Below are 49054 nucleotides of genomic sequence, written 5' to 3'. Positions count from 1 at the left end.
ACATGAAGCAGGAGACATAGACGTTAAGATAGACAGTTCCAAGTTCAAAGGTGCCTTCAAAACCATGTCGGATGGAATCAACGATATGGTCTTCTCTCATATCGCAGTTAAGAAAAAAGCGATGGAGTGTTTCAAACAGTTCGGTGAAGGAAATATGGATGCAGATATCGAAAAACTTCCTGGTAAAAAAAGATTTATCAACGAAGCGATCGATCAAGTGCGAGCAAATATTAAAGGCCTAATTACTGATGCCAATGAATTGGCAGAAGCCGCAGTATTAGGAAAATTAGATACTAGAGCCGATGCGAGCAAACATAAAGGAGACTTTAAACGGATCATAGAGGGTGTAAATGCAACATTAGAGGCAATAGTCGGACCTATCAATGAGGTTATGGAGATCCAGTCCTCATTAGAACAAGGCGATTTAACCCAATTCGTAAAAGGAAACTATAAAGGTAAATTGGGTGAACTAAGAGATTCTGTGAATAGCACCATCGAGAAACTTTCCAGAAGTATTTCAGAAGTCGGAAAAGCTGCCTCTTCGTTTGCAAGTGCCTCGGAAGAAGTAAGTGCCACTTCTCAGACTATGAGCCAAGGTGCAACGGAACAATCGGCTAACGTAGAGGAAACAAGCGCTTCCTTGGAAGAAATGACGGCGACTATCGAACAGAACGCAGACAATTCCAGACAAACGGAAGTAATGGCCTCCAGTATGGTTAATCATGCGAATGAAGGTGGAGAAGCGGTTCGTCTTGCAGTTCAAGCTATGAAAGATATCGCCGAAAAGATCACCTCTGTGGAAGATATAGCTTATCAAACCAACCTTCTCGCATTGAATGCAGCCATCGAAGCCGCTCGTGCCGGTGAACATGGAATGGGATTCGCTGTGGTAGCTAACGAGGTAAGAAAACTCGCCGAAAGAAGCCAAAGTTATGCGGGAGAGATCAGCCACTTCGCCAAAAATTCGGTAAACGTGGCCGAAAGAGCGGGAAGCCTGATCGAAGAGATCATCCCGAATATCACCAAAATTTCTGATCTGATCCGCGAAGTTTCTGCAGCAAGCAGAGAACAAAAACAAGGTGTGGGACAGATCAATACTGCGATGAGCCAGTTGGATCGTGTAACCCAACAAAACGCTGCTGCTTCTGAAGAGTTGTCCAGTATGGCGGAAGAGTTGTCAGCTCAGGCCCAAGGTTTGCAAAAAGTGGTTCAACATTTCAAAATTAACGGAATGGACGAAGTTTACTCCGGTTCTTCCTTTGAACCTGCTTATTCTGGAAATTCCAAAGAACATAGGAATGGAAACCATAACTTAAATGAGTCGAAGTTCGGCAGGTTCTAGGAGATATTCCGATGAGAGCAATGCAAATTAACGCAAATCAGTATCTCACATTTCGATTGGGTCAGGATGAGTTTGGAGTGGAGATCCTCAAGGTAAGAGAAATTTTAGAATTTCGCGAACCTACGAGGGTCCCCAGAACATCCAAGTTTATCAGCGGAGTGATCAATCTTAGGGGGAACGTTGTCTCGGTAATGGATCTGGCTAAATTATTCCAGAATCGGGACATCGAATCGACAAAACGTACCTGCATTATCATTTTAGAAATTCCTAATGATGATAATAAAGTAATCGCAGGGATTTTAGTAGATTCGGTGAACGAAGTTGCCACCATTCCCCCGGAATGTGTGGATCCTGTTCCCGCTTTCGGGGCGAACATCAAGACAGATTTTATTCGAGGAATAGGTAAACTCGATAACAGAGTGATCATACTTCTCAATCCTGTAATGATGCTCGATTTTAACGAAGTAATCTCGCTGTATGAGAAAACCGAAGAAGAGATAGAAAACCTTACTCCGACAGGGCCATGACGGATGAACGCGAATTATACCCTTAGCCAATCGGAATTCCTTTCCTTTGCGGCCCTAATATTTAAATACACAGGGATCCGCATGGGAGAAAGGAAAAAGAACCTGATCGTCAGCCGTTTATCAAAACGTGTTCGGGCCCGAAATTGTAACTCCTACGGAGAATACCTGGATATAATTAAAAGCGATCTCAATAAAGAAGAAAGAAATATTTTCATCAGTCTAATTACAACTCATGTGACTCATTTCTTCCGGGAACCTGCACATTACAACTATCTTGAAAGTATATTAGAAAATCGAAATAATTCTCCAACAAAGATATGGAGTGCAGCCGCCTCTACTGGAGAAGAAGCTTATAGCGCAGGATTGATCCTGCAGGACAAATTAGGCTCGGACAATTGGTCGGTACTTGGAACCGATATCTGTAATGATAGTATCCAAAAAGCAAGAAACGGATTTTATCCTATACAGGGCTCCGAGCAGATACCTGAACATTATCTGAAACGTTATTGCCTGAAGGGGAAAGAAGAATTCACCGGATATTTTACTTTTAATAGTGAGATCCGATCCAGGATCCGTTTCGAAGTCGCAAACCTTACAACTCTAGACAAATTGCCCGGAAGTTTCAAACCGAACATAGTCTTTCTTAGGAACGTGATGATCTATTTCGAAACAAAGGAAAAACAAATGATCATAGATAAAATAGAATCCATTCTTTCTTCTGGAGCAATACTTATTATTGGCCATTCGGAATCCCTAACAGGTATTCGAAGTAATTTTAAATTAATACGAACTTCCGTTTATCAAAAAATATGAACGGACGTTATTCAGTCATGATAGTGGACGACTCTGCAGTCGTTCGACAGAACTTAAGCACGATCTTGACAAAAGATCCGAATGTTTCTGAAATTTTTACCGCATCTGATCCGATATTCGCTCTTCAAAAAATGCAAAACTATTGGCCAGATGTAATCGTCCTGGATATAGAAATGCCTAGAATGGATGGAATATCCTTTTTGAAAAAGATTATGGCAGAAAGACCAACACCAATAGTGATCTGCTCTTCTCTGACCATGGAAGGAGCTGCAGTCACAATGGAGGCATTCAGTTCCGGAGCTGTGGACATCATTTCTAAACCGAAATTAAACGTAGGCGGCTTTTTGGAAGAATCAGCAGAAACTTTTTTGAGGATCGTACAGGCAGCTTCTCAATCAAGAATTTCCAAATTAGCGATCCCTAATAATGAGAAGCCACAACTATCCAAGAGTCATATGGATCATAAATTATCTGCGGATACCACTTGGAAGTTAGTCGCCATAGGAACATCCACAGGAGGAACAAACGCTTTAGAGACTATCCTAACAGAGCTACCTCCACTTTCTCCTCCGATCGCAATCGTGCAGCATATGCCGGAAAAATTTACCGCACAATTCGCTAAACGTTTGAATTCGATATGTCAGGTAGGAGTAAAGGAAGCGGAACAAGGAGAGGAAATCCCACCCGGAAGAGCCGTGATCGCTCCGGGAAATAGACATATGACTATTCGAATGAGCGGAGCCAGATTTTACGTAGATCTCAAAGACGGCCCCCCTATCAATCGACATCGACCTTCTGTGGATGTACTTTTTCGTTCTGTTTCCCAACAAGTAGGAAAGAACTCAATGGGCATTATTATGACCGGGATGGGTGATGACGGAGCAAGAGGATTATTAGAAATGAAGAAGACTGGCGCGTATACCGTCGCCCAGGACGAATCCAGTTCTGTAGTATTCGGAATGCCAAAGGAAGCAATTGAATTAGGAGCTGCAGAATCGATATTACCTTTAAGAAGAATGGCTTCCGAAATTCTTTCAAAAGCAGGGCATGCTGGAAGCCGATTCTAAGATGAAATCATAGGGAACTGCAAAGAAGTGCAAACTTCGCGTTCTTCTTTTTCGTAGATATTGGATTTTGTGACTGTAAAATAAACTCTCGCATTCATATCTTCCGCCAACTTTCTAACAATTGGTAACCCTAGACCTATCCCGAATTCCTCTTTGGAATATCGTTCATCTACCGCCTTTTTCAATCTGAAAAAAGGTTGGAATAAGGCGATCTCTTCCGAATTTTTACAGTCCAAATTCTCTATCTCTTTATAATTCGGAGGATTGATAAACTTCATTATAAAATTGTTTTCTGTTCTAAGATAAAGAATGATGATCTCCGCTCCATCTGGAGAATATTTCATCGCGTTGATAAGGATCTCTCTAACGATCGTTTTTAAAGCTTCTTTGCTAATAGTGATTTTTTGGGATTCCAAGTTTTTCAAAACAGACATCACTACATTCTGCTTCTTGATCTGAAGCATATCCTGCATATAATCCACTTGTTCATTCACGATCTTCAAAACTTCCGCTAAAGATAATTCTTCCGTATTTAGATAATTTTCTTCAAAAATAATCTGGGCGTCGGCCATCGTTTTAATCAGTCTCTTAGTAACTTGAAAATTCTCTTCGAGTAAATCCATGAATGCGATAGGAACGATTGCGTTCTTATCGTCTTTCTGAGCTGTTTCAAACAAAGCTCCCAAGGAAGTGATCAAAGCTCCGATCCCAGAACCTTGCATTAGGGAAGTATTCAAGTTCGGAAGTGCCTGCTGCATCCAAATTCGATTTCCCCCCTTCCCTTCTATCTCCTGTCTCCAGTTAAATATAGAAATGATATCTCTATATAAAGATTGTTCCTGTTTCAGGAAAGAGATCTGCTTTTCTGTAAGATTCGAAATTCCTCCTACTATATTGCTTTCATTAGAGAATTCATTAAATGCGAGAAAGATCAGTTTCAAATCGTTATCCGGAAATTTAAGAAGAGAGATACGGATCCGAAGCATCTTATATCCGAAATTACTCTCAATTTCAAAAGAGGTTCCTTTTAAAACTTGTTCAAATCTATCATCTTCGATTGGTAAAAAATCAGGGCCAAATTCGGAGTATTTTTTTCCTAAGAAATCTTCCTTTTTCAAACCTTGATCAGAAGATGATAAACGAAAATATACACACCTCAGATCGGAATCGAAAACCGCAAACTCTTCTCTCGGAAAAGAGGAAGACCAGACGTCGAAGATAGGGATTAGCTTCGATCCAACAAAATTTTCTGAAGATACATGATCCGAATTGGAAGCACTATAAACCGACATTGATCGCCCTCACTAAGTTATAAGACGATTGGTTCGTTAAAAAAGCCTTTCTCATCTTGAAATATTGGTTAGATAGGCTACGCATTCTTGCTACAATTCTCAGATTCCTACAAACAATTTCCGAATAAATTTTGGATTGAAAGACAGCCAAAGTATTAGAAAAGTATTCATTCTCTAAAAGAAGTCCTCGACGACATATCTATTTTATAATAAATGTTCGAAACCACAGATCTGATCCATTATTTAAAAGCAGCTACGATAGCTCAGTTGGGCTTTCTGATCTTAAATTTTCTACTCCGAGTAAAACTAAGCACCCGGAGTCTCTTAGGAAGTTTATTTACTTCTTCTTTGATCGCCTATTTTATTTGTCCTTGGCTGGATCATTCCACAAATATATTTATCCTAATACTGGTCCATACAGGCTGCTTTTCGGTTTCTATCTTTTTTTATCTATTCGTTTCCAGCCTATTCGAAGATGGATTCGAACTGAAAGTTTGGCATGGAGTATTATTTTTCTCTCTGAATATATTCTGTTTTTATGTTTTTCTGGCCTCCGATATCCGAAGCCAAAGCACAATTTTAGCCAAAGTATTATTCAGTATGCCTCAGGTATTCTACCTTGGACTTATCTTATTCACTTTAGGAAAAGTTTTAAAAGACAAGAACGTAGACCTGTTAGAATCAAGAAGAGAATTCAGAGTAATTTTTTCTTGGGTGACGGGGCTTTATAGCATGTCCGTTGTATTAATGGAAGTGATCACCAAAGACGCTGGATATTCCGTACAATTGGATCTGATCAATTCCTCCTTCATTTTCGTATTGGTATTTTTCATTTCCTTCCGGATCTTTCAATTCAGAGAGAATGTATTCCCAACTGAAGAAATACAAAAGGAAGAAGTCACCGAAGAACCTTTAGACGAAAACCTATTACAAAAGCTGAATTCTCTCCTAAAAGACCAAAAGGTGTTTCTACAAGAGAACCTGACCATCTTGGCCTTAGCAAAACGGTTAAACGTTCCTGAGAAGAAGGTCCGTAGACTCATCAATCAAGGACTAGGATACAGGAACTTTAACGAATTCCTAAATCATTTCAGAATCAAAGAAGCAATGTTCATCCTTTCGGATCCCGACAAAAATGACTTCCAGGTGCTTAGGATTGCAATGGACCTGGGTTACGGTTCTCTTGCCCCATTCAACAGGGCCTTCAAAGAAATTGTAGGAATGACCCCGAGCGATTTCAGAAAACAAAACAGTTCTGCAAAATAAGCGATCGAATCCGGAATCGATCAGACTTTGTCCGAAATCTATCGGATTCAAACCTGAAAAAATGTTCTAATGATCCACGAAATCCTCCAAGGAGCAAAGGATCAAACATGTGCTTTCACCAACAATTATTTCAATACATGATGGATTTAGTTCCCAAAATCCCAATCATATTCCTAATAGATTTTTTGAGATACTTTCTATTCGCGGGTCTGGCGTTTTTGGTCTTCTATATTTGGAAACATCCGTTTCAATATAGAAAGATCCAAGAGAAGAACGCAAAACCGTCTCAATTCAAAAAGGAATTTTTATATTCCGTTTCTTCCGTAGTCGTTTATACCTCAGTAACTCTGACCGTATTGTTATTTAGAAAATACGGTTACTTCAAGTTCTACGAACGTATAGAAGATCACGGCTGGGGATATCTGATCTTAAGCACCGTACTTATCTTAGTTATCCAGGATTTTTACTTCTACTGGACGCACAGACTCATGCATACTCGTTGGTTTTATAAGAGAGTGCATAAAGTGCACCATGATTCAGTCACACCTTCTCCTTGGACTGCTTACTCTTTTCATCCTTGGGAGGCATTCATCCATTCTCTTATCATGCCGATCGTGGCTTCATTATTTCCGGTCCATCCTCTGGCTTTAATGATCTTTATGACCTTTCAAATCATTCGTAATGTTTTAGGTCATAGCGGTTATGAAATTTTCCCATACTGGATGGGTACAAATACGATCTTAAAATTGGTGAATTCGAATACCAATCATGATATGCATCACCAAAGTTTTCGTTACAATTATGGGCTTTATACAACCGCTTGGGATTATTTATTCGGGACAGTTCACCCGGAGTATGAAAGAACCTTTGCGGAGATCACTAGTAAGAAGCCGGAAGGTAGAAGAAGAGTTCCGGAAACTGCTTAGCATTGAGAATAATATCCGCATCTGAATCTGGATGCGGATCGTCAGTTAAAAACCTTTATACAATTCTCACTCATTAGAAACTTCAGTGATCAAAGTATCAGAGTATTTTTCGCCCTTGTATACAGAAACGATTTCAATGGCTAATATAGACTCGCGCATATATTGTTTATCAGCACCAGATCCGATCCCTATTGGATTAAGTTTGTATAACGGAATATTCAATTTTTGATATCCATTAACATCCAGGAGAGCAATTTCATGAACACCAAGAGATTTAAATTTTCCTAATACAAAATTCGATTCCCCTACGCCATAATAACCAGCCTCCAGAACATAGACCCGAATAACCTTCGGCCTATTGTTTGCCAAAAATAATTTCTGATTTTTTCCGAAGCCAGTCCAAATTTTGATAGGTTTCTGGACATCAACATAGGCTAAAACAACTTCTCCCAGTCCGTCGCCCTCGACTCCTTCTGACCAGGCAGTCGAGGTGTCTTTATCCATCAGCGAATAAGGAGAATAAAGACAAGATAAATTAACTCTTCGAACAAATTGGACCTCATTATCGAAATCCATTTCTTTCGGGACCTTTGGCAAAGGCGTATTCGGCATTAAGATTGAACTAGCCCAGTTCTTGGTATGATACAAATCATAACCGGGAAAATTATCATCTTTCACCCCCCGAGCAGAATAACCAATATAAAGATCCGGTATTTTATTACCTTTAATTTGCTGAAGCAGAGATGGATTAGAGGAGCGTTCACAAATGGACCCTCCATACGATTGCGAAAGAATTACGTTTACATGAATGAAAGAAAGAAATAGTAAGAATATGAAAAATAGGATCGTTTTACTAAAGCGGACGGACAAATTTTGAGCAAAAAGGTTCATTCGAAGACTATCTTCCTCTCTGAAAATATAAAATTGATAATATTCAACTTTTCCATTTATATATCATCACCATAAAGTTTTCAGCCACAAATCAAACGTATTTTTTGGATTTTTCTACCTCAAAACTTAATCAAAACTAACCTGCATATCTTTCCCGGTATTATTTAGAATCAGTACGCTTCCATTTTTGAGAAGTAATCTTCTTTCATCCTTCACTTCGTGATCGACGATCTCTTGGAAATGTTCAGGAAATAAACTAAATTTATAAAATTCATTTCCTCCCGTTGTAAAAGTAGTTAGATCATCAAAATCGGAACCTGTTCTTTTCTGTTTAAAGTCACCAAAGCCTATTACTTTCATACTGCCGAGATTCAAGACAACGAGCTTTTCCTCGAACTTTACATTGAGCTCACCTGATTCGCACCTGTAACAGGGTGCGAATTTAATCTAAACGATTTCAGGCAACGTGTACAAAGGAGAGAATCCTCCTCCCGGAGTCCTGAAATTTGTAGTCTGGCCTTGGTACAAGCGGCTTGCTAAAAGTAAGATCTCGTCGTTATAGATATAAGCCCTTATATCCATTTTTAATTCCTTTTCCTCTCCGGAAATGGATGTGATCCGAACGGAAGGAGGAACGAATTCCTGGCTTATATATTCCCCATGAATAATTTCCGAAAACTTATTTTTTGTAAGTTTTCCTCCATAATAGGCGGCCTTACCACCAAATCCTTCTTTTGGTTTAAAGAAGATACTCTTTCGTTTTTCCCAGAGTTCCTCTGCATTTCCTAAGGTTACGATTTTCGTATTCGGAATAGATGACATTAGGATTTCCGAATCCTTTCGATCAAGCCCTGCCTTCATTAGAAAATTATTATCCGAAAGAACGTTCAAATTCGTTTTCCGAGCATATAGGTCGTAATCAACGGGACTTGGAGTAAGGATTAGTTTTCCATGCTTCCAAGCTTCTCGAATTTTAGAATTCGTATCTTCAGATAAATGAAAATCGGTCAATCTGTTATAGATCAAATCGATCTTCTTTCCCTCGAAATAGAGTTCTTCTCCTATAAATTTAATCTGATCCGGATCTAATATCTCCGAGTGAATCCCTTTGGATCTAAATAGATCTCTAAATAATAGAAACTCAGGATATAAAAACTGACCGGAAGGATTTTGGTCCACAATAGCGATAAAATCCGGTCTTCCTGTTCGTCCGTTGGAGATCCATTCATCAATGAATATGGAATAGAATTTTTCCTCTAAATTCCGGAGAGTATCCGCATTCTGAATAGCAATATCGACGATCTTGCAACATCTGATCTGAGCTTCTAAAAGTTTTAGCTGTAAATAAGCTCCGCCTGCGTTCGTATTGATCTCGATCAGCTTAGGACCTTCCTTCGTCTGATGAAAATCCAAACTAAGAAAAACTCCTCCGGTAATTTCGCTGGCCCTTTCTTTGGGATCATAATCGGATAAAATACGATCTCTCACTTCCGGCAAACGTAAGGCGTTTCGAATGGAAAACAAAATTTGTAGGATTTTCTCCTTATCCGAAATATTAATGAAGGAAGGAGTTTCGGAATAGAAATGTTCGATCCCTTGGGTTCTTATTTCAGGAACAGGGAATTTATACGCCTCTTCGCTCAAGCGCTCCTTGTTCAAAGTAGAACAAGAACATTTCTCATTTAATATTTCCGCTAAGTTAGTTTCCATCCAAAGACCCTCTATACAACCTTAGACATGTTCCATTACAAAAAGAAGTTCTCTTGCGATCGTTTCACATGTTTCTATATATTTTTCGAAAGCTTGGGCAGTGCCGTCAAATTCCTTGGGATCCAAATATGGAAGACTTATCCTCTTCCACGCTCCCGGAACAAAAGGACAAGATTCATCCGCAGAGGAACAAACCATCACGGCTATAAATTTCCGTTTAGGATTTGAAGAGTCCGAATAAAGTTTAGAATAAGCCGAGACAGGCAGACTGTTTTCTTTATAAGAAATCCGGTATCTAGGATTATCTCCCGTCTCTTCTTCCTTCTCTATTTTGAAACCGATCTTTACGAGTGCCTGGACCGAGTTTGGGTGAAAAGAAGTCACCTCTGTTCCGCCCGAATAAGATCCAATCCCGGAAAGTCCGAGATATTCTGCGCAAACAAAAGCAAACATTTGTGCGATTTGGCTGCGGCGAGAATTATGAGTGCAAACAAATACAATTTCAAAATAATTCTGATTTAATTTTAATTCTCTAATCTCTCTTGCAAACTCGAGTAACGTTTCCTTTCTTTCTTCGGAAATCAAAGACGACTCGTTTTCTATTTTTCTTAAAAAAGTTTGGATGGGATCAAAAAGAACGCTCACTCAGTCTTACCTTTTAGATAAAATTTCTGTCTGAATATTTTCGCGATCTCCACTAAAAGAACGAGGACCGGAATTTCCACAAGAGGTCCTACAATCCCTACGAATGCCTGTCCGGATGCGATCCCAAAGGTGCCGATCGCAACGGCAATCGCTAATTCAAAATTGTTACCCGCAGCAGTAAAAGAAACAGCTACGTTCCTAGGATAATCCGCCTTCGTCAGAATTCCTAGTCCAAAACTGAGGAAGAACATGAAAATAAAATATATCAATAAAGGAGCGGATATTTTAAGAACATCCAAAGGGATATTTATAAGAGAATCCCCTTTCATACTAAAGATGAATATGATCGTCAAAAGTAAAAAGATCAGAGTTACGGGAGAAATGAACGGTAATAATTTCTTAGTAGTCCATTCTTCTCCTTTAAAACGAAAGCTTAATGTTCTAATTCCCCAACCTAATAAAAATGGAATTCCTAAATAAATTAAAACACTGTATGCAATATCCCAATAACGAACATGGATGGAAGAGTTCGTAAATCCGAATGTCCCCGGTAGAACACTCACAAAAAAATAAGCCAAGCCTCCGTAAAAAAGAAGCTGAAAGATACTGTTCAATGCGACAAGACCTGCGGCGACTTCCCGATCTCCATCCGCAAGATCGTTCCATACTAAGACCATTGCGATACAACGAGCGATACCGATCAGGATCAATCCGACCCGATATTCCGGATTTTCCGGAAAGAAAAGAAAGGCCAATCCGAACATCAACAAAGGCCCGATGACCCAATTTAAAAATAGAGAATACAGGATCAGGTCCATCCGTCCGAAGGCCTTAGGGATTCGGGCAAAATTGACTTTAGCCAAAGGAGGAACCATCATAAAAATGAGCCCGATTGCGATCGGGATATTTGTGCCCTCGAACTCAGAACTTCTGATCCAAGATACAAAACCGGGGAGCCAAATAGAAAGGCAGATCCCTATCCCCATAGCTATAAAGATCCAAACTGTAAGAAATTTATCTATAAACGATAATCTTTTTTCAGGAACGGTTTCTGAAGACATTAATCGTTAAATCGCAATATTACGATTAATGTCAAGCGGTTTTAGCAGGAATTTCCGCTTTCTGGGATCTGAGAAAGAAAAGGAGCAAAATAGCCACCGATCTCTTCCCAAGTTTTTTTATTGATACAATAACAGATAGAAGGGCCGTCAATGGTCCCTTGCAAAATACCCACATCCTTTAAGGCTTTTAGGTGCTGTGAGATCGTTGCCTGAGCTAATCCAAGCTCTTCGACCAAGTCTCCGCAAATGCAGGCTTTTCTTTTGAGAATAGATTCCAAGATCGCAATACGGGCAGGATGCCCTAAGGCTTTCGCATAAGAGGCGATCTTATTCTGCCGCTTATTAAATAACTCTGTCTTGGTAATTCCCATTATGGTCTATTCAAGATGGACCCCTGAATTGAGTTCAAGTGTAAATCAGACTACCATTACTTTTTAGCAATAAATCCATAATGATAAGGCGGGAGATCAATAGGTTTTTCAGACCCGATTTTAAACCCTGCTTCGATTGCCCATCTATGTATCTCTTCCGGCTTAGGGCGGATCTCCATCTTTGGCCCCCGAGGAGTATTGGGATCGTAATTCCAATGTACAAGTCCCGCTACCCGTCCCGGCTTTAAGATACGAATCGCTTCTTTTAAAATAGAAACAGGATCTTCATAGTGAAGTAAGTTGAAGATCATGACATAGTCTACGAAGTCTTCTGGAAAAGAAGTACCTTCTTCTATAATATCTTTTAGGATGGGATGAACATGATCCAAACCTAAAAGGAGAGAACTATTAGATCTTTTGGTCCAAGCAGAGAAGAATGTCGACATTCTATCAAAAGAGTTAGGAATGAGTATTGCCTCTACCTCACATCATTTACAGGTATTAAAAGAGGCACGACTAGTTCGGGACAGAAGAGAAGGCAGAAGTATTTTTTATCAAATTGAAGAAGCAGGTATCCAAATCTTCGATACTATCTCTTCCGCAGGCAAAGAATTTATAAAGCGAGTATTAACCAAGGATACTATACTGATCGACGTGAGGCCCGAAAAGGAGGGATCATTTCCCGGTCGGAACGATCGTAATCCACTCAATAAACTTTGTCTTCAAGAACTCATCGATCTGCCCTGTGAATTGATGATACACCAAAAAGAAGATCCAATACGCCAAGGTAGCCGCTACGAGAGTTCTCGCAGTCATATTTGCCAAAACCGGAGAAGCTGTATAATACATACGAATCACTGCAATCGGCCAGAGGAATAATAGGAAAAAGTAAATCGCTCTTGGGACCCCATAGAGCCAGCTTAAGATCTCGGAAGGATACGATTTGGATAATCTTTCATAAGCCTCTTTTAGCTCTGGAAAAAATTGGAAGAAGTAAAACACAAAAACGAAAAACGTAGCGATCTTCCAAATGATCTCTATATCGTTTCGGATCAGTACCAAAGTCAAACCCACGAACCAAATCAAAAAGATGGGAAATACGATCTGCTGCAATAAGGAACCTGACTGGGCGAGAAACATCAATAAGATCTCCTAAGATCATTCTCGGCAGAAACCGGCTTAGACACCCACTCTAAACATTGCAGAAAACTCTCCGGATCTGCTTTTCCGAGACCTGCGATATCAAAAGCAGTCCCATGGTCCGGAGAAACCCGGATAAAATCCAGTCCCAAAGTTACATTCACGCCGAATTTTCCCTCCCCCATCTTGAATGGGATGAGCCCCTGGTCATGATAACATGCCAAAAATAGAGAATATTTTGCTCTGGAAGTTTCGCTGAACGCACCGTCTGCGGAGATAGGATCTGTGACGTCTAACCCGGCCTTTCTCATTTTAGAAATGATCGGCATTAGGATCTTCTTCTCTTCGTCGCCGACCTTTCCACCTTCTCCTGCATGAGGGTTCAAACCTAAGAATGCAATTTTTCCTTTAGAGATAGGGGCAGAACGAACTGCAGAAATGAAACTGGACAGGTGGATCTTTTTCAAGTAAAAAGGCACCTTCTTCAAAGGAACATGAGTGGTTAAAGGAAGAACATTCAGTTCTTTTCCTGCCATGAGCATATAGGTTTTTTTCTTATAAGCTTCCGCCAGATATTCCGTATGACCTGTGAACTTTTTCACACCGGCCTTAATCACCCATTCTTTACTCAGAGGAAGAGTGATCAGGTTACCGCCGATTTTCTTTTGGATGCGGATAGCTTCTTCTAAACTTGCAAACGCAGCTTTTCCGGAAGATGGACCAGGTTTACCGATCACCAAAGATTTTTGTTCGGAAGAAGAAAGTGAATTGGTTCTCCAAAGATAAAGCCCGGGAGAAGAAAGTGAAAATGGATCTTTGATTTCCTGCCAACCAGGATAAGAAAGGAAAGAATTAGAACTGATGAGTAGGATCTGTCTTTGTCGGGAGAAAGTTTTTAACTTCTCCCCAGACATTTGAAGAATTTCAGGCCCGATTCCGCAGGGATCTCCTTCTGTGATGAGGATGGGAATCACGGCCTGTAAACGGGAAGATTAAGCTTCCTTAGCTGCGGTTTGTTTACCGAAAAGTCTTTCTAAGGTTAAGGAGTCCTTAGCGTATTCCAATTCGATATGATCTTTGTTGGAATGTTTCAGGTCGCTGGAAATAATACAACGTCCTTCTAATACCACTCCGTTTTGGATGATCAATTCCGGAGTGCGGATATCTCCCAAAATTCTGGAAGTAGGAAGAAGCATCACTCTGTTACGAGCGGTGATATTTCCGATTACGATACCTTCTATAATAACGCTGGCAGCAGTGATATTCGTGCGGACCTTACCGGATGCTCCGATATACAATTGCTCCGCTTGAAGAGATTTTCCTTCGAACTTTCCATCAATCTTTAAGGATCCATTGATGAAGAATTTTCCGTTAAAGTAGGAATTTTCGCCGATTGTGGAGTTTGTAACTTCGGAGGAGTTCTTAACAAGTGCCATGAATTCTGAATCCTATAGACTCGGATCGAATAGATCCGGTGTAAACACAAGCTAAACGGCCCCCTGGGCATAGGAAAAGGAATTTTTTAGTTTCGATACGGTTTTTACTCGGGTCTCGGACTATAGTAATTTGTAGGAACTTCGGTCCCAGAATCCTTCTGAAATCTCCCTGATCTCAGAAAAACTGCCTGAAAAGCCGTCGACCGGATCTTAATGTTTGATATTCGGAACGTTGATGCGATCCAAAACTTCCGCGGTGAATTCCCTGAATTCTTCCAAAGCTTCCGGAATGGATTTACCTTCCAACTCAGTCGCCTTCTCAAAACGAGAATTGAAAACGATCCGATCTTCAATGTTCATGATCACTCCCCCTCCCGCTTTGAACTCACCCAAAACCTTAGAAAGGAATTCATTAAACTTTTGGAACATTTCAAAAGCTTCCGCGATAAAAATACGGGTCTGTTTATTTTTCATCCGGCTCAGCTGCTCTCTGAAATCCTGTTTTTCAGCGGCCTGGTATTCTTCGATCGTCTCCGTCAAAACCTTGATGTTCCGGCGGATATTTTCCATATGTTTTACCACTCCGTCTTTCTCATTCCCATGAGAGAAGTCGAAACGAATATGAGTTTCGTTTAATATAGGAAGATATTCCCGATCCAATACATTGATCCAGGTGCCGATCTGATTCACCTCTGTATCGTTCGAATTGGGAGAAATTTTCATGATCGGAAACTTGGCCAAGATCCTTCCCGCGGCGTCCGGATTCTCACGGAACATGCGGATCTGCTCTGCAGCAGTTTCGAGGTTATCCGGAATTCCTTCCGGAGAAATTTCCCTCATCCGATTTCGATATTTTTCCAGATCCCTGGAAACTCTATACTTCTGTTCGTCATTTTTAGATAATCTTTGGATCTTCTCCAATTGTTGGATCATCTTCTGATGTCTTTGTAGTTCCAGGATCTGTTCTTGGGTGATGGCCATGGGGGTTCTTAGGGCAAATTTTAGAAGGAGTACAATTCTAAGGCAAGGAAATTCTATTTCGAATTTTTAACCTATTTGGAGGAAAATTTCGAATTTTAAAGAGGTATGTCCTCCTTTGAAAATGCTTTCACAAACTCTTACAAGTCGGATATCCGATAAAGATATATATCCCTTAAGCATATTACTTTTATGTTTCATGTTTTTCTATATCAAATTAGAGAAAGTAAGGTCTTTATCCATTTTTGGATACCAGAAACTCAACTTAGATCGTTCTGAATAAAAACGTTATTCTTCTTGCATAAAAATACTGTTCACCTGTCTCGATCCAAAAATCCTTGAATAAAAAGTATAACTATGAACATTTTTAAAATATTATTCTCTCTTTCTATAATACTAAGTCTTTTTATTTCTTGCGAGTCTTCGTCCTCATCAGCTGGGGTTACCTCGTTACTTCCATTTATTTCCGGTGGAACCGATTCAGGAGAAAATCCAGGAACAGGAGGAGGAGGCAGTAGTAATTGTTCTAATGGAACTATTGCAGATCTAATCGGAACAGATGATACAGACCCGGAAGCAATTTCCAAAGACTTTTCCGGAAATCTCTATCTTACAGGCGAATCGACTAATGACTTAGGTGGGAATTCGGTCAATTCTTACAAAAACCCATTCGTGATCAAATATAGATCGAATTATCTATGTAAAGAATGGACAATCGTTTTGGATGATCCAGCCGGAAACGGAGGAACCACTAGTAATGTTTTCGCAGATTCAAATGGGAATGTATATGTTTCCGGCTTAACCAATGGAAATTTAGAAGGAAAAACTTGTTCCGGATCCTGTACATTCATAGGCAAATTAGATTCGAACGGCGCCGTATTATGGATTAAAATTTTTCCGGAAGTTTTCAGTAAAACAAACATCGCTCTGGATCCTTCCGGCAATATTTATTGGGTAGGATCTACAGGAGCCGCAATCAATGGCCAAGCTGCAACAGGATTAAATGATGTTTTTATCCAAAAGATAGAACCAGATGGCGACCTAAGTACCACTGTCCGTTTGGGCAATGCGGGAACTTCTACCGTTCCTTATTCTGTTACAATCGACTCGAACGGAAATCTCTATTTGGCTGGATTGACAGGTTACACCCTAGAAGGAGAGACTTCTTCCGTCTCGACAAATCTATTCGTAACAAAATACAACTCAAACCTCGCTCTTCAATGGGTTAGATTATCATCTTATACAAATATGGTAGGACAAGTCGGATCACTATATCCGAGAGGGATCACGACAGACTCTTCAGGAAATATTTATTTAGTGGGTGACTCAAGTATTCAAGGAGATATTGACGGACAATCTGGACCGGGATTTGAAAATATTTTTACGATGAAATACAATTCTTCCGGAACTAAACAATGGACGAGAACATTAGGAGAACTTTCCGGCAGTGCAGGTGCGGCATCCGGGGGAATCACAGTCGGACCGTCCGGACAAATTTATATTTTAGGTAGAACTAGCACAGTTTCCTTTGATTCAGTTCCTAAAATCGGAAATGCAGATGCGTTTGTTACTATTTATCAGCCCAACGGTACGAAAATTTCTACTAACCGGTTTGGGACAAGCGGAACCACTTACTTTCCAATTGGCATCACTTACGGAGGAAGCGAAGGAGTGTATTTTGGAACTGTAATTTCAAATGTTACTTACGATTCTAAAGGAAAGATTATATCTTTATAAAAATTAACTTTTCCTCTTAAAACCCGGCATCGTCCGGGTTCAACTCTTCCCCTTATACCGATCCAAAACCAATCTTAAAAAATCGGACTGCGGAAATTTATGGACCAAGGATTCCATAAGTTGGACTCCCTCTTCCACCGGTCCGGTTTCCAAAAGAGAGATCGCTTTTAAATAAACCATTTCGGGAGAATATTGGAATCTTCCGGTTAATACTAACCTCTCTCTAAATGTTTCGAACTTTCTGTCCTTAAATTCTTGTACTGCGATCGCTCTTTGGGTCAGATAAGAACCCGGGGTTTGGGAGCGGACTGAGATCATTTCGGAATCTAATTCTCCTGCCAAGGTAGAATTCCAAAGTACCAAAAGTTCGAACGGCCTGAGAGTATAGGACATACCTTGTTCTTTCAGGATCTTATAACGTTCGAATAAAGAATCGTCGCTTCCTTCTTGGATGGAATCACGTAGAGTTTCTTTTAACTCTTCTCTTCCGTTTTTCTTTTTTTCTTCCGAGATCCATTCGAATACAAAGTCTCTTGGTTTGCATTTTTTAACTAAAAAGAATCTGTCAAGGATGGTATGTCTGAGAGAATATTGATCCAGGAAAAAGTCAGCTTCCGTTCTGGAAAATTCTTCTATTCTTCTCGCAATGCTTACGTCCAAAACTTTTATGTTTCGGATCCCTTCTTTCTTATCCTTGAAATAGAAATAGGCAAGTCCGGCCAGATCAGGTTCTTGGGAAGAAATTACCAGATCGAACAATTCATTCTGCTCTTCTTGGCTTAATCCTTGTAGTTTATGGTTATATGCGATTTTTTCTTTTCTTTCCAGACCTTCTTTCAGAAAACTTTCGGATTCCTGAATAGCGTCTATGAAGTATAATAATCTTCTTCCTTCTTTTGCTTCTTTCAGATCTTCTCCGAAAGAATATACCAATTCTTGGTAATCTCGGATCCTATCTTCACATAGTAAGAACGCGGAACATAAAAAGAATAATTCAGGGTCCCAAACTAAATTCCCTTTCAACTCATCCAACAACTCTTGGAAGAATAAGCGCAAAAGTTTCTCTTCTCTTTCCGTGATCCCGTCTTCTCTGATCCAGTCCAAACGAGGAGAATGGAATACGAATCTTCCGAATAGGTCCGATCTGAAACAATGAGAAGGTCTCAAATGTGTCAGGATACTTCCGCTATAATGATCTAAAATTTTAGTTTTGAGTCGAAGTACTTCCGTATCCGGTTTTCGATCCTGTTTTTTACCTTCGAAGTCCGGATGCCTTAAAGTTATTTCAGGCCATTCTGTATTTGATACCGATATATGCATAAAGACTCCTTTTTGGAGTTGAACCCTTTTTAAGGCGGATTAAGTGAGAAGAATCGCATGAAAAAAACGATTCTGGGGTTACTCCCGTTTATAGTTGTCGGCAGTCTTTTTGCGGACGACGACCTAAAATACTTGGTCAAATCCTATAGTTTAGAAAAAATACGCAGGATTTTCCGGGAAAGATCTCCTTCCAAAGAATCCGAGGTCTATGCACTTGTACGCTTTCATGAGACCCATCCGGATGGGGACGAGGGCAATAAGTTCAGATATCTGGTATCCCTTTTAAAGGGCAGGCTTGTGGTTGGAGTCACCAAGGACGAACTTCACAGCCTCATCAAAAATCCTCTGCCTCCTCTGAATGCAATTACCAAAATGAGTTTTTGGAAACTGTATGAGGAAATGGTAAAAAGAAAAAGTGTATCTTCTTCCGAGCTTATCTCCTACTTAAAAAAACTTCCTCCGGACTATGATCCTATTTATAAAAATGTAATTGGGGAAATTTTACGCATCCATTACGAAAACGGAGAATTCAAAGAGGCAAAAGATTACGCCGAAAGTTTTTCCGAAAAAGACAAAAAAGAATATTTCGGCGCAATGGCTTATTACAGATACGCAAAGGCCTTATATAAATTCGGCGAAGTCCAAAAAGGGGAAAATCTTTTATACGCTCTCGCAGAAGATGCAAATGTTCCTTCTTACGTTAAAAAAGATATTTATACAGATCTCAAAACCTGGAAAGGGGAATCTTTTTATAAACAAATTCCTTTGGAGAAGGCTGTATTATTCCTTCCTTTCTTAGACAGTGTAGACAAAAAAACTTTCATTTCTTCTCATCAATATTTCAGTTCTATCGTTTTTGAAAGACCGGAAAGCTGGAAGGCAGCCGCAAGAGGTTTAGTCCAATATTATCCGGAAAGACTTTCTTCTCTTTTTTCCAGACACAAACATTATGCGGAATATTTTCCAGAATTCACTGCAGCAATGTCCGTAGAACTTTCCAACCAGAACCTTGCAAAATCAGGTTTAGATCTATTAGAAAAAACTAATCTTTCTTCTTCCGAGTCTGTGGAATACGCCTATGCGAGGGCCTATAAACGTCTGGGAGAAAGGGATAAATACTTTAACGGACTACTTTCTTCTCTCGAAAAAAATCCTTATAATCTTATCCGGCAAGACGAGTTGATCGATCTTTTGATCGGGGACCATTCTCATTTTCTGGAAGAATCTTATTGGAAAGAAGCCCTAAAACGGATCCCGAATCTTCCGGTCAAAGGTAGATTAGTCTATTGGTATCTAAGAAGTTTAAAATCCAAGGGCAAACAAGACGAGCTTCTTTCTTGGTTAAAATCCTATTATAAGTTCATCCCTGGTTCTTATTATACCAGGGTGATCCGAGAAGAATTCGCGACCGAGATCTCTACTGTCCAAAAACCGGACAGCCCTCTTAGGAACAAGGATACATTATTCGAATATCTTTCGTTGACTTCAGGAGATCCAAAATACTCGGACAAGATCTTAGGAAGAGATCTGGAATTCGCCTATTTTCCGGATTCGTTCTCTTTGGATATCCGGATCGATTCCGCTCATAGCAGGATCAGAGGGAATCATCTATTACAAAATGCTAAAGAATATTTAGAGATCGGAGAAATGGCCCACGCAAGCTCTCTCGTGGACAAATATGTTCTGCAAACAGGAACATCGGAAGAAGAAAAAGACGAAATTTTTGCGGCATTGGGAGAAGTTACCGGAAACCAATATCTGACCGTCTTCCATACAAGAAATCTAATGAAAAGAAGAAGGATCCCTGACGATGTGATCCTTCTTCCTTCTAAACTCGCATCCAGGATATATCCCCGACCTCATAAGGATATAGTTTCCCATTATTCCCAATCCTTCGGGATCGAAGAAGACATTGTGTATGCAGTTATGCGACAGGAGTCTTTTTTTAAAGAGAATGCAGTCTCTTTTTCTAATGCGAGAGGCCTAATGCAGATTATGGGACCTACGGGAAAAGGGTTAGCTCAAGGCTTGGGCCTAGGTCCTTATTCTCTTTTTGATCCGGAAATTTCTATCCAAATGGGTGCAAAATTCCTGAAATATCTTCTCTCCTCCAATGAAAACGATTTGAAATGGGCCTCTATTGCTTATAACGGAGGTCCTGGAAATCTCAGAAAATGGAAACGAAATCATTATCACGGAGATTTTAATCATTTTTTAGAGGAACTTCCTTTAAAAGAGCCCCGTGATTATTGCAGGATCGTAACGTCGAACTATTATAATTACCAAAGTTTAAGGCAGTATAAAAACCGCTGAGCAGACAATACGGATTCTTTTTTTTAGATTGTCTAGAATTTCAGATCCATAGGATAGTTCTAAGGACCGGGCCGAGCTTTCAATTTCGCTTCTCTGTCCCAAGGTCTACCTTATGCCGGTTCGTCCGATATCATTCATCTAACAGGAGTAAAAAATGGCAAACACCGCAATCTTAAAAATCGACGGTAAAGAATATGAACTACCCATCATCACGGGAACAGAAAACGAAAAGGCCATAGACATCTCCAAACTTAGACAGCAAACAGGATACATTACGTTAGATAACGGTTATTTAAATACCGGTGCCTGTACTAGCGCAGTTACATTCCTGGACGGAGAGTTGGGAATTTTAAGATACCGCGGGATCCCGATAGAACAATTGGCCGAAAAATCAAGCTTCACCGAAGTAGCTTACCTTTTGATCTACGGTCACCTTCCTTCCGACAAGGAACTGCAAGATTGGGACAAAGAGCTTACAATGCACACTTTGATCCATGAAGACTTAAAACGTCTTTATAATGGATTCCCTAAAGACGGCCACCCAATGGCGATCATGTCCACTATGATCGGCTCACTTTCTACTTATTACCAAGATTCTTACGATCCAGAAAATGCGGATCATAGACATATCTCTATGGTTCGTCTTTTAGCGAAGTTCCCTACAATCGCAGCATTCGCTTACAAAAAGTCTTTGGGCCAACCTACAGTTCACCCGATGAACCACCTGGATTATTGTGGTAACTTCTTGAATATGATGTTCTCCGTCCCGAGCGAAGACTATTATATCGATCCTGAGATCGTAAAAGCCCTGAACCTTCTGTTGATACTTCACGCGGACCATGAACAAAACTGTTCTACTTCCACAGTTCGTTTGGTCGGTTCTTCACTCGCAAACTTGTATGGTGCGATCTCCGCAGGTATCTGTGCTCTTTGGGGACCTCGTCACGGAGGAGCCAACCAAGAAGTATTAGAAATGCTTTTAGAGATAAAAGCTTCCGGTCTTCCAGTGAAAAAGATCGTAGAAAAAGCAAAAGATAAGAATGACGCATTCCGTCTTTCCGGATTCGGACACAGGGTTTACAAAAACTTCGACCCACGCGCTAAGATCATCAAAAAAGCGTGTGATGCAGTTCTTTATAGACTAGGAGTAAAAGACCCTCTATTAGATATTGCTAAAGAATTAGAAGAAGCGGCGCTTAAAGATTCTTACTTCGTAGAAAGAAAACTTTATCCGAACGTGGACTTCTATAGCGGTATTATCTACCGTGCACTCGGAATTCCTGTGAACATGTTCACAGTAATGTTTGCGATGGGACGTCTTCCGGGTTGGATCGCTCAGTGGAAAGAAATGATCGAATCTCCTGATATGAAGATCGGAAGACCTCGTCAGATCTATACTGGAGCTACTGACACTTCTTACGACGACGCTAAGAAAAAGTAAGATTTTTCAAGGCCGATGTTTTCTAAAGGACAGAGTTCTGCTCTGTCCTTTTTTATGTACTCTGGAATGAATCGCTTTCGAAGATACCAATTAAACAAAACGACCGAATCGGTTTTGAAATCGGGGCATCCTTGGATCTTGAACGGAAAATTATCCACCGCGGTCTCCGCTTTCCAAGACGGGGATTGGATGAGACTTGTTTCCGGATCGAACGAAACATTAGGATTCGGGATCTATTCTTCTTCCGGTCCGATCGGCATACGGATCCTCCAAAGAGGAAACGAATTCTCGCTTCTCCAATTAAGACAAACGATAGAGAATGCATTAGAACTCAGAAAACCTCTCCGAACCAAAACAAACGCGTATAGACTTTTGCATGGAGAGAATGATCTAATCCCTGGAGTCACAGTGGATCGGTACGGATCTACATGGGTGGTCCAAACCTATTCCCAATCTTTGAGAAAATTTTCCAGATTAGTAGTTAGGATTCTCTACTCAATCGCACCAAAATTAGAAGAACCAATCCCAAAACAGATCGTATGGATCTCTCCCCAAAGAATAGGCTCCGAAAAATCTTTGCCTGTTCGCTTTCTAAGAGGCAAAAAAGAAATTCCATATGAGGAAAAAATTTTTGTAAACCAAGTCCAATGGAAAACCAGGATCCCTGGCCAGAAAGGTGGATTCTTTTTGGACGTTCGGAATTTACGCTCGTTTATATTAGAAAAATCGGAACTAGCCCGCGACAGAGATTGTTTACATTTATTCTCTCATACTGGACTCACATCGGTATGCTTAGAAGAAGCCGGGGCAAACTCTGTCTTCTCCGCCGATGGCGCAAAAGAAGCATTAGAAGAATTTTCGTCTCGTCTCTTGCCGGAAGAAGAGGTCCTAAATTTTGAAAAGAAGAATACGATCTTTACAAAAGGAAAACATCATATGGTCCGGGCGGATCTATTCCAAGACTGGGGATTTTTAGAAGACAAAAAATTTTCACTCATCGTTTTGGATCCGCCTAATCTAACTCCGAACCAAGCTTCTGTTCCCGCAGGCAAAAAAGCATATCGTAGTCTAATAGCTAAGGCACTCTTTCATTTGGAACCGGGAGGAGACCTGATCTTACTTTCTTGTTCCGGAAGAATCCTGGAGTCCGAATTCGAAAAGATTGGCCGAGAAACCTTGGCAATCAAAGGATGGAAGTACAAGGATCTTTATAAATTAAGACCGGAACCGGATCATCCTACACGTAAGGAATTTCCGGAGGGAAAATACTTCAAGGTGCATATCTATAAAAAATGCGAGCCCTTGGACCAATAACTTATGAGCACAAATAAAAATACGTACCAACTCATCGATTCCGGAAATTTCAAAAAGTTAGAACAAGTGGGCCCATATAAAGTGATTCGCCCTTCTCCGGTTGCCGCTTGGCCGCCTACCCAAGCTTCTCTTTGGAAAGACGCTGACGGTGAATATCATAGAAGCGACAAGGGTGGAGGAAATTGGAGCTGGAGAGGATCCAGCGCTTCCAGGCCTGATTCGGAAGATGAGTTTCTAATCCAAATTCCTCCTTTGACCGTTAAGATACGGTTTACTCCCTTCGGGCATCTTGGGATCTTTCCGGAACAATTGAGCAATTGGGATCGGATCCGAAATATTTCTTCTCAACTTGCGGGACAGGGAGAAGTCCTGAATTTATTCGCTTATTCTGGGCTTTCCACCTTGTCTGTGTTAGCCGGAGGATTGGACGCCTGCCATTTGGATTCTTCCAAAGGAATGGTAGAATGGGCCAGAGAAAATGCGCAAGTGTCCGGTCTCGCGGGAAAAAAAGTGAGATGGATCGTAGAAGATGTATTAAAATTCCTGAATAGAGAGATCAGAAGAGATAAAAAATATATAGGTTTTATCTTAGATCCGCCTACATTCGGAAGAGGAGCCAGCGGAGAAGTTTTCAAAATAGAAAAAGATCTGCCGGAGATGATGGACCTTCTTATGAAACTCTGCGATAATAAACCTGAGTTCGTGTTTTTGACCTGCCATTCTACAGGATTCAGTCCACTTGCACTTCGGAGGATTTTAGAAGGAAGGATCAAAACTCCTGGGAATTATCTCACGGAAGAACTTTCTATTTCAGAATCCACAGGAAGAATTCATCCGGCAGGCTCCAATTGTGTATTTTATTCGAATAGAGTGAAACTTTGAAAAAAGACATTTTGGAAATCAGCAGTTTTTCAAATGAAAAGCTGAAGTATATCTCAGGACTAAAAGAGAAAAAGAACCGGGAAAAATCCGGCACATTCTTCATTGAAGGTTTTAGAGAGCTCCAAAGAGCGAAAGTTTCAGGCAAAATCAAGTTCGAATACTTACTCACCTGCCCTTCTTGTTATCTAGGAGAAAATGAAGAAGGTCTTGTATCTTCTATAGATGCAAAAACGATCGTCGTTCCAAAACAAATTTTCGAAAAGATCTCTTATAGAGACAGACCGGATGGTTTGATTGCCACTGCAGAATTGCCGGACTTCTCCTTATCTCCCAAAACAAAACTTTCGGACGACCCTATACTCGTCATCGAAGGTGTCGAAAAACCGGGAAACTTAGGTACTATTTTAAGAACTGCAGAAGGCGCGGGATTTCATAAGGTATTCGTTGCAGATCCAAGACTGGACCTATTTAACCCAAACGTTATTCGTTCTTCTACTGGAACATTATTTACCTTGGATGTTTTCCAGTCTGATATCCAAGAACTCTATCCTATTCTCCAAAAAGCAGGATACAAAACATTCGCAGTGACTCCCGAAGCAAAATCCTTATACTGGGACGCAAACCTGAAAGGTAAAGTCGCGCTTGTTTTCGGGAGTGAGCAGTACGGCTTAAGCGAATATGCAAGATCCCAAAGCGATCAATATATTTCTCTTCCTATGAAGGGAGTGGCGGATAGTCTAAATCTGGCAATGTCCGCAGGAATTTTAATGTACGAAGTACTTCGACAGAATCGTTAATGAAAAAGGTCCATATCTCCGCGTACGTAAGCGGCCACGGCTTCGGTCATATCAGCCGCAGTTTAGAAGCTATTCTGCAAATTTTAATTCAAAATCCCGAATGGTCTGCGACTATCCATTCTCCCAGAGGAGAAGAATTCGCCTCCTCCTTAGATGTTTCCGGTATTTGGGGAAAAGTCAGATCCAGGATCCGATTCAGAAAAATGAAATCAGATGTTGGTATCGTACAAAAAGATTCTCTCGGAATGGATCTGGATTCTACAGAAGCCGAAATCTTAGAATTTAAGAAGAACAAAAACTCTCTTTTACAATTAGAAACTGAATATCTCAAAAAAGAAAGGCCGGATATCATTTGGTCCGATTCTTCATCTCTTCCTTTTCTGATATCTTCCGATCTAAAGATACCTTCTTTATTTTTAGGGAATTTTACTTGGGATTATATATATTCATATTACGAATCTTCTATATTCCAAATATACTCCAAAGAATTAAAGAAAGAATACGCACTCTGCGATCTGGGGCTTGTCCTTCCACTTTCTTGTCCGGTTACTTCTATCCTTAAAACCAAAAACATCGGATTATTGGGTCGCAAGCCAAATCTAAACAAAGAAGAGGCCAGAAGATATTACGGCTTCGAAGAAGGCATTGAGTATTATCTATTTTCCTTCGGAGCTTACGGGATAGACTCTTCTCATTTTGATTGGAAAGAATGGGACCCATCCAAAAGAAGGATCGTGATCGGTGGAATAGAATGGAAGATAGAGGCCAAAAATAATCTGGGGATTGTTACCATTCCGCATTGCCATTATCCGGATCTGCTCAGGGCGAGCGACTTCGTATTGACAAAACCCGGTTACGGGATCTTAAGCGAATCTTACTTTTCAGGAACTCCTATACTTTACACCGATAGGGGTAACTTTCCAGAATACAAATATTTAGTAGAAGCGTTACAATCTCAGTATAAATCCTCGTATATCTCTCATAACGACTTGTTTTCTTTCCGTTGGGAAAAATCTTCTAAGAACGCAATAGACTCTAACGTCCGTCCTGATCCAATACTGCAAAAAGATCCAATAACCGATATTATAACCTGCATAAAAGAGCTTATATAAGCAAACGCCTAAAAATTTCGAATTTGACATGTTTACATCGCTTTCTATAAAGTTAGCGCTGCTTTGCAGAACGGAGTAATATGAAAAATTTGATCGATATAAAAAATTTCCATCTCGGGCTTTCAATATGTATAACGTATATTTGTTTATATTTCTTAAATTGCCTCTCACCGCTTGCAAGTGCGGCCGATAGCGGAGATATCAATGCCCTTAAAAAATTCAAAGCGGAAGGTATTCCGCTAAATCAAGAGAGCGAAAATGGGATGCAGCCTATCCATTATGCAGCCTCTAATTTACAATTGGAAACAGTTGCATATCTTTTAGAAAATGGCGTCGACGTAAATGCAAAGACCAAATCAGGAGCTACCGCAATCGATTTTGTAGTCTTTGCGCCTCCATTTCGAGACGACAATCTTATCATAAATTTAGTTACACTCTTATTACAAAAAGGGGCAAAACCTAGCTCAGCACTTGCCATGGCAGCCTTTTACGGAAGAAAGGAAGTTATAACCATATTATTAGATAAAGGAGCGGATCCAAATTACCAAAATGGAGCAGGTTATGCTGCACTTCATCTTCTCGTAATGTCCAAATACGCTAACGCGGAAACTGCAAAACTTTTGATACAGAGAGGAGCAAAAGTGGATATTAAAACGAAGGATGGTAAAACTCCTCTAATGTTGTATCAGGATTCCGTGTTAATAAAAAGTTCAGAGTTGGAAAAAATTCTTTCAGGCAATAAACTTTAGAAAACCTTTATTTCTTCATGTATTTATGGGCACAAGAATACTCGAATACAAACTTACTTTCCAACTAACAATTGTTTACTTGAAGAACCCATACTAGAACGGAGTCTCTATCATTTTTTTACTTTTCCTCTTTCCATAAATAGGTTAACTTACTCGGATCATTGCGATCTATCTTTAGGGAGGACATTATGTGGAAAGAAAGAGTTCGCGGTAAGGTAGAAGAATTATTTGCAAGGGCAGGAGTCAGCTTTGGAGGCGCTGCAGATTGGGATATCCAAGTAAAGGACGATAGACTATTCGAAAAAATATTAACCAACGGTTCTCTTGGCTTAGGAGAAGCATACATGAACGGTTGGTTTGAATGCGGTAGGTTCGACGAAACAGTCAGAAGATTATTAGATAAAGGAATAGAAAAGGCTGCCAAGACCTGGGGAAATCTATTTCTATATTTAGAATCCATAATATTAAACCGCCAATCCAAAAGAAGAGCTTTTGTGATCGGAGAAAGACATTACGATCTTGGAAATGATTTATTCGAGCTGATGTTAGACAAGGAAATGGTTTATTCCTGCGCCTACTGGAAGGATGCTACCTCCTTAGACAAGGCCCAAGAAAATAAAATGGACTTGATTTGCAGGAAGTTGGACCTCCAACCAGGCATGAAGGTCCTGGATATAGGATGTGGCTGGGGAGGACTTGCCAGATATGCCGCCAAAGAATACGGAACAGAAGTGTTCGGAATCAGCGTTTCTAAAGAACAATTGGCGTTAGCAGAAGAAAGATCCAAAGACCTAAAAGTAAAATACGAATTGATGGATTATCGAGACGTAAAAGACAATTTCGATTCTATCCTTTCCGTAGGCCAAATGGAACACGTGGGTTATAAAAATTACAGGACCTATATGGAAATAGTTTATAAATCTCTAAAGGAGAAGGGACTATTTTTACTTCATACGATCGGTTCCAATGATTCTAATAAAGTTACCGATAGATGGATCGAAAAGTATATCTTTCCAAATTCACATCTTCCTTCTGCGGCACAGATCACAAAAGCGAGTGAGAATCTTTTCGTATTGGAAGATCTTCACAATTTCGGCCCCGACTATGACAAGACGCTTATGGCTTGGTATCATAATTTCGAAAATGGATGGAGCCAGATCCAGAAAAAGTACGGAGAAAGATTCAGACGTATGTGGGAGTTTTATCTTCTAAGCTGTGCTGGAGCGTTCCGTTCTCGAAAAATACAACTTTGGCAGTTCGTATTTTCAAAAGGAGACAGAGAGGAAGTATACCAAGCAGTTCGCTAAAACTATTTAAACCAGGAGACGATCTGTTCTTTCCGTATCCTGGTTTGGTATTCTAAAAATCTTTCCTTCCACCAAGGGTGAGTTTTAGAAAGATCTGTTTCCCAAAACCAGAAATGAAGATCGTTCAATGTACGCTTATCCCAAAGAAGTCGACTCATCTCCTTAGGATTTAAAGAATCAGGACCGGATTCTTTCCAACTAGAAACCAAAACGTCCATATATCTTTTACGTGCATCCGATTCTTTTTTTCTGGTCCTCAAACGAGAAGTATGGAAACGAAACAGAAGAGGATCCACAACCGAAAGAAAAATCCCTCTGCCCGATCCCATTCCATCCAAGAACTCGGAATATTCTTTTTCCAAATTTTCTGTATCTGACAAAAGAATATTCCCTTTGGTTTCTTCCGGAGTTAAAAGAAGTCCCCTTCTTTTCCAAATTTCTCCTTGTTTTGAGGAAGAAGTCCATACTGCCCAGAAATAAGAAAGAAGCCAACCGCCTGTAATCGGTAATAACCAATAAAAAAGTACAGGATAGTACACGAATAACCAGATCGAAATTCCTGTACCATAAAATGCTTGGGGAAGTAAGGCTCGAGCTGCGGCCATTCTATCGATCCCTTGGGTCGAATCCCTGTTTTGAGGTCCCCATTCTATCTTTCTATTCCAAAAAGTCATCCAAAGGAATCGCGTGTATTGGACCATATAAGCAGGAGCCAAGATCACCGACTGAATAAACTCGATCAGAAAGGAAAAGATAAACGAGAAAAATCCGATCCCGCTTTCTTTCCTACGGAAAAATAGACCGTCCAAAAAGGAAAGTATCCTAGGCATGAACAATATTAGAATAGTATAAATCTGCAATCCATAAAATACGGGAAGATACATACTCTCTTGGAATTGTGCCCATTCTTCCGGAATAGAAGCCAAACGGTAATAGTCCGTATCCGCCATAACTGTAAAACTAGTTGCGACGAGTAACAATGCCCAAAGAAGAGAACTTCCGTAAGATAGGATGCCCAAGAGAATATGGATCCTACTGGAGATACGTAAGCCTCCGACGAACAAAAACCAGAAATGTTGCAAATTTCCTTGGCACCATCGATTGTCTCTTTTCAGACTTTCTAGAAGATTGGGAGGACATTCCTCGTAAGAGCCTTCTAAGTCGTATGCGAACCAAACTGTATATCCAGCTTTTCTAATTAAGGCTGCTTCTACCGTATCGTGAGAAAGGATCTTTCCACCTACGGCACTTTCTCCGGGCAAACCGGGAAGTCCGCAGTGTTCCATAAAAGGTTTCAACCTTACGATCGCATTATGGCCCCAAAAAGGTCCGGAAAACACCTGCCAATAATACGATCCCGCTCCAAAGATTGGATTGCCCAGCCAGGTCCCGAATTGTGCCATTCTTTGGAATAAACTTTTGCCTCGGATGATCTTTGGAACTGTTTGTATAATGCCTGCGTTAGGCACTGCTTCCATAAGGCGGATCAGATTCAGCATACAATCACCTGTGACCAAACTGTCCGCGTCTAAGACGATCATATATCTATAACGTCTTCCCCATCTCCTACAGAAGTCCGCGATATTTCCCGATTTTTTATTTAGGTTAATCCTTCTTTTCCTGTAATAAACCCTTCCCTTTGTTTCCGGTTTTCTGGAAAGTTTGGAGAATGCCTTCTCCTCCTGCAGCCAGATATCAGGATCAGTAGTGTCCGATAATAAGAAGAAGTCTAGGTTCTCCCCCAGGCCAACTGAGGCTGCAGACTTCATCATGGATTCTAGACCGGCTGCAACTCTGGCCACATCTTCACAGTGAATCGGAATGACTACAGCGGTGGGTGGGAGTTCCTTCGGGCTAACTTTTTGTCCCGCAATCAAACCTGAGATACGTGTAGGATCTCCTCCTCTAATTCTTTGGATTGCACCAAAAATCGCAGTCGTAGCTCCGAACGCTAATAAAGGAAATAAAAAGCAGAATAAGAGTAAGGTCGCCCATTCCAGAGGAGAGATCCCGTTTATTAAAAGAAAACGATATTCTAAATAGATCCCGAATAAGGATAGAAGTCCCAGAACTCCAACGAATCCCAACCTTCTATACGTAAATTTTCTGGAATCGAACGCTTCCTTTAAGATACCATCCGGCTCCGCAAGACCCGTAGGAAAAGTTCCCGCATTCATGAGAAATACCAGAAAGCTAGAGATATATAAACAGCAGCCCAAAATAACGCGGTCAGAACCAAGGCAACAGGCTCCGGTTTTTCCGCAGAAGGAGAAACCAGATCCGCAAGCGGTCCAAAATCGATAGGTCTAGGCACCATGGAGCCCGGTTCCAAAGGAGGTAGGCGACTCTCCCAATCACGATGTAATTTTGCGGAAGTTTCTTCTTTAAAAATTTCGAATATATTCTTGTCGGAGGATTTGGATTTTTCGAAAACCTTAGAAAGAGTATTATGGATTTCCAAACTATCTTCGATCCCCATTCCTCTCAGGTAAAGTTCCAAGCGTTCCCATTCTTTGGAAAGATGAAGATTTTTCATAAGATCTGAGTCGCTCAGATCTTCCTGTTTTCTCTTAGTTCGGCTCAAGTACGAAATTCCAGGTTTCAGAAATGATCTCTTGGTTTCTGCTCAATGCTGCTTTCAGATCGGAGGGCCTAAATTTATTTTTAGGATACACTCCGAAGGTAAGTCTCCATACTCCTGTCTCTTCTATCTTTTGAACGGAATATTCGGATAATTCTGCATTTTCTCCGGTATCTATTCTGGCTTGGATGTATGCAAACGGATCCAAAGAACTTAAATTAGAACTTTTGAAATCCACATAGAACATTTTCAGATCAGGATCTCCTTGTGCGTCTCCGATCCGAGTGGCTACGACCTTTGCCATAGAGTCAGGAAGCGGATCCGTATCCGGCCAACGAACTGTATAAGAAAAATCGAATGGAGTTCCTGGCTGAGGAAGAGGCTCCGGCATCCAATAGGCTCCCATATTATCGTCCGAATCCTGAACGGTCGGGTTTTCCAAAAGATGAATAGAACCTTTGCCAAAAGGAATTTCAGGCTCCACCCAGGCGCTTGGTCTGAGTTGGTATTTCATCTCGCTATGTTGGTAATTCTGGAATTCTCGGTCTCTTTGGATGAGCCCAAAACCTCTCGGATTTTCATCCGAGAAAGAATACGTTGTGCTACGTTTCGGATTGTCCAGAGGCCTCCAAATCCATTCTCCTTTTCCGGAATGGATCAGTAATCCGTCCGAATCGTGAGACTCAGGATAAGCCTGTCCCTTAGGAATTCCCCTAGTCTCGCTGTACCAATACATACTGGTCAAAGGAGCAATCCCGAGCCGATCTACCTTGGTCCTAAGAATTACCTCTGCATTTACTTTTACGGCGGAAACCTTTCCTGGGGTGATCTGGAATTCGTAGGCTCCTGTGGCGGTCCTTCCATCTAATAAAGCATAAACCGTAATCGTAGAGTCTGTCTTGTCCGGTTTGACAACATAGAACTCCCTAAAGGAAGGAAAGTCTTCCGGATAAGGCATACCGGTATTGACTGCGATCCCGCGAGCGGAAAGACCATACCATTGTTTTTTAGAAATGATCCTATAATAACTTGCACCTTGGAAAACTGCGAACTCGTCCGTATGCTCTTGTGTATTGATCGGAAAATGGATCTTAAAACCCGAATAACCTAGATTAGGCGGAAGCTCTCCTACACCTTTTAGTTTAGATAGATCGAATGAAGCAGGATCGTATGGGATCTCTCTCGCATAGTCCCCTCTTACTTCGAAAACCCGTACATTCGTATTATACAAATGACCCGGATGCAAAAACTGTAGCTGGAAAGGATTTCCTTCCTTCTTCCAAACTGATTTTTCAGGACGAAAGAATATGTTCTTGTATTGGTTCCAGGGTAGACCTTTCAAAAAATCTGTAGTGGAATGTTTAGGTGGAATGTAACGTAGTTTAGATAATGTTCTAGCTCTTATCTTGAGATCTGAAAATGAGAACTTGAATGTAGGATGAGTATTGTGGTCGGAAATCTCCCCCTCCATCACACTCAATAAGGGAGAAGAAGAGAAATCGGGTTCTTCTCTATCCCGCCTTTGCTGTCTATCTGCGACGGCAAAGAGCAAAGCTGTTGCCACAAAGGCCAGAATTATATGTAATCTTAACAATTCGTAACTTTCCTTTCAGCAAGACGAATGCCAAAACCAGTCTATCATCCGTACATAGAGAGGGCAAGGTCTTTTAAGTCCGAATTCACTTCGAACTCATTACAACCTTGCCCCTAGATCGGACAAATTGATCGGAATGTTACTTTATTTAGGAGTAACTTTCACGAAATATTTTTTGGAAGCATCCCAAGTTTTCAAGATCTCTTCTGAAAGATCAGATCCGGTCAACTTAGTGTGTTCCGTAATCAAAGACTTTATGATATCGTAATCTTCGTTTTCTAGATCTACGATTTTCACGTATTCTTTGTTGATTAAAGGTTCCAATTCCCAATCTTTTTGGAAGAAATAAGCGCTTCCTCCGGTCATACCGGCACCCATATTCTTACCGACTGTTCCCAAACAAACGATGGTTCCACTGGTCATATACTCTAAGAAGTGGTCACCTGCTCCGCCTACTACTGCGTCCGCTCCGGAGTTTCTGACCCCGAATCTTTCTCCAGCTCTACCGGAACTGAAAAGTTTTCCGGAAGTAGCACCGTAAAGACAGGTATTACCGATGATCACGTTCTCGTATGGTTTCAATTTGGAACGTCTATGTTTGCGGATCACGATGGTTCCACCGCAGAGTCCCTTTCCTACATAGTCGTTTGCGTCCCCATGAAGAGTGATCTGCACTCCTTTCACGAGCCATGCTCCTAAGGACTGACCTGCAGTTCCTTCAAGAATGATTTCCAGTTTTCCAGGAAGACCTTTGGATCCATATTTGCGTGCGATAATTCCGGAAACTTTTGCTCCTACAGTTCTATTCGTATTCTTCACAGAATAAGAAAGAGACATGGAAGTTTTTCCTTCTAACGCAGGTTCAGCATCTTTTAAGATACGATCGTCCAGGACTTCTCCTACGGATTCTCTTCTTACGAATCTGTCTTTTTTCTTCTTAGGATCGTAAAGAAGAGGAAGACGGACCAAGATCGGATTCAAATCCAAAGAATCCAAACGGTCTTGCTCGTAACGTGTGATCTGTTTCAGAAGGTCAGTTCTTCCGATGATCTCGTCCATGGAGCGGAATCCTAACTTCGCCAAATATTCGCGAACTTCCATTGCTAGAAGTGTCATTAGATTAGCGACCTGATCGGGAGACCCTTTATATTTCGCTCTGAACTTAGGATCTTGAGTAGCAATCCCTGTAGGACAGTTATTCAGATGGCATTTTCTTGCCATGATACAACCTAATGCGACAAGGGAAGCAGTTCCAATTCCGTATTCTTCTGCGCCTAAACAGGCAGCAATGATCACGTCCCTTCCGGAAACGATACCACCGTCGGTACGGAGGACTACTCTATCACGCAGACCATTCATTACTAAAACTTGATGTGTTTCAGAAAGTCCAAGCTCCCAAGGAGATCCTGCATGTTTGATAGAAGTAAGAGAAGCTGCTCCGGTTCCTCCCACATGCCCTGAGATCAAGATCACGTCGGCGTTTGCTTTAGCAACACCTGCAGCGATCGTTCCGACTCCCGCTTCGGAAACAAGTTTTACGGAAACCTGAGCGGTATGGTTAGCTTGTTTCAAGTCATAGATCAACTGAGACAAGTCCTCGATAGAATAAATATCGTGGTGAGGAGGCGGAGAAATCAGATCGATTCCCTGAGGAGTATGACGGTTCGTCGCGATCTCCTCGTTGTTCTTCTTGCCTGGAAGCTGTCCACCTTCTCCAGGTTTTGCTCCCTGAGCGATCTTGATCTCCAACTCTTTTGCTGAGTTTAGATATTCTGAAGTTACGCCGAATCTTCCGGAAGCTACCTGCTTAATGGAAGAATTCGCCAAGTCACCCTTCTCATCCACAACGTAACGAGACGGATGTTCTCCACCTTCGCCCGATGAAGACTTAGAGCCCAAACGGTTCATTGCGATCGCAAGGTCGGTGTGAGCTTCGATGGAAAGAGCGCCATGGCTCATACCTGGGGTTAAGAAACGTTTTTGGATCTCCGAAACAGTTTCCACTTCTTCAATTGGAACAGGAGCACGATCCACGAAATCGAATAGATCTCGGATATTGATCGGATCACTTTCTTCCATTAGTTTAGAAGCTTCCAAGAATGCTTCGTAGTCGTTATCCACCGCAGCTTTGCGGATGAATTTTACTACTTTAGGAGACCATCTATGAGGTTGGTCGTCCTTCTCGGAGATAAAGTCTTCCGGATTGATCTCTTTATTGAATGCGGAGTCGTGGTTGCGCAGAATGTTCTGCTCGATACCACCGATACCAATTCCTGAAATTCTGGAATAAGTTCCGGGGAAGTATTTAGAGATCAGAGTTCTAGAAAGTCCAATTGCTTCGAATACCTGTCCACCTACATAGGAAGACATGATGGAAATTCCCATCTTGGACATGATCTTCAGAAGTCCGTCATCAACTCCCGCACGATAATTGGTGCAAAGAGTAGCGAAAGAAGGACGAGTTCCGTCTTCTAGATCGAAATCTCCCTTGGACCATAGGTCATGAAGAGTGTCCCAGATCAGGTAACTATTCACACCGGAAGCTCCGTATCCTAGAAGAACAGCCACATTATGGATTTCGAATGCAGATCCTGTCTCAACAAGAATGCTTGTAGCCGCACGTTTTTTGTTGCGGATCAAGTGGTTATGGACCGCTGCCACCGCCAATTCCATAGGGATAGGCGCGCGATCCTTGTTCAATTTTTTGTCGGAAAGAATTAGGATATTTACTTCTGATTCCGCAGCCTTTACAGCATCCGCAAGTAACTGATCCAAAGCACGTTCAAGATAATTTCTTGCAGCGTCCGGCTCATGATGAGCTTCGAAAGTCGCGTCTAAGGTAACTACCTTGTATTGTTTTCCGTCCTTATCCCTAATTCTTTGTAAACCAAGATTGGTCAGATACGGATGAGAAAGTACTAGACAGTTCTGAGGTTTTTCGTCTGCGAAAAGATTTGTCTTCTTCACTAAACGAGTATAAAGAGAAGTTACTCCCTTCTCTCTCAGATAGTCGATCGGCGGATTTGTTACCTGCGCAAATCTCTGGCGGAAGTATGTATACAATCCGATACGAGAAAGCATCAAGATAGACAAAGGAGTATCGTCTCCCATAGAACCGATTGCTTCTTTTCCTGCGATCGCCTGAGGTTTGATCACCGCTTTTTGTTTGTATGGAGAATATGCGAATAAGATCTGTCTTCTTCTCAGTTCGTCTCCGGAATAAGTGATGGTTTTAGTAATCGATTCATCGATGGTTTGGTCCAGATATTCTACATTCTCTTTGGACCATTCTCTATAATCGTATTTTTTCTCGAATAGAGCGTTGACGTCCTCATTGAAATAGATCTTACCTTCTTTCAGATTGATCGCGAGCATATCGCCCGGTCCCAATCTTCCTTTTTTGGTGATGATCTCTTCGTCAATATGAACTAAACCGGTTTCGGAACCCATTACAACTAGTCCGTCTTCGGTCACTACATATCTTGCAGGACGAAGTCCGTTTCTATCTAAACTTCCTCCGACCCAATCTCCTTCTGCAAATGCGAGAGCAGCCGGTCCGTCCCATGGTTCGGTCAGAGTGTTATTATATTCGTAGAATGCTTTCAGTCCTTCGGACATCTGGAAGTTCTTACTCCATGCATTCGGAATTAGCATAGCTTTGGCATGAAGAACGTCCTTACCTGAACGTACGATCGCTTCCATAGCATTGTCCAAACTTGCGGAGTCGGATAAATGAGGTCTAATGATCGGATGGATCTCTTTTTGGAACTCTCCCCATTTTTCGCAGGCAAGTTCTTCTTCTCTTGCGAGCATCCAAATCCTGTTCCCTACAATCGTATTAATCTCTCCGTTATGCGCAAGAATACGGAAAGGCTGAGCCAATGCCCAGCTTGGGAACGTGTTGGTGGAATATCTTTGATGGAAGATACAATAAGGAGAAACCATATCCTCACTTTTTAGATCTTCATAAAATTGAGAGACCTGGTTTCCGTTGAATAATCCTTTAAAGGTGATCCTTTCCGAAGAGAAGGAACAAATATAAAAGTCCTCGCTCATGGAAAGTTTGAGCGCATCTCTCATCACTTTTTTCTGGATGAGGAATAACTTTGTCTCGAACTCGTCGTTCGACATTCCTTCCGGTTTGCCGATCAATACTTGTTCGATCTGAGGACGAGAAGCGTTCGCCTTAGGTCCTAAAACCTCAGGATTTACTGGAACATATCTCCAAGCATATAGCTTGAAGTTGAATTGCATGAGTGCTGACTCGATGAGGCTTCGGCAAACATCTTGTTTGTCTATGTCCTCTCTTGGTAGGAACACCATCCCAACACCGATAGAATCCTCGTCAGGACGTCTATGGCCCATATCTTCGATGTACTTCGCAAACAGTTTTTTAGGGATACGGATCATGATACCGGCGCCGTCTCCGGTTTGCATATCTGCATCTACGGCTCCGCGGTGGGTAAGGCATGCGACCGCCTTCAAACCCATGGATACTACTCGGTGACTGGACTCGCCCTTATAAGAAGCGACGAAGCCTACTCCGCAGTTATCGCGCTCGAAGGACTTGTCATATAGACCGTTCTCCTCCAAGTATTTTTGGATCCGCAACTGTTCGTCAAGGTTTAACATCCGCTAAGGTTCCTCTTTAGGGTTGGTATAGAATCCGGGACTCTGCTCTCGCCTTAGTCCACAGACTGTGGAGACTCGAAGCCACGCGATGTTTGGCTGAATTTTGTAGCAAATGTCCGATTCTTAGACCAGTAAATTTACGAGTGCCTAGTTTGAAAACGATCTTTTTCCGGGAATCCACAGCCAAATCGCATATATACGGCTTATATTAGTTTCTGCGAATAGAAAGAACGGGGTTTAAGAAAAGATCTGTTAGGATCTTTCTTTGGCTAGCGTCAGGAATACGGGAGAGAAGTTGGTCCATCTTTCCTTTGATCTGAGTGAAATCAGGATATTCATCCATGACTCTCAAGATATGAGGCCAGGCTTTTTTTACAAGTTCTGCTACTGCAGGGCTTGCAGTCCTTGCCTTGTTCCACGACGCTTCTAATTGGTTTCGGATTCGGAAAAAATCACGTCCTAGTTCCAATACCTTTCTGAGTCTGGATTCTGAAAGACCTGTGCGAGCCCCTAACTGTCCGAGCGTTCCATCCCATTCTACTACCTCTCCCCTGGATTCTTTCAAAAGAGAAGTTTGTAATTGGACAAGTGCATTCTCTTCCACAGGTAAAGAAGCGACCCAACGTTTGTATTCTTCCAGTTGTCCTGCTTTTTGGAATACTCTAACCTTTCCGACCTGATCCATATATTTGGAAAATGGAATGCTCACAGGAGGTTCGGAGAAGCTAGGAGAATCTCCTCCAAAGTCCCCGTCGAAATGAAGATCTTCCACATCGGCAAGGATATCTTCTCCCACCTGAACCGGAGAATCGTCTTCCTCCAATTCTTCTACCTTCATGATCAAAGGTTTACCGGAGAATAGTTCACCATATTTTTTTAATATTTCTTCTAGGATCGGAGTTTCGGGACCTTTACGCACTGGAGCAGCAGGGATAGGTCTCGCCGCCGCGCCGGCGGCTGCAGTTTCTCTTGCTACTTCTCCCAAGGCAGCGGCTTCTCTTTTTTTGCCGGTAGCGATCTCTACCAGATAGATCATTCCTTCTTCCCATTCGAATCTATGACCGGCAGGGAATGTAAATCCAAGTCCTTCTAATATCTCTTCCGAGATTTTAGAATATTTTTTCTTACGAGGAGTTTGTTCTGCAACGGACTCTTGTTCGATGAGTTTGGTTTTTACCTTATTCAAAGCTCCCAAGAAGTTCCGGTTCATGTAAGAAGAAAGTTCCTGAGAACCCATTCCGAGAAACTGAGCGAATTGAGGAAGTTGATCGAAAAAATGATCCGTCTTCTGGACGTTGTTTGAGATATAAGAACGTAATTTTAACTTAAGTGCTTCTTGTTCTTTGGCGGGAATTTTTTTAGCGGAAATCAATGTTCCGAAAAGTTGGATATGAGTGTGGAAATAACTTAAAAATTCCCCGTACGCAGTTAGAACGTATTCTCCATGGGAATTTCTTTCGATGACCTTTCTTTCTGGGCCTGCCATAATCCGGATTCGCAGTCAAGTTTTTACAACCCTAGACCGGAATTCAAGACAATTAAGTTACGAATCTTTCTTAAACAGTCTTAGGCATAGTCTCTTCGCTGGGACTACCGCTGATGATCCTGTATCTCAAGAATGTGTTACAACTAGCTTCTTCAGAATAACGAACCAAATCATAATCCGGACGAGGAGAACGGAAAAAGGAAGAATGTGCCAGACGTTCTGTCACTTCTTTTCGGATATGTGCTCTTGCTTCGTTCCTTCTTATATAAACCGAAGGAACTACTATATCGTTTTTATAGGATAAAATATTATTTCTATAGATGGCTACGGTTAGGCGGATCCGGTAGGATTTATTTTCCGTCAGGTCTTTTGGTTCCAGAAATTCCATGCCGAGGCCTTTTATTCCAAAAATCTTTTCAGATTTCTATAACCAAAGTATCGGATTTCCTACCCCCTGATCTCAAATTCCACGCTTAGAATTTTTTTACTTTTGGAAAATTTAGATCTTACCGATAGAGCAACCCCATTTCAAGGTAACATAATTTTATGCAGACTCAAAGGGGTGGCCAGGAAGGAAGAATCTCCTGTGTCGGAAACGTAAAGTGCTCCGGTAGAGATCTGGCTCGTAGGTATAGAGATCTGATTCAACTCAGTAAAGTTCCCATCTCTCTTAAACAATTTATATCCGTTATTTGTAGTTCCTTCTAAGGTATATAAATTCCCCGACTTATCAGTTGTGATCTGTTGGAAAGGAATCGTAGCCGATTGGACTAGATTAGTCCATTCTAAAGTATTGGAGTTGAACTTAGAGATAGAAGTATGGATATCACTTTCTCCCATACCTACTAACATATGATAAAAATTCCCGGCATAATCCGTTTCTAGTTCGTCCGTACTCATGATGAAAGATTCTCTATAAGAATTATCTAAATAACTCCCATCCCCTCCCCCATTGACAGAAGAAAAATTCAAATAAGTGAAGAAGTCTTCTTCCCCGATATCCACAAAATCGCTGAACACTTTTCCATCAGTCACAGCGATATTCGTAAAAGGAACAAATGGATTCGCAGGCAATGTCCGAGTTGTAACTCCGGTAAAATCCGTTTTAACTTTTACCAAAACCTTTGTGTCCGACAAATTTCTACCTGAGATATACAAAAAGTCCCCGTCAATCTCCAGATCTGCGCCTTGGACAGAAGAACCCTGAAAAGAAGGTAAGACAAAATTGGAAATATGAGCCCCGTTCGGATTCAGCTTAGTGATCTGTTTTGTTGCATGAAGAATGTAAAAATTCTTCTTATCATCTCGAACAATTCTCAAAGGAGAAAATCCTATTAAACTAGGGGAACAATTCGTAAAGATAGGAGCCGCGCAGGAAAGGACCGAAGATCTTTCCGTATCTACAGCAAAAATATTCCCATTACGATTGTCTGTTGCAATACTTTGGATGGTAGAAAATCCAGCAGGATTGATCTTCATAGTCACGGAACCTCCGGACATTCCACTATGGAATCTCACTAAATAAGGTCCATTATCCGGAAAAGAATTCTGTTGAATAGCGACAAGGATCTGTCCACCGCTCATAGTCATATCAATGATCTGGCCGACAGTAATCTGTTTGGATGCGAGTTGGATCGGAGTATCTCCACTAATATCGTATTGGTACAGATCAAAAGTTGAATTATCAGCTACTAACAAACTATTGTCGGAAGGATGGATATAGATCGCATAAGGTTGCCTAGATGTTCCAGGAAGGTCCCAGGTCTTGAGTAAATTTCCCGCAGAAGAATATTTGAAAATGCGATCCGTTCCGGTATTAAAATTCGCCTCGCTGATATACAAATTCCCGGAAGTATCCAAAGCCAGATCTTTAGGAGAAGAATCTCCAGGAAGATCGATCAAACTTGTTTGGGAACAATCAGAATTCAGTTCGAATACTTTCATTCCGACCAAAGCAAAAATACGATCGGAAGGATCCACAACCATTGCCTTAGGAGAGATCCCGGTCCAAACACCGATTATATCTCCATTCGCATTCAACAAATAAACGTTCGTACCGCTTGTAATAAGCACCGAATTTCCCCAAGAAGAAACAGAGATCGCAGTTCCGGGAAAGCCGTTCTTAAATCTGGAATAGAGAGAAGTTCCTCCTCCAAGTGCATTTAACTTTGTAGAACAGGAAGAATTGAAACCGACCGTCCCTGTATCAAAAAGACTGATGGGAGAAATTTTACCTTCCGGATCCACAACCTGGATCGCATATTGAAATAAACTTTGTGAATTGGAAACAGGATCCGTAAAAACAGGATCTGTCACTGAACCAATCTGTTGGTAAGAAGATTCGAATACTGATTTTCTGAATACCCTGTATTCCTGAGCAGGAACCGGCTCCCAACGAATTTCCACCTTATCACTAAATGCTGCGTCAGACGCGCTTACCCATGCAGGAGTTCCTGCCTCTCCAGGAGGAGGAACTTCTCCCCCCGGAGAACCGGGAGAAATTGCTGCAAGAAGTGCAGCGACAGGATCAAAACCTCCTGCTTCGGAGGAACATCCCGTTATAAAAAAATGGAAGATCAAAATTAGGAGTGGTACTCTTTTCATAAATCCCTTGTATAACATTCTATTTTTTTAATTTTCAATTTAGGGATCAGGGAATGATTACTTTCCCTCGAATAAAATCGTCGGCAAAAGGAGGATCCGTATAAGAATAAGAACTAATCTCCACGCACATATAATCGAAACTGGTACGGTTTAAACTAGCGCTCGCCTCGTAAGTTCCTGAGCCGATCGGAGCAAACTTTTCGAAAAAGCTGAATGGGACCGCAGGGATCGAAAATGAGATCGGCTGTGCAACGGAAATGTCTAGATACAGATATTCGAAATCATCTTGAGCAATCGTCTTCTGGGTTTTAAATTCTACAGTATCCCCATTTAATGTTGCAGTTCCACAGACGTTTCCGCAATCTCCAACAGTTGCTGGAAGTGTTGCCGCTCCAGTGCAAAAATGAGTTTGTCCTACCTGTTTTACTTTAGAAGAGATCCCGAATTCATTTCGGGCCACGATCAGCACTTTTAATTTTCTATCGGAAGGACCAACTATCGCGGGCGGGTTCGCCCCCAGCTGAGAAAGTTGACCTGCAGTAACAGTCCAATGAGAGAAAGAATTCACCACTGTATTATCAGGCATCAGCTTCATACTTTGGCCTCCGATAAACGCAGAGACGGTAGTATTATCATGCACAGGTAAATTAAAATTGATAGCCTGGATGGAAAACAAGCCTAGATAACTATGCTCATTCGGATCGGAAATATCAAAACTTGTGATAGTAGATTCCTGAAGATCAGGAGCGTTCTCTGGCTGGCCAGGAGGAGCAGGTTCTCCCGGAGGGACAGGTACTGGAGCTGCAACTCCATCCAATACTGCCTTTGCAGCAGCGGTCAGTTCCGCAATACTCTTGGCATCTCCAGAACAATATAAAACGAAAAAGATCCCGAGCACCGGTAAGATCTTCATAAAAAGTATTTTTCTATTTAATAGATTCATTAAGTTCCCATCTAACGTTTTTCCCCAATAGCCTAATCCCTAGGGAATTTTTCCGAGTTTTTTAAAAAATTTCCAGGCTCGTTCGGAATGAACGACACAAATCGAGGAACAAACGCCTGTTATACGACTTGATCCGATACTTTGATTTCAAAACTTCGGAGAAATAGAGACGTTATGTGTGTGTATAGATTCCCCGGCCAGCTAACAGCACAACAAATCGTGATAGGCTTATTTTTAGATTTTTTATTCTGTTAAGAAAAAAAGTGAGGAAAAGCTCACATTTACTATAACGTTCACTACAGGGATCCTTCTACCCAAAACATGTTCAAAAATCTGAATATACAGACCTGGGTTCAAGAAGGGATTTCGGAGACAATGTACATTCTTCTTTTTTTAGCCCAAGGAAGTCCAGGAAGCAAAAGAAGAATGTAAGAGATAGGAAGAGATTCGAAAATAATTTCTCCGTGAAGACTCCCAATTTCAGTGATCCCCCAAGATTTAGCTATAAATACGGAAGAAATAAAAAGAGAGGAGGAAAGTATAAATGCAAAACCTAGCGCAATCACATGGCGGATCCAAATATTTTTCCAAACAAGTTTTGTATCTTTCAACTTATGGAATTGAAAACTCACCTTAGCTGCACGAACGGAAAAAAAGAGAAGCAGTAATGCCAGAAATATATTATTACCTCCGCCTGCAGCGATCCCAAACCAAGTCAAGGTTGTGCCTATAAGAATGATCAGAGAATAAATACAAAGAAGAAGAACGGAGACCCTGCTTCTGGAAAATCGGATCACTACCCCGAAGATAAAAATTAGAAGAACATCCATATAGAAATTCCGAAAAGACCCTAAAAGAAAGGTAAAAAGAATACTTTGGAGAAACCCGATCAAAAACAAAATATAAGAAGTTGAGTTCAGGAAAAACTCAGCATCTTCGAGTGATTCTATCTTCTTAAAAAAACGTTTTAGTAGATCCATACTAGGTTCTTGCAATCCTCGTTACTCTGCATTTCCAGTCAATTTATTCAATTTGGCCGCCCTTTTGGCCGTTACTCCTAGAGGTAGGAACTACTACAAATCCCTAAAAACCTCTCAGATTCGGACTTATTCGGGAAAAATCCTAAATGACAAGCGGTTCGGCCCCTTCTTAATGGAACTAGAGACCACCCATGAACTTCCGATACAATCATTCTCCATTCTCTTACCAACGCCGCAGGACCAGAGAGGTAAAAGTAGGAGACATTGGCATCGGCGGGAATAATCCGATCCGCATACAATCCATGATCACTGCGGACACAAGAGACACTGAAAATTCAGTCAGACAAATTCTGGAACTGGAAGCAGCTGGGTGTGAGATCGTTCGATTGACAGTTCCCTCTCAACCGGATGCGGATAACTTGCCAAATATCCGTAAAGAACTCAAAAGATTGGGAAGTAAGGTCCCACTCGTAGCGGATATCCATTTTACTCCAAGTGTTGCAATGAAATCCGTAGAATGGGTGGAGAAGGTCCGTATTAATCCAGGCAACTTCGCCGATAAGAAAAAATTCGCAATCAGAGATTATACCGACCTTGAATATAAAGAAGAATTAGAAAGGATCTCTGAAGTATTCAGTCCATTAGTACTTCGTTGTAAAGAATTGGGAGTTTCTATGAGAATAGGGACCAATCATGGTTCCTTATCCGATCGTATCATGAACAAGTACGGAGATACTCCACAAGGAATGGTGGAGTCAGCGATTGAGTTTATCAGAATTGCTGAAAGTCTTTCTTATAAAGATATTATAGTTAGCATGAAAGCCTCGAATCCGCAAGTAATGGTCCAGGCATATAGATTATTATGCAGTCGCTTCATGGAACTGCAGATGGATTATCCATTACATTTAGGGGTGACTGAAGCAGGAGACGGAAAAGACGGAAGGATCAAATCCGCAATCGGGATCGGTTCCTTATTAGAAGACGGCTTAGGTGATACGATCCGAGTCTCCTTAACGGAAGATCCAATCCACGAAGTTCCAGTCGCAAGATTACTTGCAGACAAATACAATCGTCTCAGATTTCCGGAAACTCAAAGCCAAGGATATTCCGAATTCAGGAACCCTTACTCCTACCAAAGATTTTATAGCAGACCGATCCATATAGGAACTCTTCCTCTTGGAGAAAATCATGCAGTGCGTATTGAATCGGTTCTGCCTTTTGAATCTGAAAGCGGATTTTCCCAGGCACTTTCTTCACTTAAAAATTATGCAAAATCCAGATCCTTGGAATTGGAAACGGTTTCCGTGCCGCTTCCTGCCGACGAATTCCTGAGAGAAGAATGTATTACTGCAAGTAAATCTTCCTCTGTTCCGATGGGAGTCATCGTAGAACAAAACGAATTATTACTCGAAGATGTATTAGAAGATCTGATCCCGTTCCCTAAAGTTACTGTGGATCCATTCCACCATTTCCAAAACAGGGATTCTTTATTAGACTTTTTGTATAAAAGAGAAGGCAAAGGGATCACAGAACTCAGCGTCCAAGCCTACCAGATCGAAAGTCTCAAAGGATTACCCGAAGAGTTCAAGAACGCAGGAATAGAATCGGTAACGTTCTCGGTCCAAACCTTTCATATACTTCACGATTACAGAAAATTAGCGCGTATACTTAGCGATTTTGATTATCCGATCTTCTTAAGTGCAGAATATCCGGACATGGAAACTGCGTTATATGAATCCTCGATAGGGCTAGGTGGAATGCTGACCGACGGGATCGGAGACATGCTGCGGATCAAGGTGATCGATAGCGAACCGGAAGCAGTATTACAACTTGGATTTGATATCCTACAGGCAACTAGACTACGCCTTACAAAAACGGAATATATTTCCTGTCCATCTTGCGGAAGAACACTATTCGATCTGCAAACCACAACTGCACGTATCAAAGAAAAAACAGGTCACCTAAAAGGGGTCAAGATCGCAGTTATGGGCTGTATCGTAAACGGCCCTGGAGAAATGGCGGATGCAGATTTTGGTTACGTGGGCGCCGGCCCAGGCAAAGTGCATTTATACCGTGGGAAAGAAATCGTACTCAAAAACGTTCCATCCGAAGAAGCGGATGAAAGACTAGTCCAGCTAATCAAAGATTCCGGAATGTGGATGGAAAGAGAATCGGTCGCCAGCGAAAATACTTTTTAAACTTTTGTTTTAGCGAATTTCACAATAACTTAATACCCCAATTGGGTAATGTCTTTCGCATAACGTAAAAATTCCAATCTTTTAAGAAAATCCTCCGATTTTCCCCCTATTCTGTCCGGCTGTCCCTCCTTTAGGATACATTAAGCAATACGAATATTTTAAAATTGGAATTTATAAAATGAAAAAGCACCAAACCCTGTGTATTTTACTCCTTGTATCCTTAGCTCTTTGGAACTGTGAACCAGAGCATAAAAATTATAATATGGAAACTTCCGTTCTTTTAGCTCTAACAAGTGTTTCAAGCGTTCCCCCGGGCTCCTCTTTTAAATTATCGGACTCAAACCAAGCCACTTGTTACGACACTAGCGGAGCGACGCGCGCCTGCACTGGAACGGGAGAAGATGCAGAATTTACGAATACTCCAGGCCCATTTTCATTACAAATCCGCGACTTCGGAGAAACAATACTGGAAGAAAGCTCCGAACTGATTTGGCAAAGATGCCCATTCGGAATGATTTGGAATGGAAGCACTTGTATCGGTTCGAGTATCAATACATATTGGAAAGTAGCCAATGCTTATTGTAATTCTTTAACCACCGCAGGACGAAACTGGAGACTCCCTAGCGCCAGAGAGGCCATTTTATTCGGAGATCATTCCCAAATAACATTCTTGTCCGATACCTACTTTCCAAACTTGCAGGCAGCCGGAGGTTGGACATCCACACCTGCGGTGCCATTTCCAGGAAGATACTTATTGTATGCAAGCGGGAGCATAAGTGCCATTGATGAAACCACAAACTTTGCCGTTCGCTGCGTATCAGGTCCCAAGGTCCCGAACGCAAGTTTCACAGATATGGGGGATGGTACCTTACAAGAGGACAATACTGGACTTCTGATCAAAAAATGTGCATACGGACAGGCAGATGACGCTACATGTACTGGATCGGCAACTGCCTTAAATTGGCAACAAGCGTTAGATTATTGTAATAATCTAAACTTCGCTTCAAGAACAGATTGGCGACTTCCGACTGTTAGAGAATCATATTTTATCTCAGAGCCCTCGATAGGCGGTTGGAATCTTCCACTTTCTCTTTTCCCCAATAGTGCACAAGCATCGATCGCTTGGACGGGAACCACGGCCAATAACGCGACATCATTGGCCCACGCACAGATGATCTATCAAATGAATAGTTATGCTAAGTCGGATACGAGTAGTGTTCGCGCTCGTTGTGTAGCAGGTCCTTAAATAAGATAGACTTCTTCTTCGGGAAATACCGAAGAAGAAGTCTATCGTCTTACAACTCGTTCGCTTCTACGATGATAAAATTCGGAGACACCTGTCTCAACTTTCTCGCGGAATATTTCCCCTTGTCTTGAAACGCTTTCTGTTTCCAAACTTGAGTAGCAAACTCCGTTTTAGAATTTTTGATCTTATCATAGAAATGATCTGCTATCTTTTGTTTACCCAAAACGGACTGAGTCCTTGCCAGCCACAATGCACTTTGCTGCTTTCTGAAAGAAGAAGTCTCCAAACTTTCCGCTTGCTCCAGTAAGAACGAAGCCTTATTCAGATTCCCTTTTTCCAGATATAATATTGCTTCTAAGAATAGGATAGAAGGATCCTTGCCTGAAAATTCTGCATTCGCATTCTGTAATTCCACAAGAATATCATCGATTCCCCCCATACCTGGGTCGTCATTGATAAGCATTGCTTTTTTATAATATTGGATCGCAGAACCAACCATAGGATTCTTGGATTTAGGAAGTTTCTTCCCTTTTACTTTTTTAGCATCCGAAAGATCTAAGACCTTATAACCAGGCTCTCCCCAGGCCATAGGAATTTCCATATAAGGACCGCTACCGGTAGGAGCGGTGCCCACCGAGACAAAAATTTTACGGGCTTCTACGCTCATCACGACTGATTTCACGGAAGTGATCTGGCGGATTGTAGACCCCATGGTACGAACTTCCCCACTGGAACAGTCAATCGTATCGTTCAGAAGGTTCTGAAGATCCACAACACTGGTTCCCTTCTTTTTTTGAGAAGAAAGAAGCTGCTCCGCCCTATCAAAACGGCTGATACAATGATGATAGAAAACAGGAGCCGCCATAATCTCTCCATCCTGTAACTTCTCACTTTGGTAATGATTCGTATTCACAATATGATCTTTTCCTAAATTAGGATAGACCACATCCACATTCCCGTAGTTCGTCTCGATAATCGCTGCCTTTGGGCCCTTCTCCTTATGATTAGTGACAATTAGCCCCCAAGTAGAATTGATCTTATGCTTTTTAGCGATGCTTACTGCTTCTTCGATAGATCTTGCTTCCGAAATGATCTTATGACCGAAGTCGATCACACCCAAACCGTTGAAGCCTATCTTTTTATGAAAGCGAGTATGAAATGCAATGGTCAGACCAGCTTCATTAAAAGCGGTGATCCCTGGAACATCAGCACCCCTACATGCAATATAACCATAACGTAAACCTTTTTCAGGAGTACAAAAAACGACAATCGGACGTTTGTCCCAAACTTCCACACCGGGGAAATCGAAATTGCGAGCGTGATATAACTTACCGTCCTGACTTTGTTCTCCCCAGACTGCCACACTCGTACAAGCAGGAAGCATTTGAGGGTTTCTACCCGGACTCATATGCGCAAGCTCAGGAAGAAGTTGGATCGCACCCAAGAACCCGACAGAGTTCTGAAAAGAATCCATAGTAAAAAGTTCCTTTTCCAATTTCGCAGAACGGCCCGCCGCAGTCAGGGCAGCAATCGTTCTCGCTGAAAATTCGGAAGGCCTATGCTTCTTCATCCTTCTGGACATCCAATTCACCAGAAGAGAAGTCGCTCCCTTCGCTAAAAAATTCCGATTGCTACGAGGCAAACTCCCTAGTAAAAGATTGCGGGCCATCACTGGATAAAAATCAAAGATCGGCTCAAATTGCCCGATCGCATTCATGATCTCACCGAATTGTCTTCCCATCTCTTCTTGGGAACCCTTGAGTTGTAATACTGCTAGAGGATATGTTTCCGAATTCATGCAGGCATAATAACAGATCTGAATTGGATGATCGACCGTCTCCATAGGTTCGGATAGCCGAACTTATCGGATCGGACCTTCAAGAGGGGTTTTCGAGCGTGTGTAGGAACTCCTACAGGCGATTTGGCAGTAGTTCTCCCCACCCTCTTTGGGTGGGGGCCGGTTGGTGGTACCCTGGTGCGACTCTTTTTGGCCTTTCGGCCACCGACTTCCTTCGGAGTCGTTTCCTCGCTTCTATTGTCGCTGCGGAAGGGGGCCGGTTGGTGGTACCCTGGTGCGACTCTTTTCGCTCTATCAGAAAATTCATACTTTTTCAAGAGTATTTCTGGAAGGAATTTGTAGGAGTTCCAACAAATTCCAAAGATAATTTGGCTTGCCAGATCTTCTCAAATCTGTTTGGCAGAAAATAGGATGAGAAATCAAATAGCATCCGGCCCAAAAAACCAATCTATGGAATACCTACATATATTTTTCCTGAAATTCCTACAGTTCGGCACCGGAGCCGCATTTCTATACTCCTATTTGGAAATCATCCGTCCGGGTTCTGGAAATCGG

Annotated in this window: 41 protein-coding genes and 1 pseudogene (1 of these 42 running past the window's edge); 19 read left to right on the top strand and 23 right to left on the bottom strand. The window is 41.4% G+C overall.

All coding sequences use genetic code 11. The annotated features are described in order from the left end of the window. The 4 genes from LPTSP_RS00700 to LPTSP_RS00685 all read left to right on the top strand — a co-directional run. Positions 1-1342, top strand: a 1342-nt coding sequence (locus tag LPTSP_RS00700) for a methyl-accepting chemotaxis protein (protein WP_245915428.1), incomplete at its 5' end; no start/stop codon positions are given. An 11-nt stretch (positions 1343-1353) separates the two neighbouring features. After that, positions 1354-1869: a chemotaxis protein CheW gene (locus LPTSP_RS00695; RefSeq protein ID WP_108926926.1), complete on the top strand. Its 516-nt coding sequence runs from the start codon at positions 1354-1356 to the stop codon at positions 1867-1869. A 3-nt stretch (positions 1870-1872) separates the two neighbouring features. Next, positions 1873-2682 carry a CheR family methyltransferase gene (locus LPTSP_RS00690; protein ID WP_108926925.1) on the top strand — a complete coding sequence of 270 codons (810 nt, stop codon included), beginning with the start codon at positions 1873-1875 and terminating at the stop codon, positions 2680-2682. Then, positions 2679-3749, top strand: coding sequence for a protein-glutamate methylesterase/protein-glutamine glutaminase (locus LPTSP_RS00685; RefSeq protein WP_108926924.1), 1071 nt, complete (start codon positions 2679-2681; stop codon positions 3747-3749). The genes LPTSP_RS00690 and LPTSP_RS00685 overlap by 4 nt, the downstream gene beginning before the upstream one ends. On the opposite strand, the gene LPTSP_RS00680 is transcribed toward LPTSP_RS00685, so the two are convergent. Next, positions 3746-4735, bottom strand: coding sequence for a sensor histidine kinase (locus LPTSP_RS00680; RefSeq protein WP_167396392.1), 990 nt, complete (start codon positions 4733-4735; stop codon positions 3746-3748). The two genes, LPTSP_RS00685 and LPTSP_RS00680, sit on opposite strands and share 4 nt — an antisense overlap. 519 nt (positions 4736-5254) lie before the next feature. On the opposite strand from LPTSP_RS00680, the gene LPTSP_RS00675 reads away from it, so the two are divergent. Together LPTSP_RS00675 and LPTSP_RS00670 are read left to right on the top strand one after the other, a co-directional pair. Next, positions 5255-6307, top strand: coding sequence for a helix-turn-helix domain-containing protein (locus tag LPTSP_RS00675; RefSeq protein ID WP_108926922.1), 1053 nt, complete (start codon positions 5255-5257; stop codon positions 6305-6307). Between the two features lie 107 nt (positions 6308-6414). Next, positions 6415-7233, top strand: a complete 819-nt coding sequence (locus LPTSP_RS00670) for a sterol desaturase family protein (protein ID WP_108926921.1) — start codon at positions 6415-6417, stop codon at positions 7231-7233. Between the two features lie 66 nt (positions 7234-7299). Here LPTSP_RS00670 and LPTSP_RS00665 read toward each other — a convergent pair whose 3' ends face one another. The 7 genes from LPTSP_RS00665 to LPTSP_RS00635 form a co-directional block, all read right to left on the bottom strand. Further along, positions 7300-8124: an NADase-type glycan-binding domain-containing protein gene (locus LPTSP_RS00665; protein WP_108926920.1), complete on the bottom strand. Its 825-nt coding sequence runs from the start codon at positions 8122-8124 to the stop codon at positions 7300-7302. Positions 8125-8250: 126 nt separating this feature from the next. After that, positions 8251-8499, bottom strand: coding sequence for a hypothetical protein (locus LPTSP_RS00660; protein ID WP_135354742.1), 249 nt, complete (start codon positions 8497-8499; stop codon positions 8251-8253). Between the two features lie 72 nt (positions 8500-8571). After that, positions 8572-9834 (bottom strand): circularly permuted ATPgrasp domain protein, encoded by a 1263-nt coding sequence (locus tag LPTSP_RS00655; RefSeq protein ID WP_108926918.1) that lies wholly within the window; start codon positions 9832-9834, stop codon positions 8572-8574. Between the two features lie 21 nt (positions 9835-9855). Then, a complete protein-coding gene (locus LPTSP_RS00650; protein WP_108926917.1) occupies positions 9856-10479 on the bottom strand; it encodes a low molecular weight phosphatase family protein in 624 nt (207 codons plus the stop codon). Continuing rightward, a complete protein-coding gene (arsB, locus tag LPTSP_RS00645) occupies positions 10476-11540 on the bottom strand; it encodes an ACR3 family arsenite efflux transporter (protein WP_108926916.1) in 1065 nt (354 codons plus the stop codon). Before arsB ends, LPTSP_RS00650 begins: the two co-directional genes overlap by 4 nt. 41 nt (positions 11541-11581) lie before the next feature. Next, positions 11582-11911 (bottom strand): ArsR/SmtB family transcription factor, encoded by a 330-nt coding sequence (locus LPTSP_RS00640; RefSeq protein WP_108926915.1) that lies wholly within the window; start codon positions 11909-11911, stop codon positions 11582-11584. A gap of 56 nt (positions 11912-11967) precedes the next feature. Next, positions 11968-12357 carry a class I SAM-dependent methyltransferase gene (locus tag LPTSP_RS00635; protein WP_245915427.1) on the bottom strand — a complete coding sequence of 130 codons (390 nt, stop codon included), beginning with the start codon at positions 12355-12357 and terminating at the stop codon, positions 11968-11970. Here LPTSP_RS00635 and LPTSP_RS19235 point away from each other — a divergent pair. After that, a pseudogene (locus LPTSP_RS19235) lies at positions 12329-12424 on the top strand (ArsR family transcriptional regulator); the annotation flags it as partial. The gene LPTSP_RS00635 and the pseudogene LPTSP_RS19235 overlap by 29 nt on opposite strands. A 162-nt stretch (positions 12425-12586) precedes the next feature. On the opposite strand, the gene LPTSP_RS00625 reads toward LPTSP_RS19235, so the two are convergent. The 4 genes from LPTSP_RS00625 to LPTSP_RS00610 all read right to left on the bottom strand — a co-directional run bounded on the left by LPTSP_RS00625 (position 12587) and on the right by LPTSP_RS00610 (position 15468). Beyond that, positions 12587-13051: a hypothetical protein gene (locus LPTSP_RS00625; RefSeq protein WP_108926914.1), complete on the bottom strand. Its 465-nt coding sequence runs from the start codon at positions 13049-13051 to the stop codon at positions 12587-12589. Continuing rightward, positions 13051-13965, bottom strand: coding sequence for a PdxA family dehydrogenase (locus tag LPTSP_RS00620; protein WP_108926939.1), 915 nt, complete (start codon positions 13963-13965; stop codon positions 13051-13053). The genes LPTSP_RS00625 and LPTSP_RS00620 overlap by 1 nt, the downstream gene beginning before the upstream one ends. 78 nt (positions 13966-14043) lie before the next feature. Then, positions 14044-14487 carry a bactofilin family protein gene (locus tag LPTSP_RS00615; protein WP_008592184.1) on the bottom strand — a complete coding sequence of 148 codons (444 nt, stop codon included), beginning with the start codon at positions 14485-14487 and terminating at the stop codon, positions 14044-14046. A gap of 210 nt (positions 14488-14697) precedes the next feature. Further along, positions 14698-15468 carry a hypothetical protein gene (locus tag LPTSP_RS00610; RefSeq protein WP_108926913.1) on the bottom strand — a complete coding sequence of 257 codons (771 nt, stop codon included), beginning with the start codon at positions 15466-15468 and terminating at the stop codon, positions 14698-14700. A gap of 354 nt (positions 15469-15822) precedes the next feature. Between LPTSP_RS00610 and LPTSP_RS00605 the strand changes: the two genes are divergently transcribed. Beyond that, complete coding sequence (locus LPTSP_RS00605) at positions 15823-17202, top strand: SBBP repeat-containing protein (protein WP_108926912.1); 1380 nt, start codon at positions 15823-15825, stop codon at positions 17200-17202. A 39-nt stretch (positions 17203-17241) separates the two neighbouring features. Here the strand turns inward: LPTSP_RS00605 and LPTSP_RS00600 are convergent, their stop codons facing one another. Beyond that, complete coding sequence (locus LPTSP_RS00600) at positions 17242-18522, bottom strand: hypothetical protein (RefSeq protein WP_108926911.1); 1281 nt, start codon at positions 18520-18522, stop codon at positions 17242-17244. A gap of 57 nt (positions 18523-18579) precedes the next feature. Here LPTSP_RS00600 and LPTSP_RS00595 point away from each other — a divergent pair, with 57 nt between their 5' ends. From LPTSP_RS00595 to cfa, 8 genes are all read left to right on the top strand, one after another. Beyond that, positions 18580-20835, top strand: a complete 2256-nt coding sequence (locus LPTSP_RS00595; protein WP_108926910.1) for a lytic transglycosylase domain-containing protein — start codon at positions 18580-18582, stop codon at positions 20833-20835. A 154-nt stretch (positions 20836-20989) separates the two neighbouring features. After that, the gene (locus LPTSP_RS00590) at positions 20990-22276 is read left to right on the top strand and encodes a citrate synthase (RefSeq protein ID WP_108926909.1); all 1287 of its coding nucleotides are present in this window, start codon (positions 20990-20992) and stop codon (positions 22274-22276) included. A gap of 66 nt (positions 22277-22342) precedes the next feature. Continuing rightward, positions 22343-23590 (top strand): class I SAM-dependent rRNA methyltransferase, encoded by a 1248-nt coding sequence (locus LPTSP_RS00585; RefSeq protein ID WP_245915426.1) that lies wholly within the window; start codon positions 22343-22345, stop codon positions 23588-23590. A 3-nt stretch (positions 23591-23593) separates the two neighbouring features. Next, on the top strand, positions 23594-24472 hold the full coding sequence (locus tag LPTSP_RS00580; RefSeq protein WP_108926908.1) for a class I SAM-dependent methyltransferase: 879 nt from the start codon (positions 23594-23596) through the stop codon (positions 24470-24472). Further along, the gene (locus LPTSP_RS00575; RefSeq protein ID WP_108926907.1) at positions 24469-25269 is read left to right on the top strand and encodes a TrmH family RNA methyltransferase; all 801 of its coding nucleotides are present in this window, start codon (positions 24469-24471) and stop codon (positions 25267-25269) included. The genes LPTSP_RS00580 and LPTSP_RS00575 overlap by 4 nt, the downstream gene beginning before the upstream one ends. Then, positions 25269-26381: a glycosyltransferase family protein gene (locus tag LPTSP_RS00570; RefSeq protein WP_108926906.1), complete on the top strand. Its 1113-nt coding sequence runs from the start codon at positions 25269-25271 to the stop codon at positions 26379-26381. Before LPTSP_RS00575 ends, LPTSP_RS00570 begins: the two co-directional genes overlap by 1 nt. A gap of 80 nt (positions 26382-26461) precedes the next feature. Then, positions 26462-27130, top strand: a complete 669-nt coding sequence (locus tag LPTSP_RS00565; protein ID WP_108926905.1) for an ankyrin repeat domain-containing protein — start codon at positions 26462-26464, stop codon at positions 27128-27130. A 188-nt stretch (positions 27131-27318) separates the two neighbouring features. Then, positions 27319-28437, top strand: coding sequence for a cyclopropane fatty acyl phospholipid synthase (gene cfa, locus LPTSP_RS00560; protein WP_108926904.1), 1119 nt, complete (start codon positions 27319-27321; stop codon positions 28435-28437). Between the two features lie 2 nt (positions 28438-28439). Here cfa and mdoH read toward each other — a convergent pair whose 3' ends face one another. The 9 genes from mdoH to LPTSP_RS00515 form a co-directional block, all read right to left on the bottom strand. Next, on the bottom strand, positions 28440-30614 hold the full coding sequence (gene mdoH / locus LPTSP_RS00555; RefSeq protein WP_108926903.1) for a glucans biosynthesis glucosyltransferase MdoH: 2175 nt from the start codon (positions 30612-30614) through the stop codon (positions 28440-28442). Then, positions 30611-31021, bottom strand: coding sequence for a hypothetical protein (locus LPTSP_RS00550; RefSeq protein WP_108926902.1), 411 nt, complete (start codon positions 31019-31021; stop codon positions 30611-30613). The genes mdoH and LPTSP_RS00550 overlap by 4 nt, the downstream gene beginning before the upstream one ends. After that, positions 31008-32612, bottom strand: coding sequence for an OpgD/OpgG family glucan biosynthesis protein (locus LPTSP_RS00545; RefSeq protein ID WP_108926901.1), 1605 nt, complete (start codon positions 32610-32612; stop codon positions 31008-31010). The genes LPTSP_RS00550 and LPTSP_RS00545 overlap by 14 nt, the downstream gene beginning before the upstream one ends. A 144-nt stretch (positions 32613-32756) precedes the next feature. After that, a complete protein-coding gene (gltB, locus tag LPTSP_RS00540) occupies positions 32757-37244 on the bottom strand; it encodes a glutamate synthase large subunit (protein ID WP_108926900.1) in 4488 nt (1495 codons plus the stop codon). A gap of 208 nt (positions 37245-37452) precedes the next feature. Further along, the gene (locus tag LPTSP_RS00535) at positions 37453-38730 is read right to left on the bottom strand and encodes a hypothetical protein (RefSeq protein ID WP_108926899.1); all 1278 of its coding nucleotides are present in this window, start codon (positions 38728-38730) and stop codon (positions 37453-37455) included. 70 nt (positions 38731-38800) lie between these two features. Then, positions 38801-39118, bottom strand: coding sequence for a hypothetical protein (locus tag LPTSP_RS00530; protein ID WP_108926898.1), 318 nt, complete (start codon positions 39116-39118; stop codon positions 38801-38803). A gap of 140 nt (positions 39119-39258) precedes the next feature. Continuing rightward, a complete protein-coding gene (locus tag LPTSP_RS00525) occupies positions 39259-41334 on the bottom strand; it encodes an NHL repeat-containing protein (RefSeq protein WP_174704402.1) in 2076 nt (691 codons plus the stop codon). A gap of 46 nt (positions 41335-41380) precedes the next feature. Next, positions 41381-42247 (bottom strand): hypothetical protein, encoded by an 867-nt coding sequence (locus LPTSP_RS00520; protein ID WP_245915425.1) that lies wholly within the window; start codon positions 42245-42247, stop codon positions 41381-41383. A gap of 383 nt (positions 42248-42630) precedes the next feature. Continuing rightward, the gene (locus LPTSP_RS00515) at positions 42631-43257 is read right to left on the bottom strand and encodes a hypothetical protein (RefSeq protein WP_245915424.1); all 627 of its coding nucleotides are present in this window, start codon (positions 43255-43257) and stop codon (positions 42631-42633) included. Between the two features lie 191 nt (positions 43258-43448). On the opposite strand from LPTSP_RS00515, the gene ispG reads away from it, so the two are divergent. Together ispG and LPTSP_RS00505 are read left to right on the top strand one after the other, a co-directional pair. Further along, positions 43449-45455, top strand: coding sequence for a (E)-4-hydroxy-3-methylbut-2-enyl-diphosphate synthase (ispG, locus tag LPTSP_RS00510; protein ID WP_108926894.1), 2007 nt, complete (start codon positions 43449-43451; stop codon positions 45453-45455). Positions 45456-45633: 178 nt separating this feature from the next. Next, the gene (locus LPTSP_RS00505; protein WP_108926893.1) at positions 45634-46701 is read left to right on the top strand and encodes an Lcl C-terminal domain-containing protein; all 1068 of its coding nucleotides are present in this window, start codon (positions 45634-45636) and stop codon (positions 46699-46701) included. Positions 46702-46750: 49 nt separating this feature from the next. On the opposite strand, the gene LPTSP_RS00500 is transcribed toward LPTSP_RS00505, so the two are convergent. Continuing rightward, positions 46751-48544 (bottom strand): C45 family autoproteolytic acyltransferase/hydrolase, encoded by a 1794-nt coding sequence (locus tag LPTSP_RS00500; protein ID WP_245915423.1) that lies wholly within the window; start codon positions 48542-48544, stop codon positions 46751-46753. Between the two features lie 405 nt (positions 48545-48949). Here LPTSP_RS00500 and LPTSP_RS00495 point away from each other — a divergent pair, with 405 nt between their 5' ends. Further along, positions 48950-49054, top strand: the 5' portion of a protein-coding gene (locus LPTSP_RS00495; RefSeq protein ID WP_108926936.1) for an AraC family transcriptional regulator. Its footprint extends 996 nt past the window's final position; the window shows 105 of its 1101 coding nt (coding positions 1-105); it begins with the start codon at positions 48950-48952; its stop codon lies off the right edge, out of view.

The sequence above is a fragment of the Leptospira johnsonii genome, assembly GCF_003112675.1.
GTDB classification, from domain to species: domain Bacteria; phylum Spirochaetota; class Leptospiria; order Leptospirales; family Leptospiraceae; genus Leptospira_B; species Leptospira_B johnsonii.
This window is presented reverse-complemented; position numbering and strand designations above follow the sequence as displayed.

What these genes read in the sequence shown, in the direction of transcription:
- ispG (WP_108926894.1), top strand. Translation starts at nt 43,449, where the DNA reads ATGAACTTCCGATACAATCATTCTCCATTCTCTTACCAACGCCGCAGG.
- LPTSP_RS00665 (WP_108926920.1), bottom strand. Translation starts at nt 8,124, where the DNA reads ATGAACCTTTTTGCTCAAAATTTGTCCGTCCGCTTTAGTAAAACGATC.
- LPTSP_RS00675 (WP_108926922.1), top strand. Translation starts at nt 5,255, where the DNA reads ATGTTCGAAACCACAGATCTGATCCATTATTTAAAAGCAGCTACGATA.
- LPTSP_RS00605 (WP_108926912.1), top strand. Translation starts at nt 15,823, where the DNA reads ATGAACATTTTTAAAATATTATTCTCTCTTTCTATAATACTAAGTCTT.
- LPTSP_RS00590 (WP_108926909.1), top strand. Translation starts at nt 20,990, where the DNA reads ATGGCAAACACCGCAATCTTAAAAATCGACGGTAAAGAATATGAACTA.
- LPTSP_RS00680 (WP_167396392.1), bottom strand. Translation starts at nt 4,735, where the DNA reads ATGCTTCGGATCCGTATCTCTCTTCTTAAATTTCCGGATAACGATTTG.
- LPTSP_RS00690 (WP_108926925.1), top strand. Translation starts at nt 1,873, where the DNA reads ATGAACGCGAATTATACCCTTAGCCAATCGGAATTCCTTTCCTTTGCG.
- LPTSP_RS00525 (WP_174704402.1), bottom strand. Translation starts at nt 41,334, where the DNA reads ATGAAAAGAGTACCACTCCTAATTTTGATCTTCCATTTTTTTATAACG.
- LPTSP_RS00535 (WP_108926899.1), bottom strand. Translation starts at nt 38,730, where the DNA reads ATGGCAGGCCCAGAAAGAAAGGTCATCGAAAGAAATTCCCATGGAGAA.
- LPTSP_RS00580 (WP_108926908.1), top strand. Translation starts at nt 23,594, where the DNA reads ATGAGCACAAATAAAAATACGTACCAACTCATCGATTCCGGAAATTTC.
- LPTSP_RS00530 (WP_108926898.1), bottom strand. Translation starts at nt 39,118, where the DNA reads ATGGAATTTCTGGAACCAAAAGACCTGACGGAAAATAAATCCTACCGG.
- LPTSP_RS00620 (WP_108926939.1), bottom strand. Translation starts at nt 13,965, where the DNA reads ATGTCTGGGGAGAAGTTAAAAACTTTCTCCCGACAAAGACAGATCCTA.
- LPTSP_RS00585 (WP_245915426.1), top strand. Translation starts at nt 22,343, where the DNA reads ATGAATCGCTTTCGAAGATACCAATTAAACAAAACGACCGAATCGGTT.
- LPTSP_RS00570 (WP_108926906.1), top strand. Translation starts at nt 25,269, where the DNA reads ATGAAAAAGGTCCATATCTCCGCGTACGTAAGCGGCCACGGCTTCGGT.
- LPTSP_RS00600 (WP_108926911.1), bottom strand. Translation starts at nt 18,522, where the DNA reads ATGCATATATCGGTATCAAATACAGAATGGCCTGAAATAACTTTAAGG.
- LPTSP_RS00505 (WP_108926893.1), top strand. Translation starts at nt 45,634, where the DNA reads ATGAAAAAGCACCAAACCCTGTGTATTTTACTCCTTGTATCCTTAGCT.
- LPTSP_RS00670 (WP_108926921.1), top strand. Translation starts at nt 6,415, where the DNA reads ATGTGCTTTCACCAACAATTATTTCAATACATGATGGATTTAGTTCCC.
- cfa (WP_108926904.1), top strand. Translation starts at nt 27,319, where the DNA reads ATGTGGAAAGAAAGAGTTCGCGGTAAGGTAGAAGAATTATTTGCAAGG.
- LPTSP_RS00595 (WP_108926910.1), top strand. Translation starts at nt 18,580, where the DNA reads ATGAAAAAAACGATTCTGGGGTTACTCCCGTTTATAGTTGTCGGCAGT.
- LPTSP_RS00625 (WP_108926914.1), bottom strand. Translation starts at nt 13,051, where the DNA reads ATGTTTCTCGCCCAGTCAGGTTCCTTATTGCAGCAGATCGTATTTCCC.
- LPTSP_RS00610 (WP_108926913.1), bottom strand. Translation starts at nt 15,468, where the DNA reads ATGGCCATCACCCAAGAACAGATCCTGGAACTACAAAGACATCAGAAG.
- arsB (WP_108926916.1), bottom strand. Translation starts at nt 11,540, where the DNA reads ATGTCTTCAGAAACCGTTCCTGAAAAAAGATTATCGTTTATAGATAAA.
- LPTSP_RS00695 (WP_108926926.1), top strand. Translation starts at nt 1,354, where the DNA reads ATGAGAGCAATGCAAATTAACGCAAATCAGTATCTCACATTTCGATTG.
- mdoH (WP_108926903.1), bottom strand. Translation starts at nt 30,614, where the DNA reads ATGAATGCGGGAACTTTTCCTACGGGTCTTGCGGAGCCGGATGGTATC.
- LPTSP_RS00640 (WP_108926915.1), bottom strand. Translation starts at nt 11,911, where the DNA reads ATGGGAATTACCAAGACAGAGTTATTTAATAAGCGGCAGAATAAGATC.
- gltB (WP_108926900.1), bottom strand. Translation starts at nt 37,244, where the DNA reads ATGTTAAACCTTGACGAACAGTTGCGGATCCAAAAATACTTGGAGGAG.
- LPTSP_RS00655 (WP_108926918.1), bottom strand. Translation starts at nt 9,834, where the DNA reads ATGGAAACTAACTTAGCGGAAATATTAAATGAGAAATGTTCTTGTTCT.
- LPTSP_RS00500 (WP_245915423.1), bottom strand. Translation starts at nt 48,544, where the DNA reads ATGGAGACGGTCGATCATCCAATTCAGATCTGTTATTATGCCTGCATG.
- LPTSP_RS00565 (WP_108926905.1), top strand. Translation starts at nt 26,462, where the DNA reads ATGAAAAATTTGATCGATATAAAAAATTTCCATCTCGGGCTTTCAATA.
- LPTSP_RS00685 (WP_108926924.1), top strand. Translation starts at nt 2,679, where the DNA reads ATGAACGGACGTTATTCAGTCATGATAGTGGACGACTCTGCAGTCGTT.
- LPTSP_RS00520 (WP_245915425.1), bottom strand. Translation starts at nt 42,247, where the DNA reads ATGAAGATCTTACCGGTGCTCGGGATCTTTTTCGTTTTATATTGTTCT.
- LPTSP_RS00635 (WP_245915427.1), bottom strand. Translation starts at nt 12,357, where the DNA reads ATGTCGACATTCTTCTCTGCTTGGACCAAAAGATCTAATAGTTCTCTC.
- LPTSP_RS00515 (WP_245915424.1), bottom strand. Translation starts at nt 43,257, where the DNA reads ATGGATCTACTAAAACGTTTTTTTAAGAAGATAGAATCACTCGAAGAT.
- LPTSP_RS00615 (WP_008592184.1), bottom strand. Translation starts at nt 14,487, where the DNA reads ATGGCACTTGTTAAGAACTCCTCCGAAGTTACAAACTCCACAATCGGC.